The following is a 57671-nucleotide window of genomic DNA, read 5'->3' on the forward strand; positions in this document are numbered from 1 at the left end:
GCTGCTGAGTCCACGGCGTTCACACCGCTCACCCTGCCTGTGCTGCCGCTCGACGACGAGGTCGTGCTGCCCGGGATGGTGGTTCCGCTGGACCTGAGCGACGCCGATGTGCGGGCCGCGGTGGAAGCCGCTCAGGCGGCCGCCCGGTCGGAGCCCGGCAAGCCGAAGGTGCTGCTGGTGCCCCGGATCGACGGCACGTACGCGAGCACCGGTGTCCTGGGCACGGTGGAGCAGGTCGGCCGGCTGGCCGACGGCGACCCGGGCGCCCTGATCCGCGGCCGCGGACGGGTGAGGATCGGCGCCGGGACGACCGGGCCGGGCGCCGCCCTGTGGGTCGAGGGGACCCGGATCGACGAGAGCGTGCCCGAGCCGCTGCCGGGGCATGTCGGCGAACTGATGAAGGAGTACAAGGCCCTCGCCACCGCCTGGCTGAAGAAGCGCGGCGCCTGGCAGGTGGTCGACCGGGTGCAGGCCATCGACGACGTCTCTGCCCTCGCCGACAACTCCGGTTACTCCCCGTTCCTCACCACCGAGCAGAAGGTCGAGCTGCTGGAGACCGCCGACCCGGTCGCCCGCCTCAGGCTCGCCACCCAGCAGCTGCGCGACCACCTCGCCGAGCAGGACGTCGCCGAGACCATCGCCAAGGACGTCCAGGAGGGCGTCGACAAGCAGCAGCGCGAGTTCCTGCTGCGCCGTCAGCTGGAGGCCGTCCGCAAGGAGCTGCGCGAGCTGAACGGCGAGAAGGAGGGCGAGGAGTCCGACGACTACCGGGCCCGCGTGGAGGCCGCCGACCTGCCCGAGAAGGTCCGCGAGGCGGCCCTGAAGGAGGTCGACAAGCTGGAGCGGGCGTCCGACCAGTCCCCCGAGGGCTCCTGGATCCGCACCTGGCTGGACACCGTCCTGGAACTGCCGTGGAACGAGCGGACGGAGGACGCGTACGACATCCAGGGCGCCAAGGCCGTCCTGGACGCCGAGCACGCCGGTCTGGAGGACGTGAAGGAGCGCATCACCGAGTACCTGGCGGTCCGCAAGCGCCGCAACGACCGCGGCCTCGGCGTCGTCGGCGGACGGCGCGGCGGTGCCGTGCTGGCCCTGGTCGGCCCGCCCGGCGTCGGCAAGACCAGCCTCGGCGAGTCCGTCGCGCACGCCATGGGCCGCAAGTTCGTCCGGGTCGCCCTCGGCGGCGTCCGCGACGAGGCCGAGATCCGCGGCCACCGCCGTACGTACGTCGGCGCGCTGCCCGGCCGGATCGTGCGTGCCGTCAAGGAGGCCGGTTCGATGAACCCGGTCGTCCTGCTGGACGAGATCGACAAGGTGGGCTCCGACTTCCGCGGCGACCCGGCCGCGGCACTCCTGGAAGTCCTCGACCCGGCCCAGAACCACACCTTCCGCGACCACTACCTGGAGGTCGAACTCGACCTGTCGGACGTCGTCTTCCTGGCGACGGCCAACGTCCTGGAGGCCATCCCCGAGGCCCTGCTCGACCGGATGGAGCTGGTCCGGCTGGACGGCTACACCGAGGACGAGAAGGTCGTCATCGCCCGCGACCACCTGGTGCCGCGCCAGCTGGAGCGCGCCGGGCTCGGCGCGGAGGAGGTGACCGTCGACGAGAGCGCGCTGCGCAAGCTCGCCGGCGAGTACACCCGCGAGGCGGGCGTGCGCACCCTGGAACGGTCCATCGCCCGGCTGCTGCGCAAGGTCGCCGCCCAGCACGAACTGGGCGAGCGGGAGCTGCCCTTCACCCTCACCGACGCGGACCTGCGCGCGCTGATCGGCCGTCCGCACCATGTGCCGGAGTCGGCCCAGGACCCGGCCGAGCGCCGTACGTCCGTGCCGGGCGTGGCGACCGGCCTGGCGGTGACCGGCGCGGGCGGTGACGTGCTCTACGTGGAGGCGTCGCTGGCCGACCCGGAGACCGGTGCGGCGGGCCTGACGCTGACCGGCCAGCTGGGCGACGTGATGAAGGAGAGCGCGCAGATCGCCCTGTCCTTCCTCCGCTCGCACGGCGCCGAGCTGGAACTCCCGGTCGCGGACCTCAAGGACCGGGGCGTGCACATCCACTTCCCGGCGGGCGCGGTCCCGAAGGACGGCCCGAGCGCGGGCATCACGATGACGACGGCGCTGGCGTCCCTCCTCTCGGGCCGCCTGGTCCGCACGGACGTGGCGATGACCGGCGAGGTCTCCCTGACCGGCCGGGTGCTGCCCATCGGCGGCGTGAAGCAGAAGCTGCTCGCCGCGCACCGCGCGGGCGTCACCACGGTGATCATCCCGAAGCGCAACGAGCCGGACCTGGACGACGTCCCGGCCGAGGTCCTGGACAAGCTGGACGTCCACACGGTCACCGACGTCCGCCAGGTCCTGGAGCTGGCCCTGACCCCGGCGACCAGCGCCGCCGGCCCCAAGGTCCCGGTGGCGGCGTGACGGACGCCACCGGACAAGGAAGGCCCGGCCCCCGTGAGGGAGGCCCGGGCCTTCCGCCGTGCGTCAGCCGTTCGCCAGGGCCTGCACCCGGTCGAGCGCGCCGTTGAACCGGTTGTGGTCGCCCACGGTCGGGCCGGTGGAGGTGTACTGCCACATCGTGTAGTAGCTCCATCCCGCCGGCAGTTCGCCCACCGTCGACGCGTAGCGCGCGATCCACAGCGGGTTGTACTGGGCGAAGCCCCCGTAGTTGCCGGTGCACTGCTTCCACCAGCTGGTGGCGGTGTAGATGACGGCGTCGCGGCCGGTGCGCGCCTTGTAGGTGTTCAGGAAGTCGCGGATCCAGGTGACCATCGCGGACTGCGTCTTGCCGTAGCAGGCGGCGCCGTAGGGGTTCCACTCGATGTCGAGGGCGCCGGGGAGGGTCCTGCCGTCGCGGGACCAGCCGCCTCCGTTGTCGACGAAGTAGTTGGCCTGGGCGGCGCCGCTGGTGGTGTCGGGGGTGGCGAAGTGGTAGGCGCCACGGATCATGCCCACGTCGTACGAGCCGTTGTACTGCTGCGCGAAGTACGGGTTCTTGTAGTACGTGCCTTCGGTGGCCTTCACATAGGCCCACTTCACGCCGCTGTTCCACAGGGTCGTCCAGGCGACGCTGCCCTGGTGGCTGCTGACGTCCACGCCTTCGGTCTGGGTGGCGTCGCCGGGGGTGGGTGTCCCGTGGACGCCGTCGTGGGCGGGCACGCCCATGCCCATGTACGCGGTGCCGCGGGTGGGGACGTCGGCGGCGGCGGAGGGGACGGTGAAGAGGAGGGAGAAGGCGGCGAGCAGGGTGCCGGCGACGGTCAGCCGGCGTCGGGTCGTTCCGGATCTGTGCACGGGCATGACGTGCCTCCGAAGACTGAAGACTCGATGGGGGTGCTCGGTGGGGTGCTCGGCGGGGTGCTCGGCGGGGGGTTCGGTGGGGGGTGTCCGGTGGGGGAACACGTGGGGGGACGTCATCGTCCAGGTGCTGGCGTGAGCATGTCAGTGGTTGCCTGGTGAAGAAGCTACGCACGTAGATGTGCGGGAGGGAAGGGGGCCCGGTCGCCGCCGTTGGTCTAGCCCTGCGAAATACTGGCGGAGCTGCGGCGATGGCGGCCTTTGGCAGGAACTTTCAGGAGCGGGAAACCGGATCAGGGGTGCTGACGTGCACGAGGGCGGAAACGGTGGCGGAAACGGAGGCGAAGCCGAGGCCTCGCCGAGTGGTGTGGACCAGGAGTATCTGGCGCTGGAGCGGGAGCTGACGGTCCTGATGCGGCGGGCCCGCGCCAAGCAGGGCGAGATGGCCCGCGCCGTCCACCCCGACCTGGAGTCGGCGGCGTACGGCCTGCTGGTCCGGCTGGACGAGTGCGGCCGGCAGCGGGCCACCGAGCTGGCCGCCTACATCGGCGTCGGCAAGGCCACCATGTCCCGGCAGCTGCACGCCCTGGAGGACCTGGGCCTGGTGGCCCGCGAGCCGGACCCCGCCGACGGGCGCGCCTGGCTGGTGCGTCTCACCGAGGAGGGCCGCCGCCGGGTGCAACGGGTGCGCGAGGCCCGGCGGGCCCGGTACGTCAGCCAGCTGTCCCACTGGGACCGCCGCGAGGTGGCGGAACTGGCGCGGCTGCTGCACCAGCTCAACCAGGGGATGGAGAAGCAGCCCGGGCCGGGTGATTAATTCCGGCAACCGCCCGCGCGTGAAGTGCCAGGATGGACGGATGCCCACCGCTTACGACATCCCTGAAGTCCTGGACCGTCGCGAGGGCCCCTACGGCGAGATCGTGCTGCGCCGGCACGGCGACCTGCTCCAGATCATCGCGAACGGCTGCTTCCTGATGGACACCTCCGACGGCCGTTCGGAACGGCGGCTGGTCGACGCCGCGCTCGCGGCGCTCGGCGAACGGCCCGCCCCCCGGCTCCTCATCGGGGGTCTCGGGGTCGGCTTCTCGCTCGCACACGCCGCCGCGAACACCCGCTGGGGACGGATCACGGTGGTCGAGCGCGAGCCCGCCGTGATCGAGTGGCACCGGGAGGGCCCTCTTTCCGGCCTGTCCCGGGCGGCTCTGGCCGATCCACGCGCGGAGATCGTGGAAGCGGACCTGCTCGCTTTCGTCAATGAGACATCCGCCACGTATGACGCGCTGTGCCTGGACATCGACAATGGACCCGGCTGGACGGTCACGGAGGACAACGACGGGCTGTACGGAACGGCCGGACTGGCAGGCTGCGCAAGGCTGTTGAGGCCCGGTGGGGTGCTTGCGGTATGGTCCGCCGAGCCCTCCCCGGATTTCGAAGAAACCTTGCGGAATGCCGGATTCCAACATGTGCGTACCGAAGAGATCCCCGTTGCCCGGGGCGTTCCGGACGTCGTGCACCTCGGCGTCCGGCCTGGATAGCAAAGCCGCGGTGACTCCCCGTACGCTGCTTCCCTGACGCCGATCATTCAAGCGTCAATCGCAGTCATGCGCAGACATGGGATCACCCCACTGATTCCGGAAAGCACACTCTTGGGGCGGGCGATGGAGCAGACACACACCTCCCACAACGGCACGGCGACGACCACCCCCGGCGCACAGCGCCGGGTCCTGGTGGTCGAGGACGACGCGACGATCGTCGACGCCATCGCGGCCCGCCTGCGCGCCGAGGGATTCCTGGTGCAGACGGCCGGCGACGGGCCGGCGGCGGTCGACACGGCGGAGGCCTGGCAGCCCGACCTGCTGATCCTCGACATCATGCTGCCGGGCTTCGACGGCCTGGAGGTGTGCCGCCGGGTGCAGGCCCAGCGGCCCGTCCCGGTCCTGATGCTCACCGCGCGCGACGACGAGACCGACATGCTGGTCGGGCTCGGCGTGGGCGCCGACGACTACATGACCAAGCCGTTCTCCATGCGGGAGCTGGCGGCCCGGGTCCATGTGCTGCTGCGCCGGGTGGAGCGGGCCGCGCTGGCCGCCTCCACGCCCCGCAGCGGCATCCTCCGGCTCGGCGAGCTGGAGATCGACCACGCGCAGCGCCGGGTGCGGGTGAAGTCGGAGGACGTGCACCTGACGCCCACCGAGTTCGACCTGCTGGTGTGCCTGGCGAACACCCCGCGCGCGGTGCTCTCCCGTGAGCAGCTGCTGGCCGAGGTGTGGGACTGGGCGGACGCCTCCGGCACCCGCACGGTCGACAGCCACATCAAGGCGCTGCGCCGGAAGATCGGCGCCGAGCGGATCCGCACGGTGCACGGCGTGGGCTACGCCCTGGAGACCCCCACGCCATGAGCGACGGGCGGAGAGCCGCAGGGAGGAGTCCCGGTCAGCCCTGGGGCGGCGTACGCCCGTTCTCGATCAAGACCAAGCTGGGGGCGCTGGTCGTCATCTCGGTGCTGATCACCACCGGACTGATGATGGTGGCCATGCGCACCGAGACCGAGCTGCGCTTCATCACGGTCTTCTCGATGATCGCCACCCTGCTGATCACGCAGTTCGTGGCGCACTCGCTCACCTCCCCGCTGGACGAGATGAACGCGGTGGCCCGCTCCATCTCGCACGGCGACTACAGCCGCCGGGTCCGCGAGAACCGGCGGGACGAGCTGGGGAACCTGGCCCAGACGATCAATGTCATGGCCGACGAGCTGGAGGCCCAGGACCGCCAGCGCAAGGAGCTGGTCGCCAACGTCTCGCACGAGCTGCGCACCCCCATCGCGGGGCTGCGCGCGGTGCTGGAGAACATCGTCGACGGGGTCACCGAGGCCGACCCCGAGACCATGCGTACGGCGCTGAAGCAGACCGAGCGGCTGGGGCGGCTGGTGGAGACGCTGCTGGACCTGTCCCGGCTGGACAACGGCGTGGTCCCGCTGAAGAAGCGGCGGTTCGAGGTGTGGCCGTATCTGTCGGGCGTGCTGAAGGAGGCCAACATGGTCGCCTCGGCGCGGGCCGGGATCGCCTCCGGGTCCGGCAGTCACACCCGTACCGACGTCCATCTGCATCTGGACGTCTCGCCGCCGGAGCTGACCGCGCACGCCGACCCGGAGCGCATCCACCAGGTCGTCGCCAACCTGATCGACAACGCGGTCAAGCACAGTCCGCCGCACGGCCGGGTAACGGTGAGGGCGCGGCGCGGAACCCAGCCGGAGTCGCTGGAGCTGGAGGTGCTGGACGAGGGTCCGGGCATTCCGCGCTCGGAGTGGCACCGGGTCTTCGAGCGGTTCAACCGGGGTGTGGTCAGCCGGCCGCACGGGCCGGGCAGCGACGGCGGCACGGGCCTCGGTCTGGCGATCGCGCGCTGGGCCGTGGATCTGCACGGCGGCCGGATCGGAGTGGCCGAATCCGAGCGGGGTTGCCGGATTCTCGTCACCCTTCCGGGACTTCCATCTGTGCCGAGTTGACGTAAAGTTCGAAGCGGAGCCACAAGATCCACAGGCGTTCGCGCTGCCGGACACGTGTGATCAGGCCAAGGCCCCGCGCGCTCCGCGCGCCGGGCCCGCGTCGGCGTACCCCGTGCGCCCCCTCACAAACCGGAACCACGCTTGTTTCCCGCCATTATCAGGCCCGAAACACGGATCCAGATGTGACTTACACGACGATGAACGGGCCCGGCCTGACCTTCTCGGTCAGGGAGGCGTAGCCTTTATTTCCGCTGTCCATCACCTTGTGAAGCGGAAGAGGGCGGTTGCCGCCGTGTCGCCACAGTCCCCCAGTAACGCATCGAGCATCTCCACCGACGCAGACCAAGCGGGCAAGAACCCCGCTGCCGCGTTCGGTGCCAACGAGTGGCTCGTCGACGAGATCTATCAGCAGTACCTCCAGGACCCGAATTCGGTAGACCGCGCCTGGTGGGACTTCTTCGCCGATTACAAGCCAGGCGCCGCCGGCGCCCCGGCTCCGGCGGGACCTGCGGCCGCGGGGGCCGCAGAGACCACCAGCCAGACGCCCACCCCGGCCCCGCAGCCCGCCGCCCCGGCCGCTCCGGCGCAGCCCGCCGCCCCGGCCGCACCCCCGGCGCCCGCCCCCGCTCCCGCGGCGAAGACCGCGGCCCCCTCCCCGGCCAAGCCGGCGCAACCCGCACAGGCGCCCGCTCAGCCGAAGGCCAAGGCCGCCCCCGCCGCGCAGGCCCCGGAGGGCCCCGAGCTGATCACGCTGCGCGGCCCGGCCGCCGCGGTCGCGAAGAACATGAACGCCTCGCTGGAGCTGCCGACCGCCACCTCGGTCCGCGCGGTGCCGGTGAAGCTGCTCTTCGACAACCGCATCGTCATCAACAACCACCTCAAGCGGGCCCGGGGCGGGAAGATCTCCTTCACCCACCTCATCGGCTTCGCGATGGTGCAGGCCATCAAGGCCATGCCGTCGATGAACTGGTCGTTCGGGGAGAAGGACGGCAAGCCGACCCTCATCAAGCCCCCGCACATCAACCTCGGCCTCGCCATCGACCTGGTCAAGCCCAACGGCGACCGCCAGCTGGTCGTCGCGGCGATCAAGAAGGCCGAGACGCTGAACTTCTTCGAGTTCTGGCAGGCCTACGAGGACATCGTCCGCCGCGCCCGCGAGGGCAAGCTGACGATGGACGACTTCACCGGTGTCACGGTCTCCCTGACCAACCCCGGCGGCCTCGGCACCGTCCACTCCGTGCCGCGCCTGATGCCCGGCCAGTCGGTGATCATGGGCGTCGGCTCCATGGACTACCCGGCGGAGTTCCAGGGCACCTCCCAGGACACCCTGAACAAGCTCGGCATCTCGAAGGTCATGACGCTCACGTCGACCTACGACCACCGGGTGATCCAGGGCGCCGCCTCCGGCGAGTTCCTGCGCACCGTCGCCAACCTGCTGCTCGGCGAGAACAACTTCTACGACGACGTCTTCGAGGCGCTGCGCATCCCCTACGAGCCGGTCCGCTGGCTCAAGGACATCGACGCGTCGCACGACGACGACGTCACCAAGGCCGCCCGCGTCTTCGAGCTGATCCACTCCTACCGGGTCCGCGGCCACGTCATGGCCGACACCGACCCGCTGGAGTACCGCCAGCGCAAGCACCCCGACCTGGACATCACCGAGCACGGCCTCACCCTGTGGGACCTGGAGCGCGAGTTCGCGGTCGGCGGCTTCTCCGGCAAGTCGATGATGAAGCTGCGCGACATCCTCGGCGTGCTGCGCGACTCGTACTGCCGCACCACCGGCATCGAGTTCATGCACATCCAGGATCCCAAGCAGCGCAAGTGGATCCAGGACCGCGTGGAGCGCCCGCACGCCAAGCCGGAGCGCGAGGAGCAGCTGCGCATCCTGCGCCGGCTGAACGCGGCGGAGGCCTTCGAGACCTTCCTGCAGACGAAGTACGTCGGCCAGAAGCGGTTCTCCCTGGAGGGCGGCGAGTCCGTCATCCCGCTGCTGGACGCGGTGCTGGACTCGGCCGCCGAGTCGCGGCTCGACGAGGTCGTCATCGGCATGGCCCACCGCGGCCGCCTGAACGTCCTCGCCAACATCGTCGGCAAGTCGTACGCGCAGATCTTCCGCGAGTTCGAGGGTAACCTCGACCCGAAGTCGATGCACGGCTCCGGCGACGTGAAGTACCACCTGGGCGCCGAGGGCACCTTCACCGGCCTGGACGGCGAGCAGATCAAGGTCTCGCTGGTCGCGAACCCCTCGCACCTGGAGGCGGTGGACCCGGTCCTGGAGGGCGTCGCCCGCGCCAAGCAGGACATCATCAACAAGGGCGGCACGGACTTCACCGTCCTGCCGGTGGCGATCCACGGCGACGCGGCCTTCGCGGGCCAGGGCGTGGTGGCCGAGACCCTGAACATGTCGCAGCTGCGCGGCTACCGCACCGGCGGCACGGTCCACATCGTGATCAACAACCAGGTCGGCTTCACCGCCGCCCCGGAGTCCTCGCGCTCCTCCATGTACGCGACGGACGTGGCCCGCATGATCGAGGCCCCGATCTTCCACGTGAACGGCGACGACCCGGAGGCCGTGGTCCGCGTCGCGCGGCTCGCCTTCGAGTTCCGCCAGGCGTTCAACAAGGACGTGGTGATCGACCTCATCTGCTACCGCCGCCGCGGTCACAACGAGTCGGACAACCCGGCCTTCACCCAGCCGCTGATGTACGACCTGATCGACAAGAAGCGCTCGGTGCGCAAGCTGTACACCGAGTCCCTGATCGGTCGCGGCGACATCACCCTGGAAGAGGCCGAGCAGGCGCTCCAGGACTACCAGGGCCAGCTGGAGAAGGTCTTCACCGAGGTCCGCGAGGCCACCTCGCAGCCGTCCGCGGTGCAGACGCCGGACCCGCAGGCCGAGTTCCCGGTCGCCGTCGGCACCGCGGTCACCGCCGAGGTCGTCAAGCGGATCGCCGAGTCCCAGGTCAACATCCCCGACCACATCACCGTCCACCCGCGGCTGCTCCCGCAGCTCCAGCGACGGGCGACGATGGTCGAGGACGGCACCATCGACTGGGGCATGGGCGAGACCCTCGCCATCGGCTCGCTGCTCCTGGAGGGCGTCCCGGTCCGTCTGGCGGGCCAGGACTCCCAGCGCGGCACCTTCGGCCAGCGCCACGCGGTGATCATCGACCGTGAGACGGGCGAGGAGTACACGCCGCTCCAGTACCTCGCCGAGGACCAGGCGCGTCTCAACGTCTACAACTCCCTCCTCTCCGAGTACGCGGCCATGGGCTTCGAGTACGGCTACTCGCTGGCCCGCCCGGACGCGCTCGTGATGTGGGAGGCACAGTTCGGCGACTTCGTCAACGGCGCCCAGACGGTCGTGGACGAGTTCATCTCGTCGGCGGAGCAGAAGTGGAACCAGACCTCCGGTGTGGTCCTGCTCCTCCCGCACGGCTACGAGGGCCAGGGCCCGGACCACTCGTCCGCCCGCCCGGAGCGCTTCCTCCAGCTGTGCGCGCAGAACAACATGACGGTCGCCATGCCGACCTCGCCGGCGAACTACTTCCACCTCCTGCGGTGGCAGGTGCACAACCCGCACCACAAGCCGCTGGTCGTCTTCACGCCGAAGTCGATGCTGCGCCTCAAGGCCGCCGCGTCGAAGGCGGAGGAGTTCACCACGGGCCAGTTCCGCCCGGTCATCGGCGACAGCTCGGCTGACCCGGCGGCCGTGAAGAAGGTCGTCTTCTGCGCGGGCAAGGTCTACTACGACCTGGAGGCCGAGCGGGTCAAGCGCGGCGTGAAGGACACCGCGATCATCCGCATCGAGCGGCTGTACCCGCTGCCGGGTGCCGAGCTCCAGGCGGAGATCAAGAAGTACCCGAACGCCGAGAAGTACCTGTGGGCGCAGGAGGAGCCGGCGAACCAGGGTGCGTGGCCGTTCATCGCGCTCAACCTGATCGACCACCTGGACCTGGCGGTCGGCGCCGACATCCCGCCGGGCGAGCGGCTGCGCCGCATCTCGCGTCCGCACTCCTCGTCGCCGGCCGTGGGTTCCGCGAAGCGGCACCAGGCCGAGCAGGAGCAGCTGGTGCGTGAGGTGTTCGAGGCGTAGGTCTCAGCACTGCGCGTGGCACCAAGGGTCCGGCCCCGAGTTCTCCGACTCGGGGCCGGACCCTTTTCCTCGTCCGGGGAGTCCCGGGGTCATCCGAGGTCGGGCTCGAAGTCCCAGTAGGGGCGCATCCGCTCGCGTACGGAGAGCGTGTGGGGGTGCTCGGCGCCGAGCGTCCGGGACAGGCCGGCCAGGGCGGACTCCTCCAGCCGCGCCGCCTCCGGCTGTTCGCGCGCCGCACGCAGGTCCGCGGCGAGCGCCGCCATGCAGGACAGGGTGAGCGGATGGTCCTCGCCGAGGGTGCGCAAAGCCCGGCTCAGGGTGTCCCGGCCCAGGTCCACCGCTTCGTCGACACGGCCCACCAGATTGTCCCCGCCCGCGGTGTTCAGGGCGCAGCCCAGCACCCAGGGGTGGTCCGGGCCGAGGTGTGCGGAGAGGGCGCCCAGTGCTCCTTTGAACATGGCCAGGGCCCCCTCGCGTTCCCCCACGGCCCGCAGGACCAGCCCCATGTTGCCGAGCATGCCCGAGACGACCGGGTGGGCGGACCCCAGCAGGGCGAGGTAGCCGGCCTGGGCCTCGTCGAGGAGGGCGCGAGCCTCGCCGACGTCGCCGTACACGCGCAGGTAGTTGGCGTAGAGGGTGACGGCGGCCAGGGTCCGGTGGTGTTCACGGCCGTGGACTCGGGCCAGCTCGTCGACCAGGGCGGCCATCGTGCCGCCCACCTGCCGTGCCTCCCTGCCCTCCCGGCGCCGGCAGAGCAGCAGCTCGCCGAGGGCCGTCAGGGTCTGCGGGTGCGTGGGGCCGAGCACCCGCTGGTGCAGGCGGACGTGCGGCTCCTGGCGTGCGACCGCGGCGCGGTAGGCGCCCAGCAGGCGCAGGTCGCGGCTGAGGGCGTTGCCGGTGCCGAGGGTGTCGATGTGCCGGCCGCCCAGGACGCGTTGCCGGCGGTGGAGCGTTTCGAGGTCGAGTGTGTGTGCCTCGTCGTACCTGCCCAGGAGGCGCAGACCGACGGCGACGTCGTGACGGGCCTCAAGCGTGGCCGGGGCGTCCGGGCCCAGGTGCGATTCGGCCTTCTCCAGGACTTCGCTCTGGACGACATGGGCCGGCCGGTATCTGCCGAGGTGCTGCAAGCTCCTGGCCATCTCGCCCTCGGCACCGTGCGGCAGACGGGGCACGGCGGCCCGCATCCGCTCCACCACGCCGTGGGTCCGGTCGTACGCCTCCTGGAACCGGCCGGTCTCCCGCAGGAGCCGGCTCTCCTCGGTGGTCAGGTCCAGCATGAACCGGTCCAGGGGGTCCAGGGTCTGCGTCCAGCGGTCCCGGATGGCCCCGGCCAGCTCCAGGCCCCTGGCGTACTGCCCGCTGTAGCGGCAGTACCTCAGGCAGCCGAGCACGGTCTCCCGGTGCCGTGACTCCTCGCTGCCGAGCATGCCGGAGGGCTCCAGGTGGGGCAGCAGGTCGGCGTAGCGGGGCCAGTTCCCGCTGTCGTGGGGGTTGCCGGGGTCGGCGCCCTGGAGGACGGCGCGTACGGCCATGCGGTGGGTGACGCGGCTGCTCTCGCCGGTCAGGCGGGACACGATGTCGTACACGAGCCGGGGCATGGTGACCGAGTGCTCGTGCCGAGCGGTCTCGCTGCCGATCAGCGAGTAACTCCCCAGCGTGTCGAGTGCCCGGTTCATGGCCGACCGGTCGGCGGCCATCCAGCGCAGCTCCTCGGGAAGGACATCCGGCGGACAGTCACGGACGAGGCCGAGCGGGATGCGGCCCGGGGCGAACGACACGCACAGGTTGAGGAGGTCGAGGGCTTGCGGCTGGGTCCGGTGGAGCCGGTCGAGCAGGATCGACCAGGAGGTCTCACCGGGGGCCAGGTCCAGCGCGGTGGGGAGCCCGCTCTCGCGGACCCTCCGCACGAACTCGGTGGCCTCCGTCCCGGACTCGCCGAGCAACGCCGCGGCCTGTGCCACAGGCAGCGGTACGTCATCGAGGAGGGCGGCGATGTGGTTCGCCTGGGACACGGTGATGTGCGGCGCCCGGCGCATGAGATGGGCGATGGACTCGGTCCGGTGGAAAGGGGGCACCTCCAGGCGGTCGGTGTAGTGGCCCCAGTCCAGGTTGCGTGAGGTGACCAGGACATGGCCCGGGCCGTGCGGGATCAGGTCCCGGACCGCTTCGACGTCGTCACAACCGTCGAAGATCACCAGCGAGTCGGCGTACGGCTCCCCCCGGCGCAGTGCCTCCAGAACCGCCTGGACGTGGTCTCCGGGGCGCCCGTCCCCGAGGCGTACGCCGAGGTGTGCGGCAAGCTCCCCGAGCCGGTCGCGCAGGAGGGCGGGGTCGTCCGCGTCGACCCACCACACCAGGTCGTACTCGGTGCTGAAACGGTGCGCGTACTCGGCGGCCAGCTGGGTCTTGCCGATGCCGGGCATGCCGGTCAGGGTGCAAGGGGCGGCGCGGCGCCGGTCGGTCAGGCGCTGGCGCACTTCGCCGAGGAGGGTGTCGCGGCCGGTGAAGCGCGGGTTGCGGCGCGGCACCGCGCCCCACACCGCGCAGGGCGTCGCCGGGTAACGGACCCGCCTGGGCCGGCGCTGGACGGGCAGGGGTCCGAAGCCGAGTCGGCGGCGCAGCCGCTCCTCTGCCGCTGCCTCGCTCAGTCCCGACAGGTCCACCGGTCGGAGGACGGCGGCGGCGGCAGGGGGCAGGGTCTGGCCGCCGAGGGCGACGGCCGTGAAGCGTTCGGCGTGCTCGGCGATGAACCCGCGCAGCACCCGGTCCCACTCCCCCGCCGGGCGCGGGCCGCGGCTGAAGAACCACCCGTCGAGGACCAGCAGCACGCGCGCGTCGGACGACAGCAGGTCGCGGAAGGCGTCTTCCAGAGGCACGTCCCGGGGCGAGTCCCAGCGCCGGAGAACGGCCCGCCGGCCGTGCCGTTCAAGGGTCTCGGCGAGCCACACCCCCCAGGAGCGCTGGTGGCCGGTGTGGACGACCAGGTACGTTCCGGCCGCGGCCCCGGAGGCCGCGCGGGTGGGAGCGGATTCGCGCGCGACTCGTCCACTCGGAGCGGCGGGCCGCGGTCCGGGGAACGGGGGCGCGGCCCCATCGGGGGTGTAGGTGTCCTGGGCCACCCCCAGGCCGGTCAGCAACAGCCGTCTGGCCGACGTCTCGTCGTCGGCGCTGAAGAGGGGCAGGTCGCGCCCGACGCGTGTCCACAGCGGGGGCCTGCCGATCCACACGGGGACGCATCCGTCCGGGACGGGCCTCCTGGACCGCAGCTGCTCGCCCATCAGCACCATCACGCGCTGCGACGGCCCGGCCCCCCGTGCGGCCGCACCGAGTTGCCGGTCGGTGGGACACGTCAAGGATTCCACCTCGTGTCCGCAGGAGCGCAGGACATGGGCGATCCACCGTGCCCATCGGCGGCCGGCCGCGCCCCGGTGCAGGATCCGGAAGCCCTCCTTCACCGGCGTCGGGTCGTCCCGGGGGACGGTCCGTACGGCGGCCCGCGTCCCGAACCGGCCCAGCACCAGCGCCGACACCTCGGCGAACGCGTCGGGCAGCGGTTCCGTGCCCCCGGCCGCCGCACCCTCGCCGGTCAGCTCGGCCAGCGCCAGCGCCGGAAAGTTCCGCACCTGCCGTCCGAAGCGCCGCTCGACGTACTCCCCGCAGTGCCGGAGCAGGAGCAGCGCCTGCCCGCGGGGCAGCAGCCGCAGCAGTTCCTCGCGCACGCCCGGCGCGAACGCGTACCACCCCTCCTCCTCGGCCCGGGCCATCAGTCCGCTCAGCAGGACCTCGGCCGGCACGGACGGCCCGCTGTGCGGCTGAGTGGCGCGCTGGACGAGCTGGATCACGGGCAGCGTCAGCGGTACGGCGGAGAGGGAGACGGCGAGGGCGACCGCCTGCCGGGACGCCGTGCGCCGGAAGGCGGCGACCAGCTCGGCCCCGGTGCCGGACGAGGAGCGCGCGGGGCGCGGCGGGGCCGCCGGGTGGCCGGCGCGCACCCATGCGGCGGCGGCCGGCAGGGAGCGTCCGGTACCGCCGGACAGCAGGCGCGCCCAGGCGCCGAGCGCGGTGCGGGTGGGAGCGAGGACCGGCACCGGCAGTGCTCCGCCGGGGGCCGGTCCCTCCGCCGTCCGGAACTCCAGGCGGGCGCCGAGCCCTTCGAGACGTCGGAGGGTGCCGGGACGCGGGGGCAGATGGGTGCGCCGCCACAGCCGCTGGGGCAGCGGCTGGACGACGGCGACGGGCGCGGCGAGCGCCCAGTGGTGCAGCAGTCGCTGCATCCGGCCGGACCGCCACAGCGGTCCGGCGCAGTCGCTGAGCACGAGGGTCAGCTGGCGTCCGGTCGGGTCGCGCAGTTGATCGGCGGACCGGACCGCCCCGGCCCCCGGGTCACGGGAGACGGACGTCACCAGGCGTCCGCCGGGGCCCTCGTGGACGTAACGCACGGACACCTCGCGGAAGGCGCCGAGGCCGGCGGCGATCTGCCGCAGCTCCTCCAGGAGGCCGTCCCAGAGGGCCGTCGAGGAGGAGGCGTCCATCAGGAGCCGCAGCCGGGCCTCACGGCGGGTGGTGGCGCGCAGCACGGGCAGCAGCAGCCCGGTCTCGGCGGCCCGTTCGGCGGTGGCCTGCTCGTCGATGTGGTGCGCGGGCACGCGCACCGGCGGGCGGTAGCGCTGGAGGGGGCGCAGGGCGCGCTGGATGTGGAGCGGGTGCGCGAGCGCGGTCGCCGCCGGCACCCGGACGCGCAGGAAGGCCGGGTCGGCGGCACCGGATTCGGCCGCCGGAGTGGGGGCGCGGTCGGGGTACAGGCGGGTGCGGTCGCCGTCGGCCGGGGGTTCCTCCCGGGGTTCGGTGTCCGGCGCCGGCCGGGAGCCGGGGTCCGGGTGGTCCGGGGCGGGCTCGGGCGGGGCACCCGGCTGGGTTGCCGGGTCCTCGTCACCTGTGTGGTCAGGTGCGAGGCGGGGTGCCGCCACGTGACCGGCGAGCCACAGCGCCTCCGCCAGTTCGCGCGCGCCGGGCTCGGACCCGGTCCGCACACGCAGCCGTTCGGCCAGCTCGGCGAGCGGCCCGGGGGCGGTGGGGCGGGCGGGCGGCTCGGTCATCAGCGCGGCCTCTGCTCGCCCTGGTCGAGCGGGCGCATCAGCAGCTCGGCGAGCCGCTGCCGGTCCGGCGCGCTGTCGCGGGCCGCCTCCTGGGTGAGGTAGATGGCGTTGAGGAGCTGGTCGGCGGCGCGCAGGGCGCCCGGGCTTGACTGGAGGAAGTCGCGGATCAGGGCGTCGTGCGCGGCCGGCGGGGCGTCGCCGAAGTGGGCGCGGACCATGGCCTCCAGGCGGGCGGCGCCCCATGCGTCGTCGCGTGGCGAGGGCAGGTCGAGGTGGAGGCAGCGGCGCAGCAGCGGGGCGGGGAAGTCGCGTTCGCCGTTGCTGGTCATCACCACGACCGGGAAGGCCCGGCAGCGCACCCGCCCCTCCGTGACCAGGGCCCGCTCGCCGTCGTCGGTGAGCACCCGGACCTCGGGCTGCCTGCGGGCGGCGCGTTCCAGTTCGGGGATGCGGAACTCGCCTTCCTCCAGGGCGTTGAGGAGGTCGTTGGGCAGGTCGATGTCGCTCTTGTCGAGTTCGTCGACGAGCAGCACGCGCGGGCGTGCGTACGGCAGCAGCGCGGTGCCGAGCGGGCCGAGGCGCAGATACTCGCCGATGTCCTCGGTGCTCTCGCCGCCGCGTTCGCGGGCCATCTGCATGTCCTGGAGCCGGGCGATGGCGTCGTACGCGTACAGGCCGTCACGGAGCGTCGTACGGCTGACGATGGGCCAGTGCAGCACCCGGCCGAGGCCGAGTTCGTGGGCCAGGGCGTGGGCGAGCGTGGACTTGCCCGAGCCGGGGTCGCCGGTGACCAGCAGGGGGCGGCGCAGATAGAGGGCCGCGTTGATCAGTTCCAGGTCCTCGGGACGCCAGGCGATCCCGCCGGGTCCGCGGGTGCCGAGCCGCCGGGTCGACTCGGTGCCCAGGGGCGGGGTCGTCCCGATGACGGGCCCGCCGTCGAAGTCGCGCCACGGCGGCGGGTCCGGCAGCCGCGCGATGCCGTCGTGCGGCTCGCCGGATCCCCGGTAGACGAACCAGTCGGGGTGGGGCACGGAAGACTCCTTCGGGCGGGAGGACTCATGGCGAGTCGAGGGGGGCATCGCTCAGCGGCAGCGGGCGGTCCGGGTCGTCGTACAGGAGCGCCATGTGGTGCGCCCAGTCGGTGTCGCCGTGACTCTCGCGGCGCAGGTGCAGCTGCTCCGGCAGGGCCGAGGCGCGTCCGGCGGAGCCGAGCAGGTGGGCGGCGGTGCCGAACAGGTCGCCGCAGTCCGTGCCGCACACGCGCGTGTGGTCGTTCCTGAGGCTCCACAGGGCGACGCCGTAGCCCGCGCGGATGGTCTCCGCGAACGAGTCCGCGTTCTCCTGCGGCGGGCGGCACAGCACCGGCACGGCGCCGTGCGGTGCCGCCTCCAGGGCCTCCTTGGCGTGTTCGGGCCACTGCACGGGCAGCGACTTGAGCCCGCCCCCGGCCACGCCGTCCCAGCGTTCCTTCCATACGGCCGCGGGCTCGCCGCGGCGTTTGAGGCAGCGCAGCACCACCGGGCGGCGGGCGCCCAGCGGCCACCGGTGGGCGTGCAGCCCGAAGTGCTCGACGGGTACGGCGAGTTCCAGCCGGGTACGGCGGGCCTCCGTGTCGAGCTGCCGGAAGGCCTGGCCGAGCGGTCCCTCCAGGAGGTCCGGCAGCTCGGCGAGCGAGACGCCCTCGTCGGCGCCGTCCTCGTCGAGGACCCGCGCGGTGCCGGGTCCGGCGGACCAGGACCAGACCCGCCAGTGGAAGCGGTCCCCGGGCCGGTAGAGGTCCGGCTCCAGCTCGACGGCGACGACCGGCCCCGGACCGTCGTCCGCGACGCACTCGGCGAGGCCCGCCGCCGCACCGGCGGCGCGGGCCCGCAGCAGGGCCGCGAGAAAGTCGGGCAGCTCCTGGACGCGGGTCTTCACCCAGTGCTCCAGCTCCGCGGCGGCGTCCGGGGCGCGGCCCCGGCAGGCGCGGACGACGGCCTGGAGGTAGTGCAACGCGATGATGTCGGCGCCGTCCGGCTGGTCGTGCACCCAGCCCAGGCCGTCGCGCCAGTCGACCGGGACCAGTTCGTCCTCCCAGTACGGCTCGTTGCCGAGCACCAGGGAGATGGTCCGCTGGAGCTGGGCGACGGACGCGGGGCGGGGCAGACCGGCCAGGAGCGCCGCCGCCTCGGCGCTGTCCCACGGGCTCCAGGAGCGCGCGCCGCCGCACACGTCGCTCTGCGTCCGCACCCAGGACAGGGCGCCCCGGGTCTTCTGGTGCCAGCGGTCGTGGGCGCGGATCAGCTCGGCGTACGGATCGGCGCCCAGGCCGTTCTCGCCGCCCACGGGGCGGGCCTCGCGGAACCCGCGCAGGGCGGTCACGGCGACGGCCAGCCCGCCGTCCTTGTGGGCCCGGCGCGCCTTGACGATGCCGGCGACGACCCCGTTGTCCCGGTCCAGCAGCGGACCGCCCGAGGCGCCGTGCGGGATCTCGATGTTGGGGGCCACCGTCAGCCCGTACGACCCGTCCCTGCCGTTGCACTCGCTGTGCCCGGTCCACCGCTGGGGCTGCCCGCCCTGCGGGGTGCGCCAGCCGAGGGCGGTGACCCGGTGCGGGGTGTCGTAGCGGTCGGTGAGCCGCACGCACGCGTGGACCGGCACCGGGTCGAGGAGGCGGACGAGGGCGAGGTCCTCGTCGGGGTCGCCGCCACCGCCGAGCCAGTAGCCGAGCCGGGCGCGGACGTCCAGCCGGTAACCCTGTACGCGCAGCGGTCCGACGGCCTCGGCACCGCGCGCGAGGGGCAGGACGTGCGCGCAGGTCAGCACCCAGCCGGGGGCCACCAGGAAGCCGCTGCCCCACAGGGTGCCGGGCGTGTCGTACGGGCCGATCCGCACGGTGGCGCGGGTCGCCAGCTGTTCCAGTCTCGCGGTCATGCGGGGGCGGGGCCCTGGGCGGCCGTGGTGTCCGGGCCGGCCATGGTGGTGTCCGGGCCGGCCGTGGTCGTGTCCGGGCCGGCCGTGGCGGCGACGGTGTCGCGGTGCCAGGTGAGGGTGATCGACAGGGCGGCCTTGGCCTCGCCGTCGGCGAGCAGGGCGACGGCCTTGCCCGGCTTCATCGCCAGCTCGACGCCGAAGGTGGCGCTGACCTCGTCGGGGCGGACGGCGCCGGCCGCGCGGAGCACGGCGCCGCCGACGCCGCGGACCAGTTCGTTCAGCTGGTCGACCCGGTTCGCCAGATGGTCGAAGGCTCCGACGTCCTCGTACGCGAACTCGGCCTCCTGAGGCGGGAGTTCCTCGGGCGTGAGCACACTGACCCGGGCGAGCACCTTCTCACCGCCGGGTAGTTCGATCTCCTGGATCCTGCGTTCCACCGGTCCCCCGCCCCCTACGCCGCCCGCGCTCCCCGCGGGCTCCCATTGTGCCCGCGCACGCGCGCGCGGGAAGTGGTTTCGGGGCAGTGGGAGGCACGCTCCCGGGCCGCATAACCTGGAGTGGTACGACCCAGGCCCCAGGCCCAGCCCCAGGAGAGCACCCGTGTACTTCACCGACCGAGGCATCGAGGAACTCGAGAAGCGGCGCGGCGAGGAGGAAGTCACCTTCGAGTGGCTCGCCGAGCAGCTGCGGACGTTCGTCGATCTCAACCCGGACTTCGAGGTGCCGGTGGAGCGGCTGGCGACGTGGCTGGCCCGGCTGGACGACGAGGACGACGAGTAGAACCACCGGTCGGGAGAGGGGCGCCTCAGAGCGCCCCTTTTTCATTACCGCCAGCTCGTCGAAGGCCCGCGCGTCTGCCCGGTTTGCGTGCCCGGTTTGCGTGCCCGGTTTGCATGGATTGGTGCTCACCCGAACGAGTCTCTTGACTTTCGCCGGGCGCGATATATCGTGAATTGAGGGAGACGCGATATGGCGCGTCGACTCTCGCCTGAGGGGCGTCCCGCCTGTGCCGGGATGCGTTCGAGGAGGTCTCACCATGTCCGAGTGGTCCGTCGCGGAGCCCACCAAGCTGGCCTTCGACGACCCCGTGCGGGAACTGCGCGTCCGCATCGTCAACGGCACGGTGAACGTGGTCGGCACGGACGAAGGCTCCGCCCGCCTGGAGGTCTCCGAGGTCGAGGGCCCGCCCCTGGTGGTGACCCACCAGGACGGCACGCTGACGGTGGCCTACGAGGATCTGCCCTGGAACGGCCTCCTCAAATGGCTCGACCCCCAGGGCTGGCGGCGCAGCACCGTGGTCTCCCTGGCCGTCCCCGCGCGCACCCGTGTCGAGGTGGGCGCCATCGGTGCCGCGGCGGTGGTCTCCGGTGTGGACGGACAGGTGGAGGTGAAGGGGGTCTCCGGGGACACGACGCTGGTCGGGCTCACGGGACCGGTCCGCGCGGACACCGTCTCCGGCAACCTGGAGGCCCAGGCCCTCACCGGCGATCTGCGCTTCCACTCCCTCTCCGGGGACCTGACCGTCGTCGAAGCGGGCTCCTCCGTGAAGGCCGACTCGGTCAGCGGCTCGATGATCGTCGACCTCGACCCGGCGAGCCGCCCGACCGACATCTGCCTCACCAGCGTCTCCGGCGAGATCGCCATCCGCCTCCCACAGCCGGCGGACGCCGACGTGGAGGCCAGCACCGCCAGCGGGACGGTCTCCAGCGCCTTCGAGGACCTGCGCGTCACCGGCCAGTGGGGTGCCAAGCGCATCACCGGCCGCCTCGGCGCGGGCAGCGGCAGCCTGAGGGCGACCACCGTCTCCGGCGCGATCGCCCTCCTGCGCCGACCGCCCCAGGCGGCGGAGCCGTGGGGGACGGAACCGGAGCCGCAGGGCGGCGAGCCGCGACGAGCCGAGCCCACGACCGGGGCGCGGGACAGCACGGGGGACAATGCCGCTGCCGGCCCGGGCGAGGGCTCGTCCCCGACCAGCGCCCCGGCCGACGGCACGACCGACAAGAAGGTGCTCTGACATGCCCCCCGTCTTCGCCCACGGCCGCCTCCGCCTCTACCTGCTGAAGCTCCTCGACGAGGCCCCGCGCCACGGCTACGAGGTGATCCGCCTCCTGGAGGAGCGCTTCCAGGGGCTGTACGCACCGTCGGCGGGCACGGTCTATCCACGCCTCGCCAAGCTGGAGAGCGAGGGCCTGGTCACCCACACCACCGAGGGCGGCCGCAAGGTGTACGCCATCACGGACGCGGGCCGTGCCGAACTGGCCGACCGCAGCGGCGAACTGGCCGATCTGGAGCTGGAGATCAGGGAGTCGGTCGCCGAACTGGCCGCCGAGATCCGCGCCGACGTCCGGGGCGCGGCCGGTGACCTGCGGCGCGAGATGCGGGCCGCCGCCGCGAGCCAGGCCCGGCAGGGCGCCGGTGCCGCCGGGGAGCCGACGGACAACGAGGCCTGGCGCGCGGCCAAGGAGGAGATCCGGCGCGTCAAGCAGGAATGGAAGGAACAGGCCCGCCGCGCCAAGGACGAGAGCCGCCGGGCCCGCGAGGAGGCCGAGCGCGCCCGGCGCCAGGCGAAGGAGGCGCAGGAGCGGGCGCGGGCACAAGCCCAGGAGGAGGTGCAGCGCATCGCCCGACGGGTCCAGGAGCAGGTGCAGGACCACTTCGCGCGGGGCGACTGGCCGACGGGTCTGCGCGAGGGGCTGACCGAACTGGCCAAGGAGTTCGGCAGGGACTTCGGCAAGGGCTTCGGCCGCCCGAACCCGGCCAAGGCGGGCCCGGAGCCGGAGTACTCGACGACCCCCGAGGACTTCCCCGCCGCGTACGAGCCCGCCTGGGCCCACGAGCCCCCCACCGGGGACCCCGCCCGCGACCTGGACCGGCTGCTGGACCGCTTCCGCGACGACATCCGCGACGCGGCCCGCGACCACGGCATCACCCCGGACCAACTCCGCGACGCCCGCCACCACTTGTCCACGACGGCAGCCCACATCAGCGCACTGCTGAAGACACCGAAGGCCTAGGGAGACCCCCTGGGAGGAGCGGGCAGGGGTCGGCGGTACGGCATGCGAGAGCCGGGATGCGGGGCCGACGATCCACGGTCACGGCGCATCAGGACCACCGGGACCACCGGGCGCCAGGTCATCGGTCACCGCACGCACAGCCGCAAGGGCGGTCGGAGTTCGGCCGCGGCACGCCAGGGACTGGGCGCGACCGGAGCCCAGCCGCGCACGCCGGCCGGCGTGGGGCGTGACCGAGCCCCGACCGGCGCCTCACCCGGCCCTGGCCTCTCCCCCACCGTCCAGCACCCGCGTCACCGACTGGTACGTGACGCCGTGATCCGCCAGCACCTCCGCGGCCACACCGGGGAAAGTCGTGAGGGCGAGCAGGAGATGCTGGTCGCCGATGCTGCGATCGCGGCGGGCGAGGGCGACGCGGAGGGATTTCTCCAGCACCGTCTTCGCGTCCCGCCCGAAGGAGGGGCGGCCGCCGCCCCACCACGCCTTGCCCTTGGGCGACCCGGCCATCGCGCCGGCGCCGTGCACCTCCTCCACCCGGGCCACGATCTCCGCCACATCGATCCCCAGCCCGGCGAGTGCCTCGGTCTCGGCCTGGGACAGCCCGGCCCGGCGCCGCGCTTCGGCCAGTGCCCGGGCCACCGACTCCCGGCGCCCGGTGACCCCCAGCGCCGCGAGCACGAAGGAGCCGTGGCTCGCCTCCCGGTCGAGGAGTGCCAGCAGCAGATGCCCGGCGTCGACGGTTCGCGCCCGCTCGCGCTCGGCCCGGGCGACGGCCTCCTTCACCACCTCACGGGCGTCCTTGGTGAACCGCTCGAACATCATCGCCTCCCGTACTTCTTGTGCACGGCCTGCCTGCTCACTCCGAGTTCCGCGGCGATCTCCTGCCACGACCAGCCCTGGTTGCGCGCACTGCGCACCTGCACGGCCTCCAACTGCTCCAGCAGCCTGCGCAGGGCGGCGACGGCTCGCAGCCCGACCCGGGGATCGCGGTCGCCCGCCCGCTCGGCGAGATCCGTTGCTTCGGTCATGCCGTCAACTTACGTTGACACGACCGTGGACGTCAACCGGAGTTGACGAAAGGAGTGCGAAAACGGCCGGCCCGGAACCACCGGACCGGCCGTCGACCAGCAGAGCCAACGAGACTCAGGACTGATAACGAGACTCAGGACTGCTCACCACTGGTCAGGCGTACTCAGGAGTTGGTGAGCACGATCTTGCCGAACTGGTCCCCCGCAGCCAGCCGCTCGAAGCCCTCCCGGGCCCGGTCCAGCGGCAGCACCTCGTCGATCACCGGCCGCACCCCCGTGGCCGCGCAGAACGACAGCAGATCCTCCAGCTCCTCCTTGGTGCCCATGGTCGACCCGACCACCTTCAGCTCCAGGAAGAAGATCCGCGTCAGTTCGGCGTGCGAGGGCCGGTCGCCACTGGTGGCACCGGAGATGACCAGCGTGCCGCCGGGCCGCAGCGACTTCACCGAGTGCGACCAGGTCGCGGCGCCCACCGTCTCGATCACCGCGTCCACCCGCTGCGGCAGCCGCGCCCCCGGCTCCAGCGCCTCCACGGCGCCGAGTTCGAGCGCCCGCTTGCGCTTGGCCTCGTCCCGGCTTGTCGCGAAGACCCGCAGCCCGGCGGCCTTGCCGAGCACGATGGCGGCCGTGGCCACCCCGCCGCCCGCGCCCTGCACGAGCACCGAGTCACCGGGGCGCACCCCGGCGTTGGTGAAGAGCATCCGGTACGCCGTCAGCCAGGCGGTCGGCAGACAGGCGGCCTCCTCGAAGGACAGTTCCTTCGGCTTGGGCAGGATGTTCCAGGTCGGTACGGCGACCTGCTCGGCGAAGGTGCCCTGATAGCGCTCGGTGAGGATGGAGCGGGGTTCCTTCGGGCCGACCCCGTGGCCGGTCTGACCGATGACGGAGTGCAGGACGACCTCGTTTCCGTCCTCGTCGATCCCCGCGGCGTCGCAGCCGAGGATCATCGGCAGCCGGTCCTCGGAGAGGCCGACACCGCGGAGGGACCAGAGGTCGTGGTGGTTGAGGGAGGCGGCCCTGACGTTGACGACACTCCAGCCGGGACGGGCCTCGGGGGCGGGGCGCTCCCCCAACTCCAGGCCGGTGAGCGGCTGGTCGCGGTCGATTCGGGCGGCGTAGACAGCGAACATGGTGGCGACGATAGGCGTCCGCCTGGGCCAGGGGAACCGCACCGAGCTGTGAGACACGCCCTCTTGCGCCCGCGGCCCACACGGCCGCACTGCGGGCGGCACCTCACGCCGCCGAGCCGCGCGACACCCCGCGCGACTTCCCGCCCGGCAGATCCACCCCCACCCGAACGGCGCACCCGACAGGCAAATGGCCCCGTCCGAAAGAACGGGGCCATTCAGCCCAACCCAGCCGGCCAACACGGCCCGGCCAGCCGACGCGGTCCGGCCGGCCAACGCGGCCGGGCCGCCCGACGCCGCTCACCGAGCCGAAGCGGCCGACGCGGCCGACGCGGCCGACCTCAGCTCACCTCCGGGCGACACCCTCCGCCCGGGCCGCCGCGGCCACCGCGGCCGTGACGGCGGGGGCGACCCGCTCGTCGAACGGCGAAGGGATGACGTAGTCGGCGGCGAGATCGTCGCCGACCACCGAGGCCAGCGCCTCCGCCGCCGCGATCTTCATGCCCTCGGTGATCCGGGAGGCCCGCACCTGGAGCGCACCGGCGAAGATGCCGGGGAACGCCAGCACGTTGTTGATCTGGTTCGGGAAGTCCGAGCGCCCGGTGGCGACGACCGCCGCGTACTTGTGCGCGACGTCCGGGTGCACCTCGGGGTTCGGGTTGGCCATGGCGAACACGAACGCGCCCTCGGCCATGGAGGCGACGGCCTCCTCCGCGACCGTGCCGCCGGAGACGCCGATGAAGACGTCGGCGCCCGCGAGGGCGTCCTCCAGCGAGCCGCTGAGCCCGGCCTTGTTGGTGAACCCGGCCAGCTGGCGCTTGACGTCCGTCAGGTCGTCCCGGTCCGCCGAGACGACGCCCTTGCGGTCGGCCACCGCGACGTCGCCGATGCCGGCCTCGACCAGCATCTTGGCGATGGCGACACCGGCCGCGCCGGCGCCCGAGATGACGGCCCGCAGCTGCCCGATCTCCCGCCCGCTGAGCCGGGCCGCGTTCCGCAGCGCGGCCAGCGTGACGACGGCCGTGCCGTGCTGGTCGTCGTGGAAGATCGGGATGTCGAGCCGCTCCTGGAGCCGGCGCTCGATCTCGAAGCACCGGGGTGCCGAGATGTCCTCCAGGTTCACGCCGCCGAAGGACGGGGCGAGCCGCACCACCGTTTCGACGATCTCGTCGACGTCGGTGCAGGCCAGCGCGATCGGCACCGCGTCGACGCCGCCGAACTGCTTGAAGAGGATGGCCTTGCCTTCCATCACGGGAAGGGAGGCTTCGGGTCCGATGTCGCCGAGCCCGAGCACGGCCGTACCGTCCGTCACGACGGCCACGACCGACGACTTCCAGGTGTAGTCGTGCACGAGGTCCGGCTGCTCGGCGATCGCGGTGCACACTTTCGCGACGCCGGGCGTGTACGCCAGGCTCAGGTCGTCCTTGTCACGGACCGGCACGGTGGCCTGCACGGCCATCTTGCCGCCGCGGTGCAGCGCGAACGCCGGATCGAAGGAATCGAGGGGCTCCGCACCGCCCTCCTGATCCGTATGCGCCTCGCTGCGAGGATTGACGATCTCCGCTGCCACTTCGTTTTACCCCTTAAATCTTCATTGGTTGAGGGTTTGGGTCCACTCCTGGTGAGGGGTGGGCGGGCACCGCATATGACCCAGTGACTGATGCGTAGGGCTCATACGCGACGGGCGCGCCGCACACGCGCCCTGCCCCGGATGAGGGGTGTAAAGAACCTTCTTACCGGACAGAGGCGGTCGCCGACGAGTCCATAACGCGAAGGTCACATGCCGACGACACGACTCATGACCGAATATGAGGACAAGGGCTCGACAAACCCTTGACAAACGATCAACAACCGGCAAATGGCAGGTTTCGAACATCCACATCGTGAGACAGGCCGAAGATCTTCCGGCTGGAAGGAGGGATTTCCGCAGAAGGTGCGGCCGTGTTGTCCGGAGTGATGCGGTTCGGGGGTCACCCGTTATCCGATTTTGACATAGCGAGCCCCCTGAATGGCTCAGTCCGAATGGCAAGATGCCGTAATCACACGAGGTCGCGACACCCGAAGGTGTGTGTTCTCGTCGACCCATCGGCAACTCCACCCATCCGCCGGAGGAACCCAAAATGACCGCAAGCTCCACCCGTCGTCCGACCGCCGCGCGTTCCCGGCTAGCCGCGGTCGGCTCGATCGCGGTCGCAGGCGCCCTGCTGCTCACCGGCTGCGGCGACCAGACGGACAAGGCCGGCGGCTCGGGCAGCACGGACACCGCGACGAGGACCGTGGAGGCACCGCTGGCCGACCGGCTGCCCAAGGACATCCGCGACAAGGGCGCCATCAAGGTCGGCTCGGACATCGCGTACGCGCCCGTCGAGTTCAAGGACGCCTCCGGCAACACGGTCGGCATCGACCCGGACATCGCCGCCGCCATGGGCAAGCAGCTCGGTGTCGAGTTCCAGTTCGAGAACGGCACCTTCGACTCCCTGATCACCGGTCTGCGCTCGGGTCGCTACGACATCGCCATGTCCGCGATGACCGACACCAAGGACCGCCAGGAGGGCATCGACTCCGACACCGGCAAGAAGGTCGGCGAGGGCGTCGACTTCGTCGACTACTTCACCGCGGGTGTCTCGATCTACACCAAGAAGGGCGACGACCAGGGCATCAAGGCCTGGTCCGACCTGTGCGGCAAGAAGGTCGTGGTGCAGCGGGGCACGGTCTCCGAGGACCTGGCCAAGGCCGAGGCGAAGAAGTGCCCGAAGAAGAAGAAGCTCTCCATCGAGGCCTTCGACAACGACCAGCAGGCCCAGACCCGCCTGCGCGGCGGCGGCGCGGACGCCGGCTCCTCGGACTTCCCGGTCGCCGCGTACGCCGTGAAGACCTCCGGCGGCGGCAAGGACTTCCAGCTGGTCGGCGAACAGGTGGAGGCGGCGCCGTACGGCATCGCGGTCGCCAAGAACGACGCCCAGCTGCGGGACGCGCTGAAGGCCGCCCTGGACGCGATCATCGCCAATGGCGAGTACGGCAAGATCCTCGACAAGTGGGGCGTCGCCGAGGGCGCCGTCGAGGAAGCCGTCATCAACGGCGGCAAGTGACGGCGTGACCACCGCACTGCGGGCACTGAAAGGCAACACCCGTGACTGTTGACATCGACAAGACGACGGGCCCGGCCGACACACCCCCGGCCGGACCGGAGGCCATCAAGGCCATCCCGGTCCGGCACTACGGGCGGTATGTCTCCGCCGTCGTCGCGCTCGCGCTGTTCGGCGCGGTCGTGTACGCGTTCTCCCAGGGCAAGATCAACTGGGACGCGATCCCCGACTACTTCTTCGACGACCGCGTCCTCGAAGGCGTCAGCAAAACGCTTCTGCTGACCGTCCTGTCCATGGCGATCGGCATCGTCGGCGGCATTCTGCTCGCCGTCATGCGGCTCTCCCGCAACCCGGTGACCTCGACCATCGCGTGGTTCTACATCTGGTTCTTCCGCGGTACGCCGGTCCTGGTGCAGCTCGTGGTCTGGTTCAACCTGGGCCTGGTCTTCGAGTACATCAACCTCGGGCCGGTCTACAAGGACGAGTGGTCGGACTTCATGACCCCGTTCCTGACCGTGCTGCTCGGCCTCGGCCTCAACGAGGCCGCGTACATGGCGGAGATCTGCCGCGCCGGTCTGCTCGCGGTCGACGAGGGCCAGACCGAGGCGGCGCACGCCCTGGGCATGAGCCACGCCAAGACCCTGCGCCGGATCGTGATCCCGCAGGCGATGCGGGTGATCGTGCCGCCGACGGGCAACGAGGTCATCAACATGCTGAAGACGACCTCGCTGGTCTCGGTCGTCCAGTACTCCGAGTTGTTCCGCGTCGCCCAGGACATCGGCCAGACGTCCGGCGCCCCGGCCGAGATGCTGTTCCTCGCCGCGGCCTGGTACCTGCTGCTGACCTCGGTGTTCAGCGTCGGCCAGTACTACCTGGAGCGCTACTACGCCCGCGGTTCCTCCCGCCAGCTGCCGCCCACGCCGTGGCAGAAGGTGCGGGCCAACATGTTGTCCCTGGGCCGCCCGAAGGGGGGCATGGCATGACCGAGAAGCTCAGCAAGACGGACGCGCCCGTGAAGCAGGCCGCCGTCCCCATGGTCAAGGCCGAGGGCGTCCACAAGAGCTACGGCTCGGTCGAGGTCCTCAAGGGCATCGACCTGGAGGTCAAGCAGGGTGAGGTGTTCTGCCTCATCGGCCCCTCCGGCTCCGGCAAGTCGACCTTCCTGCGGTGCATCAACCACCTGGAGAAGATCAACGCCGGGCGGCTGTACGTCGACGGCGAGCTGGTCGGCTACCGCCAGAAGGGCGACAAGCTGTACGAGCTGAAGGACAGCGAGGTCGCCCTCAAGCGCCGGGACATCGGCATGGTCTTCCAGCGCTTCAACCTGTTCCCGCACATGACGGCCGTGGAGAACGTCATGGAGGCCCCGATCCAGGTCAGGGGCAAGGGCAGGGCGGAGGCCAAGGAGCGCGCGATGGCGCTCCTGGAGCGCGTGGGCCTCGGCGACAAGGCCGGGAACTACCCCTCGCAGCTCTCCGGCGGCCAGCAGCAGCGGGTGGCGATCGCCCGCGCGCTGGCCATGGACCCGAAGCTGATGCTGTTCGACGAGCCGACCTCGGCGCTCGACCCGGAGCTGGTCGGTGACGTCCTCGACGTCATGCGCGACCTGGCCGAGTCCGGCATGACGATGGTCGTCGTCACCCACGAGATGGGCTTCGCCCGCGAGGTCGGCGACAGCCTGGTCTTCATGGACGGCGGTGTGGTGGTCGAGTCCGGCAACCCGCGCGACGTCCTGACCGACCCGCAGCACGAGCGGACGAAGGCGTTCCTGTCCAAGGTGCTGTAGGCGCCACGCGCGACGAGGGGCGGTACGGGTCACCCGTACCGCCCCTCGTCGCGTACCGGTCACCTGAGGGCGAGCAGCAGGGTGTCGGAGGGCGAGCACCACACCGGGCGTGCCTCGGCGAAGCCCTTCTCGCGCAGCACGCGGGCGTGCCACGCGACGGGCGGCATGTCGCCGTCGGCGTGTTCGCCGTAGATCTCGAAGCGGCGGGCGGTGGGCTCGGCGAGCACCGGGTCCTCGGCGGCCAGCTGCCACCACTCGGCCCAGTCGAGCACGCCGCCGCGCTTGGCCTGATCCATCCGGGCGTGGCGCAGGGCGCGCTCCGCGGCGTTGATCCGGGGCGTGCTGTCGTCGATCATGTGGTCCGCGTTCATGAAGACACCGCCGTCGCGGACCAGCTCCGCGACCTGACCGTAGAGGGCCGCGAGGGGTTCGCTGTGCAGCCAGTGCAGGGCGGTCGCGGTGAGGACGGCGTCGTAGGAGTCGTACGGCAGCTTCGCCGGCCAGTCGGGGTCCTTGAGGTCGGCGGTGACCAGGGTGACCCGGTCGTCGCCCGCGAAGGTGCCCTCGGCGATGGTGAGCAGGGCGGGGTCGAGGTCGACGCCGGTGCTGGTGGCCTCGGGGAAGCGGGCGAGCAGCCGGGCCGTGATGGTGCCGGTGCCGCAGGCGAGGTCGAGGACGCGGGGCGCGCGGCCGACGACCGCCTCGACCATGTCCAGCATGATCCGGAAGCGCTCCTCGCGGTCGGGCATGTACCACTCCTGCTGGCGGTCCCAGCTCTCCTGCCAGGCCTGCCAGTCGGTGCCGGTGGCCGTGGTGGTGCCGGTGGTGTCCGTGGTGTCCGTCTCGGTCATCGTCGCCCTCCCTGACGTACGCGTACGTAATACCCTGGAAGCAGGATCGTCTGTTACCCGACCGCAAGCACGACCATAGAGCGCCCGCGTAAGGACTACAAGTGGAACTGGCCTATTACTCGGATTACGCCGTACGTCTCGTCAACAGCGAGGAGCCGGCCCGGGGCAAGGACTCGCTGACGTCCGTCGAGGCCGTGCGCGGTCTCTTCGGGGAGAACCAGTCGGCCGCCCGGCGCGCCACCGAGGCCGACGTCACCCGCTTCCGCTCGGTCCGGGGGCGGCTGCGCGCGGTCTTCGAAGCGGCGGACGGCGGCGACGAGACCCTGGCGGTGGACCTGCTGAACTCGCTGCTGCTGGAGTTCCCGGTGAGCCCGCAGATCTCCGGCCACGACACCCGGGACGAGGACGGCCGCCCGCTGTGGCACATGCACCTCGCCGACCACCCGTCGAACGCGACCGCCGGCTACGCGGCCATCGCGGCCATGGGCCTGGCCTTCCACCTCACCGAGTACGGCGTGGACCGCCTGGGCCTGTGCGAGGCGTCCCCGTGCCGCAACGCCTACCTCGACACCTCCACCAACCGCTCCCGGCGCTACTGCTCCGACCGCTGCGCCACCCGGGCGAACGTGGCCGCCTACCGCGCCCGCAAGCGCCTGGAGGCGGACCGGTCGCAGAAGACCGGCCTGGCCGCCGACAGCGCCCAGCGCAGCGCCGCCAGCGGCGAGCGCTGATCCGGCGTGCGCGGCCGGTACCGGAAGCGGACCCGGCCCAGCACCAGCTCCTGCGGAACGGTGCCGTAGTCGGTGCTGTCGCCGCCCGCGTACGCGTTGTCCCCGAGCACCCACCAGCCGCCGTCGCGGCGCTCCGCGGCCCGCTTCACCACCAACAGGTCCTGCTGGAACGGATGGCGCAGGACCACCACGTCACCGGGCCGGATCCGGGCGCCGTAGTGCACCACCAGCCGGTCCCCGTGCAGCAGTGTGGGCACCATCGACGGCCCGGTCACCTCTGCCAGCCCGAAGGGCGCCACCGCCCCCCTGCGCTCGGTCTCCTGCGACGGCTCCCGCATGCCCGGCACCTCCCCGGTTCGATCCTCCACCAGTCTCAGTCTCACCCCGGACTTTTGTCCTAAGCCCTAGGGGGCACTCGCGAAAACGCGTCCCTCAGGGAGTAATGTCCCACCTGAGAAGACGATCACGAGGAAGGAATGCTCCATGCTTTCCCGCCTGTTTGCCCCCAAGGTCAAGGTCAGCGCGCACTGCGACCTGCCCTGCGGTGTGTACGACCCGGCCCAGGCCCGCATCGAGGCGGAGTCGGTGAAGGCCGTCCAGGAGAAGATGGCCGCCAACGACGACCCGCACTTCCAGGCGCGCGCCACGGTCATCAAGGAGCAGCGCGCGGAGCTTGCCAAGCACCACGTCTCGGTGCTCTGGAGCGACTACTTCAAGGCCCCGCACTTCGAGAAGTACCCGGAGCTGCACCAGCTGGTCAACGACGCCCTGAAGGCCCTCTCGGCCGCCAAGGCGTCGACTGACCCGGCGACCGGCCAGAAGGCGCTGGACTACATCGCCCAGATCGACAAGATCTTCTGGGAGACCAAGAAGGCTTGATCTCAGCCTAGGCCGTCTGACCTGCACTAACGTGGGTCGAATCGCCTACCTGTCCGCACCCGGTCCGCAGGCCGCCGAGCACGGCGTCCATGACGGCCCGGGTGCGGTCTTCTTCGCCGAGCCACAGGTGCGCGTAGATCCGCAGCGTGATGACGGCGGACGCGTGCCCGAGGACCAACTGCACCTGCTTGACGCTCGCTCCGCCGGCGATGAGCGCGGAGGCGTAGAAGTGCCGCAGATCGTGGGTCACCATGTGCGGCAGCTCGACGGCGTTACGGCCTTCGCGCTCGGCGACTTCGTCTCGGCCGCCTGGAGCGCCCTGCGAGCGCAGTTCCGTCCAGCCGTCGTGGCCTTACTCCGGTCACTGGAACTCGACGATCCACCTGACCACTCGGCGCGACGGATGAGCGGCTGTCTCCGATCCTCAAGTCCGGCAAGGCAGTGGGGCCCGACTACCCGCGCCCAGGTAGTCGGACCCCACAGCACACCCTGGTGCCCTCGCTGTCCATGGCAGCGAGGGCACCAGTCGTCAGGCGGCACGGGCTGCGGGTAGCTGTGAGGCCCACGTCGTGACCTCGGTGAGGTGCTCGGGTTGCAGCCCGAGGTGACGGTCGGGCTGAACGAGGAGGGTCGCCGTTCCCTTGGTGGTGCGCTCCGCCGCCCAGGCGTGGTCGAGGCTAGTGAAGTCGTCGTCGATCCAGACGGCGGGGGCGTCTGCCAGCCATGCGTCGACGTGGTCGCGCTTCCAGAGGTAGCCGTTGGGGTGGCTGGTGGTGATCTGGGGGCGGGGCAGGTCGATGTACGGCAGGGTCGGAATGCCAAGGAGCGGGCCGATGAGGGTAGTGGCGTCCTGCCGCCAGCTGGTGCACCAGACCGGGGTGACCAGGCCGGTGCGGATGACGTCCACGAGCAGGCGGCCGTGGTCGGGGTGGAGCCAGACGGTGACCGGGTTGTCGGAGCTGCGGCCGGTGGGGACGACGTCGTGGCGGGCGTGGGTGGCCGGGGTCGAGCCGTCTGTGTTGGGGAAGGGTATGAGGACGCCGTCGATGTCGAGGAGCAGGTAGGGCCGGCGCATCGGTTCCTCCAGGGGAAGCCGGGGCGAATGTCTGGTCAGAGCTTGCGGGCGCGGATCAGCAGGGTGGTGGGCCAGTGGCCCATGCGGGGGTCGGTGAACTCCTGGGCCGAGGTGAGCCAGAAGCCCACCCGGCTGAGGTGCTTCTCCCAGCGGTCCGTGGAGAACTCCCAGCGGGCGATGGGTAGGCGGGTTCGATCGGGAAGAGTGACGTGGTCGCGGCGGGGCCGGTCGTCGCCCGAGGGGCTTCGGCCGCCACGCTGCGGGTGAGGGACAGAGAAGACGAGCACCCGGCCGGGCGTGAGGCGCTGGGCCACGGCCGGCAACAGGAGCTCGGGGGCGACGAGGCCGACGGCACCGAATACGGAGTAGATCACGTCGAACTGCTCGTCGGACGCGTACAGGTGGTGCAGCGCGTGGCCAGCCACGAGGGTGAGGTTGTTCAACCGTCCGTAGTGGGAACGGGCACGGCGGACCTGCAGGCCGACCAAGTCGACCCCGGTGACGTGAGCCCCATGGCGGATGGTGAGGTGGGCTGCGTTGTGGCCGGGGCCGCAGCCGAGTTCCAGAAGCCGCTTGCCGCGCAGGTCGGGCCCGAGGATCTCGGCGCCGGGTCCTTGGCCCGGCCTCGTGGTCCACTCCATCCGGGCGGGTACGGAGAGGGGTTCAGCGAGTCCGGCGGCGGTGCGTTGGAGGGCGTGGGCGTGCCAGGGGGATGCCTGGGCGAGCACGTCAGATCTCCAGGAGGTGGAGGACGTCGGTGAGGTGGCGGCGGACGGCCTTGATGTAGACGGGGTCGGTGGCCGGGTCGTTGATCCAGCGGATGGACTGCTCCATGAACCACTCGACGACCCACATACGGTGCCAGCCCAGGGCCCAGTTCTCGGCGGTGAGCCCGCCGCGCCGGGCGAGGGCGTCGGGGGTGCCGCCGGCGGTGACGTACTGCTCCAGGAAGACGCGCAGGCGTACGGGGTGCGGGGGTTCGATGGTGCCGTGCCAGCTGGCGAGGTCGAGCAGGCCGGGGCCGGTGAAGGTGCGGGCGAAGTCGAGCAGCCTCCAGCCGCGCTTGCCGATGTGGAGGCTGGTGGGGTGGAACTCGGAGTGCACCCATCCGAACGGTTCCAGTGTTGCTCCGGCCGAGCGGGCCTCGGTGGCCTGGGCGATACGGTCGAGCGCGTCCTCGACGTCGTCGGCGTCCTGCCACCGATCGGCCTTGCGCAGCCGTTCGAGGTGTTCCAGCGCCCGGGCCGGGAGCGTGCGCAGCCGGTCCTGGTCGAGGACGGGCAAGGGCGGGGCCGTACGGGTGCCGTGCAGGATCACGGCTGCGGCGACGCCGTCGAGGTCGTCGGCCTCGCGTACGGAGGGTCCGAGGTCTTCCATGAGCATTCCGAGCCAGCCGTCCAGGACGGCGGAGGCGTGGACATGGGGGACGGGTACGCCGAGGGTGTGGGCCAGGCGGAGGGCCTGGTCCTCGCTGTCGAAGGGCTTCTTGGCGTACTTGAAGATGGCCGTGGCACCGTCGGGGAAGGTCACGCGCTCGACGCCGGACATGGACCACACGCGTACCTCCTCCCGTACGGCGGTGGTCTGGCCGGTCGCGGTGAGCAGATTGTCGAGGAGTTCGGCGCTGGGGTTCGCGGTCACGTGAGGGCTCCAGGGGATGGTGGCGTCCGGGGCGGGCGAGAGATACCGACCCGCCCCGGAGCCTGATCGGGTGGTTACGCGGCAGGGTTCACGCGGTGGGCGTAGACCTGCTCGATCCAGCCCGCCTTGAACGCGGCGAGGTCGTCACGGAAGTTCGCCATCGAGGCACCGTAGGGCGCGACCACGCCGCCGGACTGGTCCGGCACGGACTGGCAGCCGTGCACGAGCCGGCCGCCGAGCGCGGCGTGGGCCTTGATGGACTCGATCCGGCGGTGCTCGTTGAACCAGCCGCCGTGGTAGACCTCGTCGAGCATCCCGCCCATCTCGTCGTCGAGGTCGAAGACGACGGAGGTGGCGGCGGGGAAGAACCAGCACGGGCCGACGTTGGAGATGTGCCCGTCCAGCTCGACCTTGTTGAGCGCCATGAGCGTGGCGGCCTCGCGGAGCATCCGCAGGTGGTCGGCGGTGATCTGCGGCAGGCCGAGGCCGGCCAGGTGCTCCTCGCGGAAGAGGTACGCGTACACCTCGTACGCGGTGGCCAGGACGCGGGCCGCGTCGGACGTGGACTCGCTGTGCCGCTTGATGAAGTCGAGCGCGAGCTGCTCGACCGTGCTCTCGGTCGTCTCGTCCACGTTCAGGAGCTGGGACTTGACCAGCTCCCAGTCGGCGACGAGCCAGGTGTTGGACTCGAAGCGGAAGAAGTACTCGGCCGGGTCGATCGTGATGCGCCGGCCGTCGACCTGGACGCCGGGCAGGCGGCTCCAGCGCGGGTCGAACGCCTCGGGCAGCTCGACCGTGATGGCCGTGGTGTCGATGGTGGTCACCGTGTCTCCGTCTCTGATCGGCCGGGTTCGGGCACAGGAATGCCCGAGCCTGGTGTGGGCGTACGGAACTTCGGGGTGCCGCCCGGACCAAGGGGGAGCCTGGATCACGGTCGCGCCGTTCCGGGCGGCTGCTGATAAGTGAACCGGTGGTCACGCTGAGTGGGTACGGTGGAAGGCAGTTGAAGCGGTATACGCGGTTTACAGCTCCAGGGCGGAGGCGATCGTGGCGGCGCCGAGAGAACCCAACTCCCGTCTGCGTGACGTCATCGCGGCGGTCGGCTGCACCTACGAGGGCCTCGCCAGAGACGTGCGGCGCATCGCGGCCGAGAACGGCGAGGTCCTCCAGACCAACAAGTCGGCCGTCTCGCACTGGGTGAACGGCACCCGCGCCCCGTCGGGCCGGGTAGGTCAGTACCTGGCCGAGGCGCTGTCCCGCCGAGCGGGGCGCACGGTCACCCAGACCGAGATCGGCCTTCACGTCGGTGATGACGAAGAGCTGGCGGAATCCGACCCCGTCCTCGCGGTCACCGACCTGGGGCGGGCCGACGTTGAGCGCCGCCGCTTCCTCGCCATCGCGGCCTTCACCACCGCTGGCGTCGCCATGCCGCTCGGTTACGACCACGAAGCCACCGCCCGCATGCTCCGCGCTCGCACCGGCACGTCCCTGGTCGGCGCGGAGGATGTGGACGTCGTCCGGCAGATCACCGCGGCCTTCAGCGCGGCCGACGAGCGTCTTGGCGGCGGGCACGGCCTGACCACCGTCACCGCGTACCTCGCCGACACAGCCGCCCCCATGCTGCGCGGGCGCTTCCCCAGCGAAGCCTTACGCCGGGCCGCCTTCGGTGCCGTCGCCGAACTCGCCTACCTCGCAGGGTGGAAGCACCACGACCTCGGCCAGGAAGGCGCCGCCCAGCGTTACTACCAGGTCGGCTACAAGCTCGCCTGCGAAGCCGACCCCCACGGCCACGCCGCCTGGATGATGCGCGCCCTCGCCCACCAGGCCCTGAGCCTCAAGCAGCCCCACCACTGCGTCGACCTCGTCGAAGGCGCCCTACGCGCAGGTCTCGGCCACGTCGACGGCCAGACCGAGGCCCTCCTCCACATCACCCACGCCCGCGCCTACGCCGCTACCGACGAGAACCCGTCGGCCGCACGCGCCCTCCTCGCCGCCGAGGACGCCCTCCTCCGCGACGACGACCCCCAGCCCAGCTACTCCCGCGTCAGCGGCCCCGCCGCCGGCACCGTGGCCAGCCACACCGCCCGCACCCTGACCGACCTCGCCGACCACATCGGCACCGAACAGCAGCACCGAGACGCCCTCACCCGCTGGGACCCCGAGAAGTACAAGCGTGTCCACGCCCTCACTCACGCCGACCTCGGCGACAGCCTCGCCGCCCAGGCCCGCGCCGACGAAGCCGTCGCCGCCTGGACCCAAGCCCTGGTCCTCATGGAGGGCATGACCTCCGACCGCACCCGCAAGGCGATCACTTCAATTCGCTCCACCCTCGCGGTCTACCAGCGCCGCCGCGTTCCCGGCGCCGCCGATCTCGCCCGCCGCGCCCGCGAGGCCCTCGCCTAACATGCCCAACAACCCGCCCGACGAAGGGAACCCCGTGACCCAGCAGACCGACGACCAGCCGAAGGCCCTCAAGCCGGCGCTCGAATCGATGACCCTGCTGGTCGCGGCCGTCATCGTCCACGACAAGGCCACCAACCGCGTCGTCCTCCTCCAGCGCAGCGAGAACGCCAAGTTCGCCCAGGGAATGTGGGACCTCCCGGTCGGCAAGAGCGAGCCGGGCGAGCCCATCACCGAAACCGCGGTCCGCGAGCTCTATGAGGAGACCGGCCTCACGGTGAAGCCCGAGTCCCTCAAGGTCGCCCACATCATCCACGGCGCCTGGGGCGTCGAAGCCCCCAACGGTTTCCTCACGGTCGTCTTCGCCGCCCACGAATGGACCGGCGAACCCGAGAACCGCGAACCCCGCAAGCACTCCCAGGTCCGCTGGGTCGACGCCAATGCCCTCCCCGAGAACTTCGTGGACACGACCTCAAGCGCACTCCACCGATATCTTGCGGGAGGCCCGGAAGTGTCCCTCGAAGGCTGGCGATAGAGACGTCAGTGCCCCGGATGCCCAGGGTCCGCCGTGGCCGCAACCGCGAGACGCCGTCCAGACAGCCCCCACGCCAGTAGTGTGGTGTCCGGCCGATGACTTAAGTAATTGCCTGGAGTGCAGATGGACTTAGCGTTCGCCGAGCTGGCACTTGCGGCACTGGGCGGCGCCAGCGGAAGCCTAAGCGAAGCTGTCGTGACGGATCTCTGGCAGCGCCTCCGGAGCCGCTTTTCCAGCGACGACCAAGCCATTGCCGTCCTGGACACGCGAAATAGCAACGATCAGGCTGCCGTCGCCCTACTTGGTGAGGCGCTGCGCCGCGAGGCTACAGCCGACCCGGATTTCCGACGTGAGATGGAGGATTGGGTGTCCCTCCTCGCCCAGCCTAAGGGCGCCGTCATCAACACCGTGCGGGATTCCCACGGTCTGAATGCGCCCGGAGCAACGTTCAACGGCGAGGTGCACATGCCCTTCGGGCAGTCCGAGCAGGCACGATGACGACGAACCCGTCCGAGTCCGCTCGCCACGCGACAGCGAACAGCGTCATGGGCTCCACGGGTCTCAACGCTCCGGGGCAGTTTTCCACGATGCGGTCAACATCAACGCAGTGACGCGTCTTGCCGCCCCTACCCCATCCCTCCAAGAGCTGCTCGCACTCGGCTCCGTGGAGGCCCCTTACGGCAGGCTCCCGGAGGCCGTGCTGGGCCGTGACGCAATCCTCACGGTCCTAAAACAGACCGTGGACGATCCACGTATCCAAATCCTATGCGGGATGGGCGGTGTGGGGAAGACCACGGTCGCCCTGAGCGCAGCTGAGCTGGCCAAGAGGGCAGGGGCCGAGGTCTTCTGGATCCAGGCCGGATCCGCGGCAGCCGTGGCCGACGGGATGCGGCACGCGGCCCTCATCGCAGGGGCCCCGGCCGAGCACGTGGTCCACGCCTGGGAAAAGGGCGGACGGCCGGCAGCCGATCTGGTCTGGCACTATTTGGCGAACATGGACCGCCCGTGGCTGCTCGTCTTCGACGATGCCGACGATCTCGACGTACTCTCCTGCCCAGGCGCCGCGCTGTCCGATGCCACGGCCTGGGTCAGAGCGCCGATCGGCAAATCACATGGTGTCCTCGTCACCACGCGCGACGGCAACAAGCGATCTTGGGGCAACCGGATCGCACGCTTCCACCAACTTGAGGTTTTGGAACTTGAATTCGCAGCCCAGGTCCTCCAAGAACGGGCTCTCGCGGCAGGAGATGCGGACTCCGCCAGGGCCTTGGCCGACCGCCTCGGCTCCCTGCCGCTCGCACTGCACCTAGCGGGCACATACCTGGCAATGGCGCACGGCGATCCACTGGCCGAAGCGCAGACCTTTGCCGAATACGCCGACGTACTCGACGGCTCTCCGCTGTTCCTTGACGATGCGACCGAGGGCGTGCACGGGGATCTGCGCAACGAGGAAGCCCGGGCGCGCCGAACCATTGCCGATACGTGGGAACTATCCCTATCTCTCCTCGAACGGCAGGGCACAAAGCATGCCCGTGGCTTGCTCCAGTTACTGTCCTGCTTCGCCCCGACGGCCTCGCTGCCGAACGCTCTGCTCGCCTGTTCCGTCATTGCCGCTCTGCCGATGTGGCCCGCGAAACTTCCACCCCGAGTAATCAGATCTGCCATGAGCGGTCTTCGCAGGTTCGGCCTCATCGGGGTCAACACAGGTTCGACGGAACCCGCCTATCAGATCCATCGGCTCGTGGCTGAGGTATCGGTCGCCCCACTCCTCGCGGAGCCCAGGGAGTACCGAGAGGTATGGCACTCGGCTGCCGATCTGCTGGTGTCAGCCACCCCGTACATGGAGGATCCGCGGGATCCGAGCTCCTGGCCGGCCTGGCAGGGACTCATCCCGCACTGGCAGGTGACACTCCAACGGCTGCCGCAATGGGGTACCGCAGCCGATGACCGTCTCAACGGCGTGTTGATCGGTGCCGGAGTCACCGTTTCTTACCTCCATTTCCGGGGCGAATACGCGGCGGCCTGCGAACTGGCGGACGAAGCATTGGAGCGCGCGGAGTCCGCAGAGGCCGCCCCCTGGGTCAGGGTGAACATCCGCAGGCACCGGGCCATCGCAGTCGAGGAGATGGGAGATCTGACGGCGGCGGAGTCCGAACTTGACCTCATTGCGGAGGAGTGCGTCAGGCAGTTCGGGGAGGACGACCCCACCACCCTGACCGTGCGCTACCAGCGGGCGAGAGTGGCGTGTCAGCGCGGGAAGCTCAAGGAGGCGGAGCGCGAGTACGACGAGGTGATCCGCCATGAAACCCGGCTGTTCGGCGCAAAAGCGGCCACTACGTTGCGTTCGCGGCACGGCCGTGCGATCTGCATCAGGGGCATGGGCCGCCTGAGTGAAGCGGCGGACGAGGGAAGGCTGGTGCTGGAAGGACTGCGAGCCGAGCTGGGAGAGAAGCACCCTGACGTCCTCGAAGCCCAGCACGAATTCGCGATTTCGCTGCGAGATCAAGGTCAGAACGACCGTGCAGCGGAGGTCTTCCGGCAAGTCCTCGACCTGGAAGAAGAGGTTCTCGGAGTCGAGCACCCGTCCGCGCTGATCACTCGCGCGAACCTGGCCACCACCCTCGTCCTACAACAGGAGTTCACCGCAGCAGAAGCCGAAGTTCGGGCCGTGCTGGACGCTCGGACACGCATCCTGGGACCCGACCATCCCGAGACACTCGACGCGCGTCACAGTATGGCCATGCTGCTTACACAGCAAGGGGAGCTCGACGCGAAGAGCGCTGCGGCGGTCTTCGCCGAGCTAACCGACGCGCAGACAAGGCAGCTCGTCGACGACCACCCCAACGTGTTGGCAGGTCGTAACAGTCGTGCCGCGGCACTCCGCTCTTTGGGTGAACTGGCCGAGGCGGAATCGGAGTACAAGTCGATCTTGGGTTCGACGACTGCACGCCATGGGGAGCATCATCCAGTCACGCTCAATGCCCACTACGAGTGGGCCATGGCCTTGGGGTGCGTCGGGCGAACGGACGAGGCCGTATCCGAGGTGCGTAACGTCCTGGCCCTTCAGAAAATCGTGCTCGGCAGCTCCCACCGCAACGTCGCCAGTGTCCGGGCATCGCTGGGCACGCTTCTACTGCAACAGGGACGCCTTGCCGAAGCCGAAGAGCAGTTGCAGCAAGCGCTGAATAGTCTGCCGGAGGGTGACGGGGGGCGTCTGGATGTCCGGCACGATCTAGTGACGGTGTTGCACGCGCGTGGGAGGCTGCGAGAGGCCATCCGCCAACTGCGGGAGATCGCCGACGAGCAACGGCAGAAGTTGGGACCCGCACATCCCGACACGATTACCACTCGCAACAGTCTCGGGGTCGCGCTGAAAGACTTCGGGAGGCTCGATGAGGCAGCTTCCGTCTACCGCGAGGCACTCAGAGACGCGGCCCGCAAGCACTCCGACGAGCATCCTTTGGTGTTGACGCTACGACACAACCTCGCCGTCATTATGCGCATCCAGGGAGATCTCGACGAAGCAGAGAAGGAACACTCACGAATCCTGAAGATCCAGGAACGTAGGTACGGGCTTGAGCATCCCGAGACGCTCACCACTCGGCTTTCCCTCGCCCGCATTCTCGATGACAGGGGATCCGCCACGGAAGCCGAAGCCTCGTTCAGGGAAGTTCTGTCGGTATGCACCCGCGTCCTGGGGCCTGATCATCGAAGGACCCTGTCCGTTCAGGGCAACTTTGCATATCTGCTAGCCGATCAGGAGCGTTTCTCTGAAGCGGAGGAAGAGTACCGCGATGCACTGTCTGCGTGCCTGAAGGTCCTCGGAGACGATCATCCCGAGACACTGACAAATAATCACAATCTGGCCATGGCCCTGGGGAACCAAGGGAAACTCGCAGAGGCCATCCCCCGTTTTCGTGACGTTTTGGAGCGTCGGGACCGCACTCTGGGGCCTCACCACCCGGAGACGCTGATAACACGCAAGAACCTCGGTGAGGGTCTGAGCAGGGCAGGGCAGCTGACAGAGAGCGCTGCTGAGTTCAAGAGAGTGGCGGACGGTTGGGCACGGACGCGCGGTGCAGACCACGACTCAGTCTGGGACGCACGCTACCGTCGAGCTCAGCTGCTGTGGGAAGCCGGACAGCCACATGCGGCGCAGGAGGAGCTCGAAGCTCTGCTGGACCACGCCCTGGAAGTCCGGCCGGATGGGGATCCACGTATCACTACGCTGCAACGGGTGCTAATGGCCGTCCGTGCCGACGATGGCGATTTCTAGCGTCAGGAGCTAGCGATCCTCACGCCAGGGGCAGAGCAGTCCGCACACAGTCCGCAGGACACACAATCGGGACCGTCGCATCCCATCGCCAGCAAACGGTAAAGGCCAAGTCAGCGACGTGCAGCGATCATCGCTGCACGTCACCGACCCGGCCCATTACTAGGAGACCAAGAAGGCCTGACTCAAGGGCCTGGCTCTCGACCCGCGCCCGGTGCACCATCGCAGGTCACCGGGCATTCCAGGGGGGCCGGTCGGAACACCGACCGGCCCCCCTTCGGTGTTCGCTAGCATCGAACGCAGCGGCGGACCGACGCCGAACGGACGCGCAGGACGGGGGGCTTCACGCGTGACCGCCTTGAACGACGGTGCCGACGGAATCGACGGAGTCGACGGGGCCGGCGGAATCGACGGGGCCGGCGGAATCGACGGGGCCGGTGGGGTCGACGGTCCCGGCACCGCCCGCCGGCCGCTGGACGCCGACCGGGTCAAGCACCTGGAGTTCATCCAGGCGACCATCACCCGCCTCGGCACCAACTCGTTCCTGATCAAGGGCTGGGCACTCACGCTCGGCGCGGGCTTCCTCGCGCTGTCGGCCGGCCAGAAGAGCGGGACGGTGGCGGGCGCCGGGGTGGTGCCGCTGCTGTGCTTCTGGTTCCTCGACGCGCACTTCCTGCGCCAGGAACGGCTCTACCGGCGGCTCTACGACGCCGCTCGCCGCCCGGACAGCACGGTCGAGGTGCTGTCCATGGACGTACGCCCGTTCCGCCCGGACGTGCCGCTGCGCCGCGCCGTCCTGTCCGACACCCTCGCCCTGTTCTACGGCGCGCTGGTCCTCACGGTCCTGGCGCTCGTCGTCGTCCTGAGCTGAGACCGGCGGCTCTGAGCCGCCCCGCCAGCTCGTCCAGGGCCGCCTCGTCGCGGGGCGCCTCGCGCGGTGGCCAGAAGTCGCCCATGGCGTCGCCGGAGTGACGTGGCACCAGGTGGACATGGGTGTGGAAGACCGTCTGGGTGGCGGCCCGCCCGGCCGAGTTGATGACGTTCATGCCCTCCGGGGCGAGGACCGAGCGCAGGATCCCGCCGACCGCCAGCACGGCGTCCATCAGCCGTCCCACCTCCGCCCCGGTCATCTCCCACAGATCCGCCGAGTGCGCCCGCGGCACCACCAGGGTGTGCCCCCAGGTGGCCGGGGTCAGCGGGAAGAACGCGACCGTGTGGGCGTCCTCGTGGACGATCCGGGCACGGGTCGGGTCGGCGACGACGGCGCAGAAGGCGCAAGGTTCCACCGGGACTCCTCTCCTCGGGTCGCGCGGGAAATTCGTGCGGCCCGTGCGGTGTTTGCCCCTACGATCGCGCGCATGACCATCCGCTGGACATACGCCTTCATCGACCGCCCCGCGCCCGCCCTGGACCGGGCCCGGGACTTCTGGACAGCCGTCACGGACACCCGGCTGTCCGCGCCCCGGGGCGACAGCGGCGAGTTCGCCACGCTGCTGCCCGGCGGCGGGGCCGACGCCTGTGTGAAGGTCCAGGAGGTGGACTCCGGGGACGGCGGAGCCCATCTCGACTTCGCCGTGGAGGACGTCCGGCGGTTCGTCGACGGCGCGCTGCGGCTGGGCGCGCGGACCGTCGCCGACCACCAGGACTGGGCCGTGCTGGAGTCGCCCGCCGGGCAGCCGTTCTGCGCCGTCCCCTGGGACGGGGAATCGGTCCGGCCGCCCGTGGTGCGCGGCAGCCGCCTGGACCAGGTGTGCGTCGACGTCCCGCCGTCGCGCTACGACACCGAGGTCGCCTTCTGGAGCGCGCTGCTGTCCGACTGGACGTCCCGGCCCGGATCGCTGCCGGAGTTCCACGCGGTGGTGCCGCCGGCCGGGCTGCCGGTGCGGGTGCTGCTGCAGCGCCTCGGCGACGAGCGACCGCTCTCCGCCCATCTGGACCTCGCCTGCGCCGACATCGAGGCGACCCGCGCGGACCACGAACGGCTCGGCGCGGTGGCGGTGACGGTGGGCGCCCACTGGACGGTGCTGCGGGACCCGGCGGGCGGCACGTACTGCCTGACGGGCCGGGACCCGAAGACGGGTGCCCTGCCGGGCGCTGTCTAGCCGGAGGCGGTCTGGATGTCGTCGGCGCCGTCCAGGACGGGCCGGATCACCACCGGCAGGTCGGCGACTCCGTCCGGACCGGGGCAGCGGGTGACGCGTTCGGCGATCTCCGTGACCCGCTCCAGGTTCGCGCAGTCCAGCAGCCAGTAACCGGCCGGCAGCACCTCGGCCACGTCGTACGGATCGTCGGCGATCACCGTACGGCCGTCCGCGCCCCGGGTGACCAGCCGGGTGCGGGCGGGTTCGGCCAGACCCTGGGCGTCGACCAGCTCACCGGTCCCGGCCAGCTCGGCGTTGATCGCCCCCATGTACGCGTACATCGCCTTCAGATCGTCCTCGGACCACACGGGGGCGTGCGGGGAGGCCTGGCCGCGCATGCTCGCGTAGTCCGCCTGGGTGCCCTGCACGACGACGAGGTACTTCATGGGCGCGCTCCTCTGTGCGGATGGCGATCCAGGGCCCGGGCTCAGGGCCCTGAGCCCGGGCTCTCTCCGGGGTTCCGGTTCGGCTGTCGGGCGGGGCCGGCGTGCCCGGCGTGCCGCGCCTCTCCGGTGGGCGGTGCGGGCCCGGGCCGCTCGGCGGCGGCTTTCGCGCCCTGGTGGGCGGAGGCCTCGCACACGGGGTTCCGGCACGGGCCCGCCACCCAGGTCGGCACCCATGCGCCCAGCGTCTTGTGCCGCCGGACGACCGTTGCGACGGGCTGTCCGCAGACCGGACAGGCGTGCTCTTCGCTGTCCATGTCCTCAGGGTAGGACGGCAGACGGCCACGCGCTTCTCGCCGTACGCCCGCGCCTCACCGCTTCCGGGTGTACGTCCGCACCACGACGCCGTTGCGCAGGCCGCGCACCGACTCCAGGGCGAACTCGGTGACGGCGAAGCCGGAACCGAACATCGGCATGCCCGAGCCGTACACGAGGGGGTACGTCTTGATCACGATCTCGTCGACCTCGTCGATCAGCTCGCCTGCGATCTGCGCGCCGCCGCACAGGTAGATGCCGAGGGGGCTGTCCTCCGCCTTCAGCGCGCGCACCCTGCCGACCAGGTCGTCGGCGATGATCTCGACGTTCGGGTCCGGGGACACGGTGAGGGTGCGGGAGGCGACGTACTCGCGCAGATGGGCGTACGGGCTGGTGATGCCCTCCTTCAGCGCCAGGTCGTAGCTGGCACGGCCCTGGATGATGGTGTCGAACCGCTTGTTGGGGAGGTCGTCCATGCCGAACCCGCGGCGCCCGTGGGTCGGCATGGTCTCCGGATACTCCTCTTTGACGAACGCGAGGAACTCCTCGTCGATGAAGCGGAACATCGACGACGCGTCGCCCTCCGGGTCCCCGATGAACCCGTCGATCGAGCAGGCGATGAAATACGTGAGCTTTCGCAAGCCGGTCTCTTTCCGTAGGCTGTAACGACCACTCCAGTTGTAGTACTCCGGCTGTAGTGGTTGCAAGGCTTTTTCGGAAGCGGGGAAAAGTGGGAGAGGAAGTTCCACATGGCCAGCAACCCTGAGCGCCGCGCCGCCCTCGTGGACGCCGGCATCGAGGTACTCGCGCGTGAGGGGGCGCGCGGCCTCACGTTCCGCGCGGTGGACGCCGAGGCCGGGGTGCCGGTGGGCACGGCCTCCAACTACTTCGCCGGGCGCGACGATCTGCTGCGCCAGATCGACGCCCGGGTGCACGCCCGGCTGGCACCCGATCCGCAGGTGCTGGAGGGGCTGATGCGGGCGCCGAAGGACCGGGCCCTGGTCACCGCACTGATGCACGACCTGATCGGCCGGGTCACCCGCGACCGCACCGGTTATCTGGCGCTGCTGGAACTGCGACTCGAAGCGACCCGCCGCCCCGGACTGCGCGAGTCGTACACCAAGTCGGTGCGGGCCCAGCTGGAGTACGGCATGGAGTTCCACCGCGAGGCTGGCCTGCCGGGCGGCGACACCACGGTCGTCGTGCTCTACCTGGCCATGCTCGGGCTGCTGGTCGAACAGGCCACACTCCCCGGCGTACTGGACGGCGTCCTGGCGGGGACCCCCGTCCCCGACGGCCTGGTCGCACGCATCGTGTCGACGGTGGTGCCGGAGGGGTAGCGGAGGCCTGGCCGCTCCCGACCGAGGCCCGGGCGGCCACCCGGCCCGAGCCTGGGACGTCGGCCCCCGCGGCCCACGGGTGGGCCGCACAGACGACCACCACTCGACGTCCTAGCCGCCCCTCCCCCTCCCCCCGGATCAGTTGCGCGGCTCGCGCCACATCGGCCACATCGTGGGGCCGTCGGGCAGTGCCAGCACACGGTCGGCCAGCACGGTGAAGCCGAGCCGTTCGTACAGCCGGCGGCTGTCGGCGTTGCTCGCCTCCAGGTAGGCCGGCAGGCCCTCGCGGTCACAGCGGTCGAGGACCGGCATCATGAGCGCGGTACCCAGGCCCTCGCCCCGGCGCTCCGGCGCCACCCCGATCATCCAGAGGTACTCGTGGGCGCGGTCGGCGGGATGGATCTCCTCGGTGAGCCGGCCGATCAGTTCCACCCGCTCGTTCACGGGGTCGACGGCCGCCCGGACCTGGGCGGGGCCGTCGTCGTCGGGTCCGGCACCGGCCGGGTCGGCCGCCGGTACCGACAGCCAGAGCGCGCAGGCCGAGCCGTCCTCGGTGACGTCCACCCGCCCGGCGGCGAGCACGATGTCGGTGAAGGCGGCCATGAGCTTGTGGTGGCTCCTGCGCAGATGCGCGTCACCGGGGAAGACCCAGCGGCTGACCGGGTCTTCCCGGAACGCCTCGTCCAGCAGCCGGACGACCAGCTCCCGGTCCCTCTCCCCCGCCGCCCGGATGGCCACATCCATGTCCCGCCCCTTTGCCTCAACCCGCCGAGCCCGTACGGCTGTTGAGCGTAGCCGGTGGCCGGGCGGGCCAGAGGGAGGGGCGGGTCCCGCACACCGTGGGGAAGTGCGGGACCCATGACCGGAGCTCCCGGCCGCCACGCGGGGTCAGGAACCGCGCGGTGCCGGGCGCTCCGGGGTCTAGGCGGTGCGGCGGGTGACGAACTCGGCGAGGGCGAGGAGGCCGCCCGCCGCCTCGGGTTCCGGGACGGCACGGGCCAGTTCCTGCACCGCCCGGGCCATGTGATCGGCCGCGTGGACCTGGGCCCAGTCACGGCCGCCCGCCCGTTCCACGGCGAGCACGGTGGCCTCCAGGTCCCCGCCGTCGTACGGCGCCCGGTACAGCTCGGCCAGTTCCGCCGCCGCCGGGGTGCCGGAGGCCAGCGCGGCGACCACCGGCAGGGACTTCTTGCGGGCGGCGAGATCCGCGCCGGCCGGTTTGCCGGTGCGGCTGGGATCGCCCCAGATGCCGATCACGTCGTCGATCAGCTGGAAGGCGAGCCCGGCCTCCCGGCCGAACGCGTCCAGCGCTTCGACGTCCTCGGCGGGCGCCCCCGCGTACAGCGCGCCCAGCGCGCACGCGCACCCCAGCAGCGCCCCGGTCTTGGCCTCGGCCATGCCCAGCACCTCGTCCAGGGCGACCTCGGCGGGGTCACGCCGCTCCAGCGCCGTGTCCGCCTGCTGGCCCTCGCAGAGCTCGACCACGCAGGCCGCGAGCCGGGCCGCCGCGGGCGCCGACGCCGGGTGCGGGTCCTCGGCGAGCAGCCGCAGGGCGAGTGCCTGGAGGGCGTCACCGGCGAGGATCGCGGCGGAGTCGCCGAACACCGTCCACGCGGTGGGGCGGTGCCGGCGGGTGGTGTCCCGGTCCATCACGTCGTCGTGCAGCAGCGTGAAGTTGTGCACCAGTTCCACCGCCGCGGCGGCCCGTACGGCCGCCGCCTGGGCAGCCGGGCCGCCGAGCGCGGCGGCCGCCGCGAGGACGAGGGCGGGCCGGATGGCCTTGCCCGCGTTGCCCGCCGCCGGGGTGCCGTCCGCGTGCTCCCAGCCGAAGTGGTAGCGCGCGACCCGGCGCATCACACCCGGCAACGACTCCACGGCCGCGCGCAGTGGGGGGTCGACCGACGCCCGGGTGCGCTCCAGGATCACCGCCGCCTCGTCCCCGGCGAACCGGCCCGGCCCGCTGACCGTGCCCGTATCCGGGCGCGCACCCGTGTCCGTGTCCGTGTCCGTCGCGATGGAACTCCGCCTTTCGCGCGTGTCGGTGCCCCGGTGCGAGGCCGCAGGGCGCGGACCGGGGACGTCGCCGCGCGTCCCGGCGCGGCGCGGCTTGGCCTGCGTCGTGGACTCGGTCACGGGCTCCCCCTCGCGGGCCGCGCGGACGGTGGCGTGTCCGCTCCGGACAAGCGCGTACCCGGAGGATGTACCCGCCCGGCGGGGCGGGGACACGGATCCGCGGTCAGGAGGGTCACTGCCAGCGACCGATCTCGACGTTCTCCAGGACACCGAGGGCGTCCGGGACGAGGACGGCCGCCGAGTAGTACGCCGTCACCAGGTACTTGATGATCGCCTGCTCGTTGATGCCCATGAACCGCACCGACAGGCTCGGCTCGATCTCGTCCGGGATGCCGGACTGCCGCAGGCCGATGACCCCCTGGTCGGCCTCGCCGAGACGCATCGCGATGATCGAGGTCGTGCGGGCCTCGGTGACCGGAATCTTGTTGCACGGGTAGATCGGTACGCCCCGCCAGGTGGGGATGCGGTTGCCGCCGATGTCGATCGTCTCCGGCACCAGGCCCCGCTTGTTCAGCTCGCGGCCGAACGCGGCGATGGCGCGCGGATGGGCGAGGAACATCTTGGTGCCGCGCCGCCGGCTCAGCAGCTCGTCCATGTCGTCGGGGCTGGGCACGCCGTCGTGCGGCTGGATCCGCTGGTCGTACTCGCAGTTGTGAAGCAGACCGAACTCGCGGTTGTTGACCAGCTCGTGCTCCTGGCGCTCCTTGAGCGCCTCCACGGTGAGCCGGAGCTGCTGCTCGGTCTGGTTCATCGGCTGGTTGTAGAGGTCCGCCACGCGCGTGTGGATACGCAGCACGGTCTGGGCGATGCTCAGTTCGTACTCGCGGGGCCGGGCCTCGTAGTCGACGAAGGTGTGCGGGATGTCCGGCTCACCACTGTGGCCGGCCTCCAGGTCGATCGCCTTCTCGCCGTACTTGTTGGTGCGCTGCTGGGGCAGCGAGCGCAGCTGCTCCAGGTGGCCGCGGAGGGTTTCGGAGCGCTCGGCGATCTGCTCGAAGTGCTGCCGGGAGAGCACGAGGACGGTGCAGGGAGTGATCGCGCGGGCCGTGTACTCCCAGATGGCGTCCCCGTCGAGGAGTGCCTGGTCGCCCAGGTAGGAGCCGTCGGCCTGGACGCCCAGGCTCTCGTCCTCACCGTAGGGGCCGGTGCCGACCTTCTCGACCCGGCCGTGCGCGACCAGATAGACGGCGTCGGTCTGGCTGCCGAAGGAGGCGATCACCTCGCCCGCGGCGAACTCCCGCTGCTCGCAGCGCCGGGCCAGCTCGGTCAGCACCTCCTCGTCCCCGTACGACCGCAGCGCGGGCAGTTCGCCGAGTTCCGCGGGGATGACCTCGACGCGGTCACCTGTCTTCACAAAGGTGATGCGTCCGTCGCCCACCGCGAAGGTCAGCCGCCGGTTCACCCGGTACGTGCCGCCTTGTACGTCCACCCAGGGCAGATTGTGCAGCAGCCAGCGGGAGCTGATCTCCTGCATCTGCGGCACGGACTTGGTGGTGGTGGCCAGGTTGCGCGCGGCAGCGGTGCCGAGGCTCTGCTGCGGCCTGCCCTGCTCCGTGCGTACCTCTTCGCCTACCGACATAGGAAAATTGCCCTCCCGGTCATGCCTGGCAGCGATCTGCGCCGGGCACCGATCTCGCGATCTCCCGACCAAGCTTTCCATCACGCAAAGTGGTCGTGCTATTACCCGAAAGAGCGGGAATGGATCATCGCGGACTGGGCATACAGAGGGAACCTTTCCCGGGTCTGTGCGGTCGCGCGGGTACCGGAAGCGAGCCGTCCGGACGGGTCGCGCGCTGCACGGCTCGCGCGCTGCGCGGACCCAGGGGTCCGTGGGCCCCCTCCACGGCGTGATGCTGCCCCACACGGTCACCCGGGGGCAGCGAGCAGACCGTGGAACCGTGCCGGAAGGACCACGCGGACCTGCCGGGGCCGCTGTGCCCACGGTGTCATCACCAAGGACGGCACCGTCCATCTGGTCGGCCACGGCCGGGCCGACCACGCCGGTCCGGCGACGGCGACGTCCTGCGCGCGGTGATCGCGGAGAAGGCGCCGCCGCGCGACAACCGAGGCGAACACGGACGGCCGAGGCGGATCCGGACGGGAACCGCCACTTCTACGGCTTGGAGTGCGAGAAGCTTGCCGGCCTCGCCGACGACGAGGACCCCTGGCCCGAGACCCGGCTGGAGGCCATCGAGCGGGCCGCCGCCGCGATCTGCCGCCACCACCGGTGGACGGAGCGGTCGGTCATCGGGCACAAGGAGTGGCAGCCCGGGAAGGTCGATCCGCGCGGCTCACCATGGAGTCGATACGCGAGCGGATCCGGGACCGGCTGGAGTGAGGTCGCGGGGACGGGGCTGACCTGCGGGGCGACAATGGTGCGGTGACCAGCAACGACGCCCTCGCCGCCCTGCGCCCGAGGCTCCCCTCGCCCGTGCAGGAGGTGCGGGACGACCGGTTCGCCCGGCACGGCGTACGGCTGCTGCTCAAGCGGGACGACCTCATCCACCCCGACCTGATGGGGAACAAGTGGCGCAAGCTCGCGCCCAATCTCGCGGCGGCGGACGGCCGGCCGATCGTCACCTTCGGCGGCGCGTACTCCCACCATCTGCGCGCCACCGCCGCCGCGGGCCGCCTGCTCGGCCTGCCCACCATCGGCGTGGTGCGCGGTGACGAACTGGCCGACCGCCCCCTCAACCCCTCCCTGGCCCGCTGCGCGGCCGACGGCATGCGGCTGCACTTCATCGACAGATCGACGTATCGCCACAAGACGGATCCGGCCACTCTCGCGCGGGTTCTCCGCACGGTCGGCGCCGACGAGGCCTGTGTCGTCCCGGAGGGCGGCAGCAACGCCCTCGCCGTCCGCGGCTGCCGGGCTCTCGGCGAGGAACTGCGCGGGCGGGCCGACGTGGTGGCGGTGGCCTGCGGCACCGGGGGCACACTGGCCGGGCTGGCTGCGGGTGTGGCGCCGGACCAGCGGGTGCTGGGGATACCCGTGCTCAAGGGGGGCTTTCTCGGCGACGAGATACGGGCGTTGCAGAAGCGGGCGTTCGGCGGGCCGCGGGGCGACTGGTGGCTCGACGAGCGGTTCCACTTCGGGGGGTACGCCCGGACCACCCCCGAACTCCATCGGTTCGCCGAGGAGTTCGAGAGCCGGCACGGGATGGGCGTGGAACGTCTCTATGTCGCCAAGATGCTGTACGGCCTTGTCGCCCTGGCGGACGAGGGCGCGTTCGCGCCGGGGACGGTGGTGGCCGCCGTGATCACCGGCGCCCCTCAGCCGTGATGTCAGGCGGTCCCGGTCTTCGGCTGGTCCGGTTTCGCCGGCGCGGCGGCCGCCGCTGTCGTGGCCGTGGCCGTCCCCGGGTACGGCGGTGGGCTGCTGGACCGCTGCGGCGTGGCGGGCGCGCCCGGGAACGGCGGCGGGCTGATCGGCCGTCCGCCGCCGTTGACCGCCGCGAGCAGGGCCGCGATGGCGCTCTGCTCGTCCAGCCCGTGCAGGTCCTTGCGGACTCGGGTGGCGAGCATCGGGGGGATGTCGCGGTTGGTGAGCGGTTCGATGGCGAGCGGGATGATGCGGTCACGGCGGGCGACCACGGCGGACCACTCATCACCGGTCCACCTGCCGCGCTCGAAATAGGACTTGGAGAACAGCGCCACGACCGCGTCGGCCTGTTCCAGTCCCTCGTCCATCCGCTGCACGAAGTCGTCGCCGGTGCGCCAGTCCCACACGTCGAGCATGACCTGGTGGCCGTTCGCCTCCAGGTGGTACCCCACCCATTCGGCCCAGGAGCGGTCCACGCCCGCGTAACTGATGAAGTACCGCTGTGTGGTGCCGCTCACCGCGCCCCTCCGAGTCGCCAAGTGCCGCTCACATCCTGCGTTCCGCGCTTCCCAGGTATTCCACGATCGCCGCGGCTCCGCAGTTCCCGCGTACCGGGCTCAATGATCCCCCCTCTCGCCGGTGGGCGCACGGGTCGCCTCGGATCACGTGGCCTCCCGGTACGCCGCCGCCTCCTCCAGGTCCAGCCGGCGCAGCAGGGTCCGCAGCATCTCGTCGTCGATGTGGCGCAGGTCCCGCAGTTTGACGAAAACCGCGCGCTCGGCGCCGATCATCTCCCGCGCGAGCCGTCGGTAGGTGTCGTCGGCGGTCTCCCCGGTGATCGGATTGGGCTGGCCGAGGCGTTCCCACACCGCGTTGCGGCGGCGTTCCAGGACGGTGCGCAGCCGGTCGGCGAGCGGCTGCGGGAGGGCGTTGCGTTCGTCCGAGAGGAGTTCACCGAGGCGCTGTTCGGCAGCGCGGGAGGCCTGCGCCTGGGCGTTGGCCTCGGCCAGGGTCTCGGCCTGCGGGTCGCGGCCGGGCAGGCGCAGCAGGCGGATGAGCGGCGGCAGGGTGAGGCCCTGGACGACGAGGGTGCCGATGACGGTGGTGAAGGTCAGGAAGAGGATGAGGTTGCGGCCGGGGAAGTCCTCGCCGTGCACGGTCATCGGGATGGAGAAGGCGATGGCCAGGGAGACCACGCCGCGCATCCCGGCCCAGGAGATGATGAACGCCCCCTTCCAGGTGGGGTTGTCCTCCCGCTTGCGGATCCGCGCGGACAGGGCGCGGGGCAGGAACGTCGCCGGGTAGACCCAGACGAACCGCGCGACGACCACGACGAGGAAGACGGCGACCGCGTACCAGGCGGCGACCGCGCCCTCGTAGTCCCCGAGGCCGCGCAGCACCACGGGCAGCTGGAGTCCGATGAGCGCGAACACCGACGACTCCAGGACGAAGGCGACCATCTTCCACACCGCCTCCTCCTGGAGGCGCGTCGCGAAATCGACCTCCCACGCGCGGTGGCCGAGATACAGGGCGACGACCACGACCGCGAGGACTCCGGAGGCGTGCACCTCCTCGGCGACGGCGTACGCCGCGAACGGGATCAGCAGGGAGAGCGTGTTCTGCAGCAGCGCCTCCTTGAGGTGGGTGCGCAGCCAGTGGATCGGCACCATCAGCAGCACTCCGATGCCGATGCCGCCGACCGCCGCGAGCAGGAAGTCGCCGACACCCTCGGCCCAGGTGGCGCCCTCGCCGACGGCCGCGGCGAGGGCCACGCGGTAGGCGGTGATCGCGGTGGCGTCGTTCACCAGGGACTCGCCCTGGAGGATGGTGGTGATCCGGGAGGGCAGTCCCACCCGGCGGGCGATCGCCGTGGCCGCGACCGCGTCCGGCGGCGCCACCACGGCACCCAGCACCAGCGCGGCGGTCAGCGGCAGCCCCGGCACGATCAGATAGGCGGCCCAGCCGACGGCCACGGTCGCGAAGAGGACATACCCCACCGAGAGCAGGGCCACCGGCCGCAGTTGGGCGCGCAGATCGAGGTACGAGCTGTCGGTGGCCGCGGTGTGCAGCAGCGGGGGCAGCAGCAGCGGGAGGACGATGTGCGGGTCGAGGGCGAACTCGGGGACTCCCGGAACGGACGAGACCGCAAGTCCAACCGCGACCAGCAGCAGCGGTGCCGGCACCGGGGTGCGGCGGCCGGCCGCGGCGATCACGGCGCTCCCGGCCACCAGCAGCAGCAGGGGCATCACGTCCATGGCTCTCGCCCGCCTTCGTTTTCCGCGCGGTCATCCGCACACCCGTCGTAATCTGGCAATCATGAAACAGTGCACGCATGCCGACGCGCTGCCGCACCCGGAACCTTCCGCGCTGAGCGAGACCTGTCCGGAGTGCCTGGCGGCCGGCACGCATCCGGTACAGCTGCGCCTGTGCCTCACCTGCGGTCACGTCGGCTGCTGCGACTCCTCACCGGGGCGGCACGCCACCGAACACCACGAAAAGTCGGGCCACCCGGTGATGCGGACGTTCGAACCGGGTGAGAATTGGCGTTGGTGCTTCGTCGACCACGTGCTGGTGTGACCCGCTCGTGACCCCGGCTCCGGAGGCTCGGATCCGGACGGTTCGAGCGTCTGACGCCGGGGTACGTCAACCCGGCGCCCCCTGTTCCGAATTGGGTCCGCCCACCCTCTAGCCACTGTGCGTATTCATGTGTTTACTATGAGTGACAGCAGGGGGTTGGGGTCCCGGGGCAGGAAAATCGAGAGCGCGGTAGCGTCACCGCTGAACCACACATCGCGTTACCCCGGGGGGCGACCCTCGGCCCCGTATAGCTTGTACCACCTTGGAGGTGAGGGTGTCCCAGATCGCAGGCGAGCCCGCGACCCAGGACTTCGTCGAAGTCCGGCTGCCGGCCGCGGGTGCCTACCTGTCGGTGCTGCGGACGGCCACGGCCGGCCTCGCGGCCCGTTTGGACTTCACCCTCGACGAGATCGAGGACCTGCGCATCGCGGTGGACGAGGCCTGCGCGATCCTGCTTCAGCAGGCCGTGCCCGGCTCGGTGCTCAGCTGTGTCTTCCGGCTCGTCGACGACTCGCTGGAGGTCACCGTCTCCGCGCCCACCACGGACGGTCACGCCCCTTCGCGCGACACCTTCGCCTGGACCGTGCTGTCCGCCCTGGCGGGCAAGGTCTCCTCCGCCGTGGATGACGACAAGACCGTGTCGATCAGCCTCTACAAACAGCGCGGCGCGGGACCCGGGCCGGCGTGAGGAACGGGGACGGGCCGGTGCGGGACGAAGAGCGCGGCACACGGGAGCTGCCGGCCGAGGGCACGGTCCGGCCGGCCGGACCGGACGGTCCGGCGGGTGCGGGCGGCCCGGACGGCCCGAGCGGTTCCCGACGCATGGCGGACGGCATCGACGGCATCCCCGAGCAGGCCCGGCCGCACCCGGAGGAGGACTCCCCTCGGGCGGACTTCCCCGGCGACGGGCGGCGGGATCAGGACGGTGCCGTGCAGGGCGCGCCTCTGGAGCGGCGGAACGGGGGCTCCCCTGTCCGGGCCGAGGCGCGGGCTCGGGGAAGGGCGACGGGCGGGACGATGAGCGAGCACGAGCGAAATTCCGAGGACGACGCGGTGGCCGCGCGGGGCGCGCCTCCCGTGCAGCGCCACGACCCTCAGGACCGCAGCGGGGCCCGCGCCCTGTTCGTCGAGCTGCGCTCGCTGCCGCAGGGCAGCCCGGAGTACGCGGAGCTGCGCAACCGGCTGGTCCGGATGCATCTGCCGCTCGTCGAGCACCTCGCGCGCCGCTTCCGCAACCGGGGCGAGCCGCTGGACGACCTCACCCAGGTCGCCACCATCGGCCTGATCAAGTCGGTCGACCGCTTCGACCCGGACCGCGGCGTGGAGTTCTCGACGTACGCGACCCCGACGGTCGTCGGCGAGATCAAGCGGCACTTCCGCGACAAGGGCTGGGCGGTGCGGGTGCCGCGCCGGCTCCAGGAGCTGCGGCTCTCGCTGACCACGGCCACGGCGGAGCTGTCACAGCTGCACGGCCGCTCCCCCACGGTGCACGAGCTGGCCGAGAAGCTGGCGATCTCGGAGGAGGAGGTCCTGGAGGGCCTGGAGTCCGCCAACGCGTACTCCACGCTGTCCCTGGACGTCCCCGACACCGACGACGAGTCCCCGGCGGTCGCGGACACCCTGGGCGCGGAGGACGAGGCGCTGGAGGGCGTCGAGTACCGGGAATCGCTCAAGCCGCTCCTGGAGGACCTGCCCCCGCGCGAGAAGCGGATCCTGCTGCTGCGGTTCTTCGGCAACATGACCCAGTCGCAGATCGCGCAGGAGGTCGGCATCTCGCAGATGCACGTCTCCCGGCTGCTGGCGCGCACGCTGGCGCAGCTGCGGGAGAAGCTCCTGGTGGAGGAGTAGCGCCCGGTTCCGGCGCGACCGCCGGACGTGGAACTACTTCTCGGCGTTGCCGGGCCCGCGGATCCCGAGGGCCCGGGTGGTCTCGGCGTTGATCAGCAGCACGAGCGCGGCGACGGCGACGACGGCCAGGGCGATCCCCGCCGGAATGGACATGCTGTCGGCCTGGAGCAGGTTGTAGGCCACGGGCAGCGCCATGATCTGAGTGATGATCGCGGGCCCCCGGCTCCAGCTGCGCCGGGCCAGCAGGCCCCGGGCCGCGAGCAGCGGCAGCAGCGCGAGCACGATCAGGGTGACGCCCCCGGTGACGGCCTGCTGACGGTCGTCCGGCTCTCCGGTCAGCCCGAGGGCGAGCATCCAGACACCGCCCACCACCAGCGCCAGGCCCTCGAGCGCGGCCAGGGCCGCCGCTGCGGTCAGCCGGACAGGACGCGGGCCCGCCTGGTCGGCGGTCTCAGGGCTGGGGTTCTGCGCAGGGCTCACCCTTGCAGGGTAGCGGCCGGGGCGCGGCCCCCGTGGGCGAGGTGCGGCGGACCGCGCGGAACCACGAGGTCCGGACACCTGTGGGGCCGGCCGGGCACGCGCGCGGGCCGGGTATGCGCCCTTACTCCCTTCACGCCCCCGTGTCGAGGTTCACGCCGGGAACTCTCACGCGATCCCCACTCCGGTCTGGGCCAGGTACCCCCCAGTAGGTACGCTGCCATCCATGCGTGCACTTCTCGTGGTCAATCCGGCGGCAACCACCACAAGCGCACGTACGCGCGATGTCCTGATCCACGCGCTCGCGAGCGAGATGAAGCTGGAGGCCGTCACCACCGAGTACCGGGGTCACGCACGTGACCTCGGCCGGCAGGCGGCGCAGAGCGAGGACATCGAACTGGTCGTGGCCCTGGGCGGTGACGGAACGGTCAACGAGGTCGTCAACGGCCTGCTGCACGCCGGCCCCGAACCCGACCGGCTGCCCGGCCTGGCCGTGGTGCCCGGCGGCTCCACCAATGTCTTCGCCCGCGCGCTGGGCCTGCCCAACGACGCCGTGGAGGCGACCGGCGAGTTGCTGGACGCGCTGCGCGAGGGCCGGGAGCGCACGGTCGGGCTGGGGCTGACCTCCGGAACCCCGGGCTCGGAGGACGAGGCCGTCCCGTCACGCTGGTTCACCTTCAACGCGGGGCTGGGCTTCGACGCGGGCGTGGTCGGCCGGGTCGAGCAGCAGCGCGAACGCGGCAAGAAGTCGACGCACGCCCTCTACGTCCGCCAGGTGATGCGCCAGTTGCTCGGCGAGCCGCACCGTCGGCACGGCACGATCTCCCTGCAGCGGGACGGCGAGGAACTGGCGACGGATCTGGTGTTGTCCATAGTCTCGAACACCGCCCCATGGACGTTCCTCGGCAATCGCCCCATGTATGCGTCGCCTAAGGCGTCGTTCGACACAGGCCTCGACGTATTCGGTCTCAGCCGCCTGTCCACGGCCTCGGTTGCCCGGTATGGCACCCAGTTGCTCACTTCGTCCCCCGAGCGTGGACCCCGGGGCAAGCACGCCGTGTCCCTGCACGATCTGACCGAGTTCACCTTGCATTCGAAGGTGCCTCTGCCCCTCCAGATGGACGGTGACCACCTGGGGCTGCGTACGAGCGTGACGTTCACAGGCGTACGCCGTGCACTGCGTGTGATTGTGTGAGCAGAAGGGGCTAAAGTCCTTTCACTCGAACGTTTAGGCCAGGATCCACCCCATGGAAGTACGGCTGTGACCTAGTCGACACCGAGGAATCAAAAAAAACTTTCCAGAAGGGGTTGTATCCGCCGCTGAGGTTTGCGAGTCTCTACGTGGCGATCGGGACGGCCCGCAGGAACGGCCCCCACAGATCACCGGAACCCCTCCTCAAACCAAGGACCACGCCAGAGAACCTGGCAGTCGGCCCTTCACTTGTTGAGGGATTCGTGAAAGCGTTCACATTCACAAGCAACCTGCACGTAATACCAAGGAGAGGTAGCAGCCATGGACTGGCGTCACAACGCCGTTTGCCGCGAGGAAGACCCCGAGCTCTTCTTCCCCATCGGCAACACCGGTCCTGCGCTGCTGCAGATCGAGGAAGCCAAGGCCGTCTGCCGTCGCTGCCCGGTGATCGAGCAGTGTCTGCAGTGGGCGCTCGAGTCCGGTCAGGACTCCGGCGTCTGGGGTGGTCTCAGCGAGGACGAGCGCCGTGCGATGAAGCGCCGCGCCGCCCGCAACCGGGCTCGTCAGGCCTCCGCCTGACGCACCCACCCCGCTGACAGCCTGAGCTTGGCGGCGCGTACAGCGAGTACGCAACTCCCGCCCCCGAGCACGCAGCGCGCAGTACCCCGAT

The 57671-nt window shown here is 71.1% G+C and carries 51 protein-coding genes and 2 pseudogenes; 28 read left to right on the forward strand and 25 right to left on the reverse strand.

Annotated elements, in window-relative coordinates:
• The first annotated feature begins 33 nt into the window (after positions 1–33).
• Positions 34–2421: an endopeptidase La gene (lon, locus tag VE614_RS30325; protein WP_324944565.1), complete on the forward strand. Its 2388-nt coding sequence runs from the start codon at positions 34–36 to the stop codon at positions 2419–2421.
• Positions 2422–2484: 63 nt separating this feature from the next.
• Here lon and VE614_RS30330 read toward each other — a convergent pair whose 3' ends face one another.
• The gene (locus VE614_RS30330) at positions 2485–3300 is read right to left on the reverse strand and encodes a lysozyme (protein WP_324944366.1); all 816 of its coding nucleotides are present in this window, start codon (positions 3298–3300) and stop codon (positions 2485–2487) included.
• Positions 3301–3604: 304 nt separating this feature from the next.
• Here VE614_RS30330 and VE614_RS30335 point away from each other — a divergent pair, with 304 nt between their 5' ends.
• The 5 genes from VE614_RS30335 to VE614_RS30355 all read left to right on the forward strand — a co-directional run bounded on the left by VE614_RS30335 (position 3605) and on the right by VE614_RS30355 (position 10901).
• A complete protein-coding gene (locus VE614_RS30335; protein WP_324944369.1) occupies positions 3605–4114 on the forward strand; it encodes a MarR family winged helix-turn-helix transcriptional regulator in 510 nt (169 codons plus the stop codon).
• Positions 4115–4154: 40 nt separating this feature from the next.
• Positions 4155–4832 carry a spermidine synthase gene (locus tag VE614_RS30340; protein ID WP_324944372.1) on the forward strand — a complete coding sequence of 226 codons (678 nt, stop codon included), beginning with the start codon at positions 4155–4157 and terminating at the stop codon, positions 4830–4832.
• Between the two features lie 123 nt (positions 4833–4955).
• On the forward strand, positions 4956–5696 hold the full coding sequence (locus tag VE614_RS30345) for a response regulator transcription factor (RefSeq protein ID WP_043504074.1): 741 nt from the start codon (positions 4956–4958) through the stop codon (positions 5694–5696).
• The gene (locus tag VE614_RS30350; protein WP_324944377.1) at positions 5693–6802 is read left to right on the forward strand and encodes a sensor histidine kinase; all 1110 of its coding nucleotides are present in this window, start codon (positions 5693–5695) and stop codon (positions 6800–6802) included. The genes VE614_RS30345 and VE614_RS30350 overlap by 4 nt, the downstream gene beginning before the upstream one ends.
• Positions 6803–7094: 292 nt before the next feature.
• Positions 7095–10901: a multifunctional oxoglutarate decarboxylase/oxoglutarate dehydrogenase thiamine pyrophosphate-binding subunit/dihydrolipoyllysine-residue succinyltransferase subunit gene (locus VE614_RS30355; protein WP_324944380.1), complete on the forward strand. Its 3807-nt coding sequence runs from the start codon at positions 7095–7097 to the stop codon at positions 10899–10901.
• Between the two features lie 89 nt (positions 10902–10990).
• On the opposite strand, the gene fxsT (VE614_RS30360) is transcribed toward VE614_RS30355, so the two are convergent.
• From fxsT (VE614_RS30360) to VE614_RS30375, 4 genes are read right to left on the reverse strand one after another with little or no spacing between them, the layout of a single operon-like run.
• Entirely contained in the window at positions 10991–15997 is a 5007-nt protein-coding gene (gene fxsT / locus VE614_RS30360; RefSeq protein WP_324944383.1) for an FxSxx-COOH system tetratricopeptide repeat protein, read from the reverse strand.
• Positions 15997–17076, reverse strand: a complete 1080-nt coding sequence (locus tag VE614_RS30365) for an AAA family ATPase (RefSeq protein ID WP_414719668.1) — start codon at positions 17074–17076, stop codon at positions 15997–15999. The genes fxsT (VE614_RS30360) and VE614_RS30365 overlap by 1 nt, the downstream gene beginning before the upstream one ends.
• Complete coding sequence (locus VE614_RS30370) at positions 17054–18910, reverse strand: trypsin-like peptidase domain-containing protein (protein ID WP_324944389.1); 1857 nt, start codon at positions 18908–18910, stop codon at positions 17054–17056. Before VE614_RS30370 ends, VE614_RS30365 begins: the two co-directional genes overlap by 23 nt.
• Positions 18907–19347, reverse strand: coding sequence for a CU044_2847 family protein (locus tag VE614_RS30375; RefSeq protein ID WP_324944392.1), 441 nt, complete (start codon positions 19345–19347; stop codon positions 18907–18909). Before VE614_RS30375 ends, VE614_RS30370 begins: the two co-directional genes overlap by 4 nt.
• Before the next feature lie 163 nt (positions 19348–19510).
• On the opposite strand from VE614_RS30375, the gene VE614_RS30380 reads away from it, so the two are divergent.
• The 3 genes from VE614_RS30380 to VE614_RS30390 all read left to right on the forward strand — a co-directional run bounded on the left by VE614_RS30380 (position 19511) and on the right by VE614_RS30390 (position 21924).
• Entirely contained in the window at positions 19511–19690 is a 180-nt protein-coding gene (locus tag VE614_RS30380; protein ID WP_003992906.1) for a DUF6104 family protein, read from the forward strand.
• Between the two features lie 256 nt (positions 19691–19946).
• Entirely contained in the window at positions 19947–20924 is a 978-nt protein-coding gene (locus VE614_RS30385; RefSeq protein WP_324944396.1) for a DUF4097 family beta strand repeat-containing protein, read from the forward strand.
• Between the two features lies 1 nt (position 20925).
• The gene (locus VE614_RS30390) at positions 20926–21924 is read left to right on the forward strand and encodes a PadR family transcriptional regulator (protein WP_324944398.1); all 999 of its coding nucleotides are present in this window, start codon (positions 20926–20928) and stop codon (positions 21922–21924) included.
• 249 nt (positions 21925–22173) lie between these two features.
• On the opposite strand, the gene VE614_RS30395 is transcribed toward VE614_RS30390, so the two are convergent.
• The 4 genes from VE614_RS30395 to VE614_RS30410 all read right to left on the reverse strand — a co-directional run bounded on the left by VE614_RS30395 (position 22174) and on the right by VE614_RS30410 (position 25646).
• On the reverse strand, positions 22174–22740 hold the full coding sequence (locus VE614_RS30395) for a Clp protease N-terminal domain-containing protein (RefSeq protein WP_324944567.1): 567 nt from the start codon (positions 22738–22740) through the stop codon (positions 22174–22176).
• Positions 22740–22949, reverse strand: a complete 210-nt coding sequence (locus VE614_RS30400) for a helix-turn-helix domain-containing protein (protein ID WP_003997975.1) — start codon at positions 22947–22949, stop codon at positions 22740–22742. The genes VE614_RS30395 and VE614_RS30400 overlap by 1 nt, the downstream gene beginning before the upstream one ends.
• Positions 22950–23113: 164 nt before the next feature.
• Complete coding sequence (locus tag VE614_RS30405) at positions 23114–24079, reverse strand: zinc-binding dehydrogenase (RefSeq protein ID WP_324944402.1); 966 nt, start codon at positions 24077–24079, stop codon at positions 23114–23116.
• A 343-nt stretch (positions 24080–24422) separates the two neighbouring features.
• Complete coding sequence (locus VE614_RS30410) at positions 24423–25646, reverse strand: NADP-dependent malic enzyme (protein WP_324944405.1); 1224 nt, start codon at positions 25644–25646, stop codon at positions 24423–24425.
• 550 nt (positions 25647–26196) lie between these two features.
• On the opposite strand from VE614_RS30410, the gene VE614_RS30415 reads away from it, so the two are divergent.
• Genes VE614_RS30415 through VE614_RS30425 form a run of 3 tightly spaced genes read left to right on the forward strand, consistent with a single transcriptional unit; the run spans position 26197 to position 28948 of the window.
• Positions 26197–27165: an ABC transporter substrate-binding protein gene (locus tag VE614_RS30415; RefSeq protein WP_324944408.1), complete on the forward strand. Its 969-nt coding sequence runs from the start codon at positions 26197–26199 to the stop codon at positions 27163–27165.
• A gap of 41 nt (positions 27166–27206) precedes the next feature.
• Positions 27207–28145, forward strand: coding sequence for an amino acid ABC transporter permease (locus VE614_RS30420; protein WP_324944411.1), 939 nt, complete (start codon positions 27207–27209; stop codon positions 28143–28145).
• Entirely contained in the window at positions 28142–28948 is an 807-nt protein-coding gene (locus tag VE614_RS30425) for an amino acid ABC transporter ATP-binding protein (RefSeq protein ID WP_324944414.1), read from the forward strand. Before VE614_RS30420 ends, VE614_RS30425 begins: the two co-directional genes overlap by 4 nt.
• 59 nt (positions 28949–29007) lie before the next feature.
• Here VE614_RS30425 and VE614_RS30430 read toward each other — a convergent pair whose 3' ends face one another.
• Positions 29008–29799, reverse strand: coding sequence for a class I SAM-dependent methyltransferase (locus VE614_RS30430; RefSeq protein WP_324944416.1), 792 nt, complete (start codon positions 29797–29799; stop codon positions 29008–29010).
• 101 nt (positions 29800–29900) lie between these two features.
• Here VE614_RS30430 and VE614_RS30435 point away from each other — a divergent pair, with 101 nt between their 5' ends.
• Positions 29901–30530 (forward strand): CGNR zinc finger domain-containing protein, encoded by a 630-nt coding sequence (locus tag VE614_RS30435; protein WP_324944418.1) that lies wholly within the window; start codon positions 29901–29903, stop codon positions 30528–30530.
• Here VE614_RS30435 and sodX read toward each other — a convergent pair.
• Positions 30434–30868, reverse strand: a complete 435-nt coding sequence (sodX, locus tag VE614_RS30440; RefSeq protein ID WP_324944570.1) for a nickel-type superoxide dismutase maturation protease — start codon at positions 30866–30868, stop codon at positions 30434–30436. The genes VE614_RS30435 and sodX overlap by 97 nt on opposite strands.
• A gap of 145 nt (positions 30869–31013) precedes the next feature.
• Here sodX and sodN point away from each other — a divergent pair, with 145 nt between their 5' ends.
• Entirely contained in the window at positions 31014–31409 is a 396-nt protein-coding gene (gene sodN, locus VE614_RS30445; protein WP_067129094.1) for a superoxide dismutase, Ni, read from the forward strand.
• A 7-nt stretch (positions 31410–31416) separates the two neighbouring features.
• On the opposite strand, the pseudogene VE614_RS30450 reads toward sodN, so the two are convergent.
• The 5 genes and pseudogenes from VE614_RS30450 to VE614_RS30470 form a co-directional block, all read right to left on the reverse strand.
• Positions 31417–31742 (reverse strand): annotated as a pseudogene (locus VE614_RS30450) (tyrosine-type recombinase/integrase); the annotation flags it as partial.
• 196 nt (positions 31743–31938) lie between these two features.
• Complete coding sequence (locus tag VE614_RS30455; RefSeq protein ID WP_324944422.1) at positions 31939–32484, reverse strand: HAD domain-containing protein; 546 nt, start codon at positions 32482–32484, stop codon at positions 31939–31941.
• A gap of 35 nt (positions 32485–32519) precedes the next feature.
• Positions 32520–33212: a class I SAM-dependent methyltransferase gene (locus VE614_RS30460; protein WP_324944425.1), complete on the reverse strand. Its 693-nt coding sequence runs from the start codon at positions 33210–33212 to the stop codon at positions 32520–32522.
• Position 33213: 1 nt separating this feature from the next.
• Positions 33214–34125, reverse strand: a complete 912-nt coding sequence (locus tag VE614_RS30465) for an aminoglycoside phosphotransferase family protein (RefSeq protein ID WP_324944428.1) — start codon at positions 34123–34125, stop codon at positions 33214–33216.
• 74 nt (positions 34126–34199) lie between these two features.
• Positions 34200–34949, reverse strand: coding sequence for a hypothetical protein (locus VE614_RS30470; RefSeq protein ID WP_324944431.1), 750 nt, complete (start codon positions 34947–34949; stop codon positions 34200–34202).
• A 223-nt stretch (positions 34950–35172) separates the two neighbouring features.
• On the opposite strand from VE614_RS30470, the gene VE614_RS30475 reads away from it, so the two are divergent.
• The 5 genes from VE614_RS30475 to VE614_RS30495 all read left to right on the forward strand — a co-directional run bounded on the left by VE614_RS30475 (position 35173) and on the right by VE614_RS30495 (position 42204).
• Positions 35173–36528, forward strand: a complete 1356-nt coding sequence (locus tag VE614_RS30475) for a tetratricopeptide repeat protein (RefSeq protein ID WP_324944434.1) — start codon at positions 35173–35175, stop codon at positions 36526–36528.
• 1 nt (position 36529) lies between these two features.
• Positions 36530–37060 carry an NUDIX domain-containing protein gene (locus tag VE614_RS30480; RefSeq protein WP_324944437.1) on the forward strand — a complete coding sequence of 177 codons (531 nt, stop codon included), beginning with the start codon at positions 36530–36532 and terminating at the stop codon, positions 37058–37060.
• Between the two features lie 123 nt (positions 37061–37183).
• Positions 37184–37558 carry a hypothetical protein gene (locus VE614_RS30485; protein WP_324944441.1) on the forward strand — a complete coding sequence of 125 codons (375 nt, stop codon included), beginning with the start codon at positions 37184–37186 and terminating at the stop codon, positions 37556–37558.
• A complete protein-coding gene (gene fxsT, locus VE614_RS30490; RefSeq protein ID WP_324944444.1) occupies positions 37491–41336 on the forward strand; it encodes an FxSxx-COOH system tetratricopeptide repeat protein in 3846 nt (1281 codons plus the stop codon). The genes VE614_RS30485 and fxsT (VE614_RS30490) overlap by 68 nt, the downstream gene beginning before the upstream one ends.
• 346 nt (positions 41337–41682) lie before the next feature.
• Complete coding sequence (locus VE614_RS30495) at positions 41683–42204, forward strand: hypothetical protein (protein ID WP_324944447.1); 522 nt, start codon at positions 41683–41685, stop codon at positions 42202–42204.
• Here VE614_RS30495 and VE614_RS30500 read toward each other — a convergent pair.
• Entirely contained in the window at positions 42170–42619 is a 450-nt protein-coding gene (locus tag VE614_RS30500) for an HIT family protein (protein ID WP_324944449.1), read from the reverse strand. The genes VE614_RS30495 and VE614_RS30500 overlap by 35 nt on opposite strands.
• 72 nt (positions 42620–42691) lie before the next feature.
• Between VE614_RS30500 and VE614_RS30505 the strand changes: the two genes are divergently transcribed.
• Positions 42692–43435: a VOC family protein gene (locus VE614_RS30505; protein ID WP_324944451.1), complete on the forward strand. Its 744-nt coding sequence runs from the start codon at positions 42692–42694 to the stop codon at positions 43433–43435.
• Here VE614_RS30505 and VE614_RS30510 read toward each other — a convergent pair.
• Together VE614_RS30510 and VE614_RS30520 are read right to left on the reverse strand one after the other, a co-directional pair.
• Positions 43432–43860, reverse strand: a complete 429-nt coding sequence (locus VE614_RS30510; RefSeq protein WP_324944454.1) for a hypothetical protein — start codon at positions 43858–43860, stop codon at positions 43432–43434. The two genes, VE614_RS30505 and VE614_RS30510, sit on opposite strands and share 4 nt — an antisense overlap.
• Positions 43861–44228: 368 nt before the next feature.
• Positions 44229–44813, reverse strand: a complete 585-nt coding sequence (locus VE614_RS30520; RefSeq protein ID WP_324944458.1) for a dihydrofolate reductase family protein — start codon at positions 44811–44813, stop codon at positions 44229–44231.
• A 108-nt stretch (positions 44814–44921) separates the two neighbouring features.
• Between VE614_RS30520 and VE614_RS30525 the strand changes: the two genes are divergently transcribed.
• Positions 44922–45512: a TetR/AcrR family transcriptional regulator gene (locus VE614_RS30525; RefSeq protein WP_324944461.1), complete on the forward strand. Its 591-nt coding sequence runs from the start codon at positions 44922–44924 to the stop codon at positions 45510–45512.
• Between the two features lie 138 nt (positions 45513–45650).
• Here the strand turns inward: VE614_RS30525 and VE614_RS30530 are convergent, their stop codons facing one another.
• From VE614_RS30530 to VE614_RS30540, 3 genes are all read right to left on the reverse strand, one after another.
• Positions 45651–46256 (reverse strand): GNAT family N-acetyltransferase, encoded by a 606-nt coding sequence (locus tag VE614_RS30530; protein WP_324944465.1) that lies wholly within the window; start codon positions 46254–46256, stop codon positions 45651–45653.
• A 177-nt stretch (positions 46257–46433) separates the two neighbouring features.
• Positions 46434–47528 (reverse strand): family 2 encapsulin nanocompartment cargo protein polyprenyl transferase, encoded by a 1095-nt coding sequence (locus VE614_RS30535; protein ID WP_324944573.1) that lies wholly within the window; start codon positions 47526–47528, stop codon positions 46434–46436.
• Positions 47529–47757: 229 nt separating this feature from the next.
• Entirely contained in the window at positions 47758–49164 is a 1407-nt protein-coding gene (locus VE614_RS30540) for a family 2B encapsulin nanocompartment shell protein (protein ID WP_324944468.1), read from the reverse strand.
• Between the two features lie 100 nt (positions 49165–49264).
• Between VE614_RS30540 and VE614_RS30545 the strand changes: the two are divergent.
• A pseudogene (locus VE614_RS30545) lies at positions 49265–49923 on the forward strand (N-acetylmuramoyl-L-alanine amidase).
• Positions 49924–49965: 42 nt separating this feature from the next.
• On the forward strand, positions 49966–50868 hold the full coding sequence (locus VE614_RS30550) for a 1-aminocyclopropane-1-carboxylate deaminase/D-cysteine desulfhydrase (RefSeq protein WP_324944470.1): 903 nt from the start codon (positions 49966–49968) through the stop codon (positions 50866–50868).
• 2 nt (positions 50869–50870) lie between these two features.
• Here VE614_RS30550 and VE614_RS30555 read toward each other — a convergent pair whose 3' ends face one another.
• Complete coding sequence (locus tag VE614_RS30555) at positions 50871–51425, reverse strand: toll/interleukin-1 receptor domain-containing protein (RefSeq protein ID WP_414719669.1); 555 nt, start codon at positions 51423–51425, stop codon at positions 50871–50873.
• A 144-nt stretch (positions 51426–51569) separates the two neighbouring features.
• Positions 51570–53162, reverse strand: coding sequence for a Na+/H+ antiporter (locus VE614_RS30560; protein ID WP_324944473.1), 1593 nt, complete (start codon positions 53160–53162; stop codon positions 51570–51572).
• 61 nt (positions 53163–53223) lie between these two features.
• Between VE614_RS30560 and VE614_RS30565 the strand changes: the two genes are divergently transcribed.
• From VE614_RS30565 to VE614_RS30575, 3 genes are all read left to right on the forward strand, one after another.
• On the forward strand, positions 53224–53484 hold the full coding sequence (locus VE614_RS30565; RefSeq protein ID WP_086168698.1) for a UBP-type zinc finger domain-containing protein: 261 nt from the start codon (positions 53224–53226) through the stop codon (positions 53482–53484).
• 274 nt (positions 53485–53758) lie between these two features.
• Entirely contained in the window at positions 53759–54172 is a 414-nt protein-coding gene (locus VE614_RS30570; RefSeq protein WP_015657891.1) for an anti-sigma factor, read from the forward strand.
• Positions 54173–54189: 17 nt separating this feature from the next.
• Positions 54190–55332 carry an RNA polymerase sigma factor SigF gene (locus VE614_RS30575; RefSeq protein ID WP_324944480.1) on the forward strand — a complete coding sequence of 381 codons (1143 nt, stop codon included), beginning with the start codon at positions 54190–54192 and terminating at the stop codon, positions 55330–55332.
• Positions 55333–55365: 33 nt separating this feature from the next.
• Here VE614_RS30575 and VE614_RS30580 read toward each other — a convergent pair whose 3' ends face one another.
• Positions 55366–55812, reverse strand: a complete 447-nt coding sequence (locus VE614_RS30580) for a hypothetical protein (protein ID WP_324944483.1) — start codon at positions 55810–55812, stop codon at positions 55366–55368.
• A gap of 223 nt (positions 55813–56035) precedes the next feature.
• On the opposite strand from VE614_RS30580, the gene VE614_RS30585 reads away from it, so the two are divergent.
• On the forward strand, positions 56036–57004 hold the full coding sequence (locus tag VE614_RS30585; protein WP_324944486.1) for a diacylglycerol/lipid kinase family protein: 969 nt from the start codon (positions 56036–56038) through the stop codon (positions 57002–57004).
• A gap of 318 nt (positions 57005–57322) precedes the next feature.
• A complete protein-coding gene (locus VE614_RS30590; protein WP_003992873.1) occupies positions 57323–57580 on the forward strand; it encodes a WhiB family transcriptional regulator in 258 nt (85 codons plus the stop codon).
• The last annotated feature ends 91 nt before the right edge of the window (positions 57581–57671 follow it).

It is taken from the genome of Streptomyces sp. (assembly GCF_035645055.1).
Classification (GTDB): Bacteria; Actinomycetota; Actinomycetes; order Streptomycetales; family Streptomycetaceae; genus Streptomyces.

Bases quoted from the DNA above. Each gene is read 5' to 3' on its own strand.
- VE614_RS30585 (WP_324944486.1), top strand. From the start codon at position 56,036: ATGCGTGCACTTCTCGTGGTCAATCCGGCGGCAACCACCACAAGCGCA.
- VE614_RS30345 (WP_043504074.1), top strand. From the start codon at position 4,956: ATGGAGCAGACACACACCTCCCACAACGGCACGGCGACGACCACCCCC.
- VE614_RS30385 (WP_324944396.1), top strand. From the start codon at position 19,947: ATGTCCGAGTGGTCCGTCGCGGAGCCCACCAAGCTGGCCTTCGACGAC.
- VE614_RS30370 (WP_324944389.1), bottom strand. From the start codon at position 18,910: ATGACCGCGAGACTGGAACAGCTGGCGACCCGCGCCACCGTGCGGATC.
- VE614_RS30480 (WP_324944437.1), top strand. From the start codon at position 36,530: ATGCCCAACAACCCGCCCGACGAAGGGAACCCCGTGACCCAGCAGACC.
- VE614_RS30505 (WP_324944451.1), top strand. From the start codon at position 42,692: ATGACCATCCGCTGGACATACGCCTTCATCGACCGCCCCGCGCCCGCC.
- VE614_RS30590 (WP_003992873.1), top strand. From the start codon at position 57,323: ATGGACTGGCGTCACAACGCCGTTTGCCGCGAGGAAGACCCCGAGCTC.
- VE614_RS30350 (WP_324944377.1), top strand. From the start codon at position 5,693: ATGAGCGACGGGCGGAGAGCCGCAGGGAGGAGTCCCGGTCAGCCCTGG.
- VE614_RS30525 (WP_324944461.1), top strand. From the start codon at position 44,922: ATGGCCAGCAACCCTGAGCGCCGCGCCGCCCTCGTGGACGCCGGCATC.
- VE614_RS30330 (WP_324944366.1), bottom strand. From the start codon at position 3,300: ATGCCCGTGCACAGATCCGGAACGACCCGACGCCGGCTGACCGTCGCC.
- VE614_RS30430 (WP_324944416.1), bottom strand. From the start codon at position 29,799: ATGACCGAGACGGACACCACGGACACCACCGGCACCACCACGGCCACC.
- fxsT (WP_324944444.1), top strand. From the start codon at position 37,491: ATGCGCCCGGAGCAACGTTCAACGGCGAGGTGCACATGCCCTTCGGGC.
- sodX (WP_324944570.1), bottom strand. From the start codon at position 30,868: ATGCGGGAGCCGTCGCAGGAGACCGAGCGCAGGGGGGCGGTGGCGCCC.
- VE614_RS30340 (WP_324944372.1), top strand. From the start codon at position 4,155: ATGCCCACCGCTTACGACATCCCTGAAGTCCTGGACCGTCGCGAGGGC.
- VE614_RS30395 (WP_324944567.1), bottom strand. From the start codon at position 22,740: ATGTTCGAGCGGTTCACCAAGGACGCCCGTGAGGTGGTGAAGGAGGCC.
- VE614_RS30400 (WP_003997975.1), bottom strand. From the start codon at position 22,949: ATGACCGAAGCAACGGATCTCGCCGAGCGGGCGGGCGACCGCGATCCC.
- VE614_RS30485 (WP_324944441.1), top strand. From the start codon at position 37,184: ATGGACTTAGCGTTCGCCGAGCTGGCACTTGCGGCACTGGGCGGCGCC.
- VE614_RS30455 (WP_324944422.1), bottom strand. From the start codon at position 32,484: ATGCGCCGGCCCTACCTGCTCCTCGACATCGACGGCGTCCTCATACCC.
- VE614_RS30425 (WP_324944414.1), top strand. From the start codon at position 28,142: ATGACCGAGAAGCTCAGCAAGACGGACGCGCCCGTGAAGCAGGCCGCC.
- VE614_RS30405 (WP_324944402.1), bottom strand. From the start codon at position 24,079: ATGTTCGCTGTCTACGCCGCCCGAATCGACCGCGACCAGCCGCTCACC.
- VE614_RS30565 (WP_086168698.1), top strand. From the start codon at position 53,224: ATGAAACAGTGCACGCATGCCGACGCGCTGCCGCACCCGGAACCTTCC.
- VE614_RS30560 (WP_324944473.1), bottom strand. From the start codon at position 53,162: ATGGACGTGATGCCCCTGCTGCTGCTGGTGGCCGGGAGCGCCGTGATC.
- sodN (WP_067129094.1), top strand. From the start codon at position 31,014: ATGCTTTCCCGCCTGTTTGCCCCCAAGGTCAAGGTCAGCGCGCACTGC.
- VE614_RS30530 (WP_324944465.1), bottom strand. From the start codon at position 46,256: ATGGATGTGGCCATCCGGGCGGCGGGGGAGAGGGACCGGGAGCTGGTC.
- VE614_RS30510 (WP_324944454.1), bottom strand. From the start codon at position 43,860: ATGAAGTACCTCGTCGTCGTGCAGGGCACCCAGGCGGACTACGCGAGC.
- VE614_RS30415 (WP_324944408.1), top strand. From the start codon at position 26,197: ATGACCGCAAGCTCCACCCGTCGTCCGACCGCCGCGCGTTCCCGGCTA.
- fxsT (WP_324944383.1), bottom strand. From the start codon at position 15,997: ATGACCGAGCCGCCCGCCCGCCCCACCGCCCCCGGGCCGCTCGCCGAG.
- VE614_RS30540 (WP_324944468.1), bottom strand. From the start codon at position 49,164: ATGTCGGTAGGCGAAGAGGTACGCACGGAGCAGGGCAGGCCGCAGCAG.
- VE614_RS30365 (WP_414719668.1), bottom strand. From the start codon at position 17,076: ATGCCCCCCTCGACTCGCCATGAGTCCTCCCGCCCGAAGGAGTCTTCC.
- VE614_RS30390 (WP_324944398.1), top strand. From the start codon at position 20,926: ATGCCCCCCGTCTTCGCCCACGGCCGCCTCCGCCTCTACCTGCTGAAG.